A 56,149-nucleotide genomic window follows, 5' to 3' on the forward strand; every position below is an offset into this window, starting at 1 on the left:
CCCACCCGTGCGCAACGGTCGGCGGGGCCGGCCGCGACACCGCCCGGACAAACTGCACGCCGACAAAGCCTACGACGCTGAACCGCGCCGACACGAGTGCCGGGCGCGTGGGATTGTACCGCGCATCGCACGCCGCGGCATCGAGAGCAGCGAGAGGCTAGGCCGGCATCGGTGGGTGGTGGAGCGCACGCACGCTTGGTTCAATCGCTTCCGTCGGCTGCCCGTGCGCTACGAGCGACGTGCAGACATCTACGAAGCCTTCACCAGCCTCGCTGCCAGCCTCATCACACTCAACCAGATCAGACGGTTCTGTTAGGCGCTCTTAAAAACTCACCAGCGGTAGCCGAGGCTGGCGATGACAGTCCGGCCGTTCCCGTAGAAGCAGCCGCCCGCCGCGAAGCAGGAGGCGAGGTAGGTCCGGTCGAACAGGTTCGCGGCGTTGACCGAGACCTGCCAGCCCGCTAGCCCCGGATCAGCGGCGCCGAGATCGTAGCGGATCGCGGCATCGAAGAGCGTGGCGTCGGGTACGGAAAAACTGTTGGCCGGATCGCCGGCGCTCCGGCCGATGGCGCGGATCCCGCCGGCGAGGCTGAGGCCCGCGAGCGGCCCGCCCGGGAACCGATAATTCGCCCAGAGCGACACCAGCTGGTCGGGCACGGCGACGAAGCGCTTGCCGACGAGCGCCAGGTTGCTGTCCCGGCGCACGGTGGTGTCGAGGTAGGTATAGGCGCCGATCAGATCGAGGCTGTCAGACAGGGTCGCGCGGGCCTCGAACTCGATACCGCGCGAGCGCACCGCGCCGGTCTGGACGCTGTAGAAGGGGTGGGCCGAGTCGGCGGTGGCGACGTTGTCCTGGGTGATGTCGAAGGCCGAGACGGCGACGAAGCTTTCCAGACCGGGGGGCTGATACTTCACCCCGGCCTCGGTCTGCCGCGCATGGGTCGGCTTGAACGGGGCGCCCGAGAAGCCGGTGCCCAGCGTCGGCTCGAACGACGTCGCGTAGCTCGCATACGGCGCAAGGCCGCTGTCGAACAGGTAGACCGCGCCGACCCGGCCGGTGAAGGCCTGGTCGTCCTGGGTGGATGTCCGCGCCGCCGAACGGGTGGTGGTATCGAGCAGGGACCAGTCCTGCCTTCCCCCGATCGTGACGACCCAGTTGTCCAGGCGCATCTGGTCCTGGGCGTAGAGTCCGACGCGGCTCCAGTCCTGATGGGTGCGCGGGACGGCAGGCGGACGCGCGAAGGGTCGGCCGTAGACCGGCGCGGCAAAGTCGATCGCCGGCACCGGGCCGAAGCCCGAGGCGTTCACGTCCGCCCGGGAGCCCTGATAGCCGAGCCCGAGCAGGAGTGTATGGCCGATCGGTCCGGTGGCGAAGTCGGCCTGCACCTGGTTTTCCAGGGACACGCCATCGACCGCCTCCCGCGACCAGGAGGCCGAGCGTTCGAGCAGGCTCGAAGTCGCGCCGAACGGAGCGAAGTAGTTGATCGCCACGCCTTCGAAGCGCGTGTCGATATGGGCGTAGCGCAGGTTCTGGCGGACGGCCCAGGTCGCGTCGAAGCGGTGCTCGAAGGCGTAGCCGGCCATGTATTGCTGGCGGTCGTAAGCATCGAAGCCGGGCTCGCCCGGGAAGAAGCGGCGCCGGATGCGCCCGGCCGGGTTGGGGACCAGGGTCCCCTCAGCCGGCAGCCAACCCGAAAAGTTGTTGTCCGGGTCGTTCTGGTAGAAGCCGAGCAGGGTGAGGTGCGTGTCCTCGTCCGGCCGCCAGGCCAGCGCCGGCGCCAGCACGAGCCGCTGCTCTCGGGAAAAGTCGGCCTGGGTGTCGACCCACCGGCCGAGGCCGTTGAGGCGATAGGCCCAGCGGCCGTCCTCGGTGATCGGGCCGCCGAGGTCGAAGGCCGCCTCGGCGCGGTTGCGATTGCCGGTGGTGAGCGTGACCGCGCGGAAAGGCTGCTCGGTCGGCCGCTTGCTGACCATGGCGATGAGGCCGCCCGGGCTCGCCTGCCCGTAGAGCACCGAGGCCGGGCCGCGCAGCACCTCGACGCGCTCCAGCACCGCCGGGTCGATGACCTGCGCGGCCCAGTTGCCGCCCTTGACCAGCGGCAGGCCGTCGAGGATTTGCGGGTTGGTCGCGCCGGCCGCGAACCCGCCGAAGCCGCGCAGGAACACGCTTTCCAGCACGCCGCCGACCCGCGTGTCGGCGAACACGCCCGGCGTGTAGCGCACGCTGTCGCCGACGCTCCGGGCCGCTTGCTGGTCGATCTGCACCCGGGGAATCACCGACACCGCCTGCGGCACCGTGATGAGGGGCGTGTCGGTCTTCGTGCCCGCGGCCGTGACCCGCGCGACGATGCTGGGAACCGGATCCGTCCCGGTGATCCCGCGGCCGCTGACCGTGAGGGCCGGCAGCACGATCTCCGCGCCGTCGCCGCGGCTGCGCTCGCGGGCGACCTGGTTCCCAGCTGCCGAGTGCCGGGCCGGCGCGTCGCCCGAAGGCGCGTCGATCGGCGGCTGCGGCTCCGCGCGAAGGTGGGCCGGGGCGAGGCACAGGATCAGTGCCAGCACCGCGCCGCTCGTCCCCTTGCTCAGGCCCGAAGGCCGCAGCCGGTCGAACATGGCGGGGGCGAGCGCTTGCAGCGGGTGCGGAGACATCGGCCGGCTCCTGTCTGGGGAGCCCAGCGCTACGGCGATTGCCCGCCTCCGTCAATAAAGGTAGGATGATTGGATGAAACTATCTTCTAGCACCATTCCAAGGCGTTGAGTTCATGGACCGCGAGCCGTTCACCCTCCACGATGTCTCGACCTTCCCCATTGTCCGGTTACGGAATGAGGCGGCGTCCTCGCCGGGCTACGCCCTCGCCTGGTGCGCGGAGATGGATCGGCTTCTGGCAAGCCAAACACCCTTCGCGCTCATCTACCCGACTCGCCGGACCGACGAGCCGCATGACGATCGGGTCGCCCGGGGTCTCTGGCTGAAGCGGAACAAAGAGGCCTTGGCGGCGCGTTGCCGGGCCTTGATCGTGGTCGAGCCCGACTCGGATCGACGCCAGGCGCTGGAGGCGGCCTTTCCGAGCCTCGTCCGCGCATTCGGCACGCCCCAGGCCGCCTGTGCCAGCGATCGGGACGCTGTCTTGCTCGCCAGGCAGGCCTTGGAGGCGGAGGGCTGAACGGAGCCCGATCAGCTATCGGATGAAGCGGGTATTTCGACGCTCCCGAGCGCGTCGAGGATCGGGCCGATGATCGCCCGGGCGGCCTCCGCGGCGCCAGGCTCGTCCCGGTCCCGGATCGCGTCGACCAGACGGCGATGGGCCGCGAGGTCCGGCTCGGGCAAGGCCCGATCGGCGAGCGCCGCGCTCGTGCTGCTGTGCAACGACAGGGCGAAGTAACGGTAGAGCTCCGCGAGGGCGGCGTTGTCGCCGCATTGCGCCACCGCGATGTGAAAGGCGATATCGCGCTCGATGAAGCCAGCGAGATCGCCGTCTTGCGGACGCTCCCCACGCGCGTCCAGCAGGGCGTCGAGCCGCGGAAGGTCGTCATCGCTCCGCCGGGCCGCAGCCCGGCGAGCCGCCTCGGTTTCGAGGAGCGCCCGCAGCTCGAAATGGTCGCGCAGGCTCGCATGGGTCACCCGGCGCATGATCTCCGCGGGGTCGACGTTCAGCCGGACATAGGTCCCGTCGCCCTGCCGGACCTCCAGCACCTTGGCATGCGAGAGCACCCGCACGGCCTCCCGCACGGTGTTCCGCCCGACCTGCAGCATCTCGGCGAGTTCCGCCTCCTTCGGGATGCGGGCGCCGATCTTCCACTGGCCGCTCTCGATCTGCGTGCGGATGAGGTCGATGGTCGAATCGACCAGGGAGCGTCGCGGGATCTGGGGAAGGGACGGGATGGTCGCCATGCCGGTCTCATCGGGCGGGAAGCAGGATCATCCTACCTCTCGGCGCGGCGATTGACGACGGCTGGGGAAAAGGTAGGATGATCCTACTTATCGCGTCGCGAGCAGGCCAGCTATGGGTCTCCCACACATGCGTTCCGGACCCGCGCACGCAAGCATCGCGGCCGACCGGCCGTTCGCCACCGCATGACCGGCCCCGCCGCCAGCCCATCGCCGCGTGCCGCAATTCTTCGGCGCAGCGTCTGCACGCGCCTCCTCGCCATCGACGTCCTGACGCCTCGGGGCGGCTACGTCGCGCGCTCGACCGGCGCCGCGCTTCTCGCCCTCGGCGTCGCGTTCGGCCTGCACCTCGAGACGCCCTACTCGGCGGCCTCGACGGTCCTGCTGGTCGCCAACGCCAACCAGGGCGCGGTTCTCGCCAAGGGTGGATGGCGCCTCGTCGGCACGGTGATCGGCGGCGTGGCCGCGCTCGCCCTCATGGGCCTGTTCATCCAGACACCCATCCTGTTCATCCTCGGTTTCGCGCTCTGGCTCGGCCTCTGCACCGCCGGGGCGACGCTACTCCGCCATTTCCGGGCGTCCGGCGCGGCCGTGGCCGGCTATACGATCGGCCTCGCCACCTATGGCGCGCTGGAAGCGCCCGAGCGGGAGCTGGATGCGGTGCTCGGCCGGACGGCGACCGTGGCGGTGGGCGTGGTCTGCCTCGGGGTGGTGGCGGCCCTGTTCAGCCGGCGGGCCACGCGCACCGCCCTCGACACGGCTCTGATCGGGCAGTTCGGCACGGTCGCCGGCCTCGCCCTGGAGCGGTTGCGCAGCGAAGAGCCGGGGCATGGGCTGCCGACCGCGGCTCAGATCGCCGGCTTGTTCGCGATCGACGACCTGCTGGAACTGAGCCGAGCCGAATCCCCGGACCTGGCGGGGCGTGAAGGCGCGGTGCGTGCCACCATGGCCGCCCTGTTCGGCGCGCTGCTGGGCGCGTCGGACCTGTGCGCCGTCGATCCGCAAGCGCCCCGGGATTGCGTCGCGGCGCACCGGGATGTCGTCGCCGAACTGCCGCGGATCCTGGCCCTGATCGAGGCTCGGCGCTTCGCTGACGCGCTCGACCGGATCACCGGGTTGCGCGGTGCCCTGCAGGCGTACGCACACCGCGCCGAAGCCGCGGAGACCGGAACCGCCGCCTCGTTGATCGCCCTCGACCGGCTCGTCGCGTTCGTCGCGGATTACGAATCGGCCCTGTCCGGGATGGCACGCCTGCATGGGAGCCGCCCGATGCCGGCGCGGGCGTTCCGGTTCCATCGGGACTGGCGGGCGGCGACCGAGAACGGCTTGCGCGCCGCGCTGGCGATCCTGCTCGCGGGCGCCTTCGGGATCGCGACCGGCTGGAACGACTGGTCGCTCCTGCTGCTCATCCTCGCACCCTATTCGGTCCTGCTCGCCATGACCGGCAATCCGGCCGCGGGCGCCGTCGCGTTCATCCACGGTACGATCGTGGCCGTGCCGGCGGCCTTCGTCTGCGCCTTCGGCCTGATGCCCGGCGTGCAAGGTTTCCCGCTGCTGATCGCAGTGATCGCGCCGTTCTGGATGGCGGGCCTCTACGCCACCACCGTGCCGCGCCGCGCGCCGGCCGGGCTCGCCTACCTGGTCGCGTTCAACACCCTCGTCGGCGCGACCAACCCGATGGTGTTCAGCGTGCCGGCCTTCCTGAACCAGGCGTTCGGCTGGGTGGCGGCTGTCTTCGTGACGCTTCTGGTCTTCCGCCTGCTCCTCCCGCACGATCCAAGGCGGCAGGCGCGGCGCATCCAGGCGGCTCTGCGCCGCGACGCGCTGGCGCGCCTGCATTCGGACCCGCCCGAGCCTCGGCACGTCTGGGAGCATCTCCAGCACCACCGGCTGGCCCGCATCGCCCTGAGCCTCAGGGTCGATCCGGCCGCGGCGGCGGCGATGACGGCGGACGGGATCGCGGCCGTGCAGGTCGGGCGCGCGGCGATCCGGGCCCGCGCCGCAGCCTGGCACGCCACAGCACCGGCGCTCCTGCGCACGATCACCCTGCAAGCCCTGGCCGACGCCGCTCGGTCGCCGCGACAGGCGCGCGACATCCTCGCGGCGGCGGCCGCCGAGATCGCCGCGCGGTCGATCGAGGATCCTCGTGCGTGGCCGGCGGCCCATCGGGTCGCCACCTGCCTGACCGACATGGCGATGCGGCTCGAAGCCCATCCGGACTGGTCCGTCGGCCGGCACCCGAGCGCCCCATGCTGAGCGAGGTCGCCATCGGGGACGTCTACCTGCCGCCCATCCTCATCTACCTCGTCGCGGCGATCCCGGTCTTCACCGGGCTTCGCGCCGTCCTGGCCCGGACGGGGGTGCTGCGCTTCGCCTGGCATCCCGCGCTCGTGGAGTTCGCGGTGCTGCTCGCGACGCTGGCGCTCCTCATCCTGTTCGTCTGAGAGCCGCCATGACGCTCCTGAAGCGCCTGCTCCGCCCCTTGCTGACCCTGGCCGTCGTTGCCGCCACAATGGTGCTGCTCGTGGGTTTGTGGCGCGCTTACATGCTCGCGCCCTGGACGCGCGACGGGCGGGTCAGCGCCGAGGTGGTGCGGGTCACCCCCGAGGTCTCGGGGACGGTCGTCGAGGTGCGCGCCATCGACAACCAGTTCGTCCATCGGGGCGACATCCTCTACGTCATCGACCCGCACCGCTTCCGGCTGGCTCTCGACGGCGCGCTGGCCGTCGTCCTGGCCAAGCGCGAGGATGCGGCGCTGAAGGCCGCCACCGCGCGCCGGCGCAATCAGCTGGGGCCGGGTGTCGCGGCCCCGGAAACGATCGAGCTGGCGAACGGCATGGCGGCGATCGCGCAGGCCGATCACGACGCGGCGCGCGCCGCCGCCCATGTCGCGCAGATCAACCTCGATCGCACCACAATCCGGGCCCCGGTCGACGGCTACGTCACCAACCTCCGGCTGCGGCCGGGCGATTATGCGACGGCCGGAATCACCCGCGTCTCGGTGATCGATGCGGAGGGATTCTGGATCACCGCGTATTTCGAGGAGACCAAGCTGTCCCGGATCGCGATCGGCGCCCGCGCCGAGATCCGCCTGATGGGCTTCACACCGCCCGTCTCCAAGCATGTGGAAAGCATCGGACACGGCATTGCCGACGCCAACGAAAGCCCGGATCATCTCGGCCTGCCGAGCGTCAATCCGGTCTTCACCTGGGTGCGGCTGGCGCAGCGCATTCCCGTCCGGATCCACATCGACGCGGTGCCGCCGGGGGTGACGCTCGCGGCCGGCATGACCTGCAGCGTGGCCGTCGGCGAGGCCGCTGGCGAGGGCCGGTTGCTGTCCCGGCTGGATGTCCTGCCGTAACGACGCCGTCACCGGGCACCGGCAAAGAGCGGACGCGCTGACGACCGGCCGAGGCCGGATCGCGCACGCGGACGGTTCGCCCTCCGATCGCGGCCATCGTTCTCTTGAAAGCCTGTTCCGTTCGCCATAAAGAACGCACGAACCAGCCGGCGGTCACACGCGCCGGCCCGATTCCGGCGCAGGAAGGAACAGCCGATGTCCGAGCGACTCGATGCCCGCACGATCGCGGCGACCAACGGGGTGGCCCAGGATACGGCCTTCGGGGCCGTGATCGCGCCGATCCATCTGTCGACGACCTTCAAGTTCCCGGCCTTCGAGCAGCCCGGCCCTTACGATTACTCGCGGCTCGGCAACCCGACCCGCGACCAACTCGCCGACACGATCGCCAAGCTCGAAGGCGGCGCCCGGGCGGTCATGGTGTCGAGTGGCATGGCGGCCCTCGACCTCGCCCTGTCGAGCCTCTGTCCCGGCGATCTGCTGGTCGCGCCGCATGATTGCTACGGCGGGACGCACCGGCTGCTCAGGCTGCGCGCCGCCCGCGGGCAGTACCGCGTGATCTTCGTCGACCAGACCGATGCGGCGGCCCTGGCCGCGGCGCTGGCCGAAAAACCCAAGGTCGTGCTGGTCGAGACGCCGAGCAATCCGCTGATGCGGGTGGTGGACGTCCGCCGGGTCACCGGTCAAGCCAAGGCGGTCGGGGCGCTGGCTGTGGTCGACAACACCTTCCTGTCGCCGGCGCTGCAGCAGCCGATCGCCCTCGGGGCCGATCTCGTCGTCCACTCCACCACGAAATTCCTCAACGGCCATTCGGACGTGATCGGCGGTGCCGTGATCGCTGCGGAGGCCTCGGTCGGCGACGAGCTCGCCGCTTGGGCGAACACGATCGGGGTCACCGGCTCGCCGCTCGACGCCTACCTGACCCTGCGCGGCATCCGCACTCTGTTCGTCCGGGTGGAGCGCCAGCAGCAGAATGCCGGGCAGCTCGCGAGCTTCCTGGACGCGCATCCGGCGGTGAGCCGGGTCCATTACCCGGGCCTGCCGTCCCATCCGGGCCATGCCATCGCCAAGGCCCAGCAGGCCGGGTTCGGCGCCATGCTGAGCTTCGAGCTGGCCGGCGGTCGCGCCGCGGTGAAGACCCTGGTGGAGACGTTGCGGGTGTTCACGCTGGCCGAGTCGTTGGGCGGCGTCGAAAGCCTGATCGCGCACCCGCCGACCATGACGCATGCCGCGATGGATCCCGAGGCACGGGCCATCGCGGGCATCACCGACGGGCTGCTGCGCCTGTCGATCGGCCTCGAAGCCGTGGACGATCTTCTGGCCGACCTGTCCCGCGGCCTGGAGGCGGTGACGCGCGGCTGAGCCGGCGGCTCACTCCTCCTCGACCACGCTGAACCCGGACTCGTCCTCGACCACCCGGTATCGGGAGAGGCGTAGAGTCTGGGACCGCTCGGCCGCCTCGTCCCGACACTTCAGGACGTGGGCGGTCCGGTTGACCACCTGCAGGTTCGGCGCGCCCCAGTAGCCGAGCAGCTCCGGCCAGGGCGCGTCCCGGTGCTCGCGCCAGACCCGGTAGAGCGGCAGAGCGTGGTCGACCTCGGCGGTGCGCAGCAGCCGCTTGCCGGAGGCCTTGCAGCGATGCCCCTGGTGGCGCTTCAGCACTTTGACCTGCTCGTGCGGCGCGCTCCAGAACTTCCAGGCGGCGACACAGGCCGCGTGCCAGCCGGCCTTGCCGTTCGGCACGCCCTGCCCCCAGAGGTCCCGATGCCAGCCGAACCGGTAGACCGGCTGGCCGCAGATGCAGCAGGCGCCGCGACCGCGGGCGAAGGCCGGCTCGCGGAACGGGGCCGGCGGCACCCGGAAGCTCGCCGGGCGCCCGCCGGCCCCGCCCTCGCCGAGCTGCCAGGTCCAGCCCTCCGGCGTGCCGGAGCGCGCCGCCAGGGCTCTAGCCAGCCGGTCGGCCCGCAGGATGTGGTTGCGCCAGTAGCTCTCCACCGCCAGCCGCGGGGTTGGCGGGATCAGGGGCCGCGTCAGGGCATGGTGCAGAACCGGAGCCGGGAAGATCGCCGGCAGGGCCCGCTCCAGCCGCGCCTGGGCCTTGGCGTTCTTCAGGTCGCGCCAGCTGGATGTCGTGATCGAGACCGTCATGCCGGGCCGTGCTAGCGCGCGACGCGCAGGAAGGCGACGGCATCCGGGTCACAGGTTCGGGCTGGCAGGCTTAAGAAAGTGTTTCCCGTGAAACATCGGCGCGGGCGCATCGGCTCGTGCCTCGAAGGCCCTCGACGCCGCCGACGTGAAGCTCAATGCCGCCTGCGGAAGGCCCTGTCGGTGACCGATCAGGACGACCGCCCGCCGGAGGCCAAGGTGGTCTGGAAGACCCAGTTCACGGCGGCCCAGCGCGCCTGGATCGCCTTCCGGGATGCCGATTGCGGCGATCTCACCTTCAGCGAGTGGAACAACGGCAGCGGCACCACCGGCGCGCTGTATGCCTGCCAATACGACAAGACCGTCCAGCGGACCGACGATATTCTGAGCCGTTACCCGCTTCATTAGAGGGTCGGTCCTGCCTCCGAGTGGGCGCAACGAGCGCAGGATAAACCACCCTGTCATTCCGGGGCCGCGCAGCGGAGCCCGGAATCCAGAAACCCAGGTCGAGCAGGATCCTGCGCCGTTGGCGGCTATGGATTCCGGGCTCGCCTGCGGCGCCCTGGAATGACGGAGGGGATGTTTCAGGGTTCGCGCAACGCCCCCAAGCCCTTCGGAGGCAGAGCGGCTGGTCCGACCCTTGAATGCGCAGAGCCGCCGCGCCTGCGAGGAACCCGGATGATCGTCGACCTGAACTGCGACATGGGCGAAGGCTTCGGCGTCTACCGCCTGGGCGACGATGCCGGGATGCTGGCGATCGCTACCTCGGCCAACATCGCCTGCGGGTTCCACGCCGGCGATCCGCTGGTCATGCACGAGACCCTGACCCTTGCCGCCCGGGCCGGCGTCCAGGCCGGGGCGCATCCGGGCTTCCTCGATCTCTGGGGTTTCGGGCGGCGCCCGATCCACGGCGAGCGCCCGGCCGATGTCGAGAAGGCCGTGCTCTATCAGGTCGGCGCCCTGCTGGCGCTGGCGCAGGATGCCGGCTGCCCGGTGCGGCACGTGAAGACCCACGGGGCGCTGGGCAACATCGCCAACGCGGACGCGGATCTCGCCCTGGCGGTGGCCCGGGCGATCCGGACGCTCGACCGCGACCTGATCTTCGTGGTGATGCCCGGCCTCGAGACCGAGCGGGCGGGTGAGCGGCTCGGCCTGCCCCTCGCCCGGGAGATCTACGCCGACCGAGCTTACGCCGATACCGGCAACCTGATCTCGCGGAAGCTCCCCGGGGCGGTGCTGCACGATCCGGTGGACGCGGCCGGGCGCGTGGCGCGGATGCTGGAGGATCGCGCGATCCTCTGCCTGTCCGGGCGGCGCATCCCGGCCCGGATCGACAGCCTCTGCGTCCATGGCGACACGCCGGGGGCCGTCGCGATGGCCGCGCAGGTGCGCGCCGACCTCGCCGCCAGAGGGATCGCGATCAGGCCGATGGCTCAGGTGATCGGGACCTCGATCGGCGCCTGAGACCGCCGGTTTCGGCCGCCATCCGGCGCAGTGTCATGCAATCGTCGCAGATGGACCAGAAAGCCACTCGCTGCTTGCAAGGCTGAGAGGGGCTCCATGGATTTCCACCGTCGCTTCACGGTTCTGATGTGCGCCCCCGCCTTCGATCCGGACGACCTGGAGGGCGCGCGGGTCGCCCAGATCGTGGCCGCGGTGGAGAATCGCGGCTTCGAGGTGGTGCGGGCCCGGCGCGTCGAGGATGCGGCCATCGCGGTGCAGACCGATGCCGCCATCGGCTGCATGGTGGTCGACTGGGGCAAGCGCGGCCTCGACGGCAAGGCTGCCGCGCTCATCGACATGATGCGCAAGCGCGGCCTGGAGATGCCGATCGTCATCATGGTCCGCCGCAAGCGGCTGGAGGACATCCCGGTCGAGCTTCTGGACTTCATCGACGGCTACATCTTCCTCGCGGAAGAGACCCCCGAATTCATCGCCCGCGGCCTGGTCAGCCGGGTGACGCAATATGCCCAGACGCTGAAGACGCCGTTCTTCGGCGCGCTGGTCGATTATGCCGAGAAGGGTAACCAGCTCTGGACTTGCCCGGGCCATAACGGCGGCATTTTCTACAACCGCTCACCCATCGGGCGGATCTTCGTGGAGCATCTCGGCGAGGCGATCTTCCGCGACGACCTCGACAATTCGGTGCTCGACCTCGGCGACCTGCTGACCCACGAGGGTCCGGCGCTCAAGGCCCAGAAGGAGGCCGCCAAGATCTTCGGGGCGGAGAAGACCTACTTCGTCCTCAACGGCACCTCGGCCTCCAACAAGATCGTGCTGTCCTCGCTGGTGGCCGAGGACGACCTCGTGCTGTTCGACCGCAACAACCACAAAGCGGCCCATCACGGCGCCCTGTTCCTCGGCGGCGGCATCCCGATCTTTTTGGAAACGGACCGGAACGCCTACGGCTTGATCGGTCCGATCTATCATGAGGCCCTGGACGAGACGCGTATCCGCGAGAAGATCCGCCGCAATCCGCTGGTGACCGACCCAGAGGCCTGGCGCCGGGAGCGGCCGTTCCGGGTCGCGGTGATCGAGCAATGCACCTACGACGGCACGATCTACGACGCGCAGGAGATCCTGGAGCGGATCGGCCACCTCTGCGACTACATCCTGTTCGACGAGGCCTGGGCGGGCTTCATGAAATTCCACCCGCTCTACGCCCGACGCTTCGCCATGGGGCTCACCGGCCTCGACGAGACCTCGCCGGGGATCGTGGCCACGCAATCGACCCACAAGCAGCTCGCGAGCTTCTCCCAGGCCTCGCAGATCCACACCCGCGACGGGCATATCCGCGGCCAGACCCGGCGGGTCGAGCACAAGCGCCTCAACGAGAGTTTTCTGGTCCACGCCTCGACCTCGCCGTTCTACCCGCTCTTCGCCTCCCTCGATGTCGGCGCCCAGATGATGAAGGGCCGCTCGGGCATGATCCTGTGGGACGACACGATCCGGCTCGGGATCGAGTGGCGCAAGAAGGTCCGGGCGATCCGGCGGGAATTCGAGGAGAACGAGGCCGATCCGCTGCGACGCTGGTTCTTCGACCCGTTCGTGCCGGACGTGACCAGCACTGCCGACGGGGCGGAGGTGCCCTGGGAGAAGGTGCCCACCGACGAGCTCGCCGCCGACCCGCGGCACTGGGAACTGAAGCCCGGCGCCCGCTGGCACGGGTTCACCCATGTCGCCCCGGGCTACGCCATCACCGACCCGAACAAGCTCACGGTGCTCACCCCGGGCTTCGACCGGCGGACGGGGGCCTATGCCGACCACGGCGTGCCGGCGCCGATCGTGGCCCAATACCTGCGTGAGAACCGGATCGTCGCCGAGAAGAACGACCTGAACTCGCTGCTCTTCCTGCTGACCCCGGGGGTCGAATCCTCCAAGGCCGGGACGCTGATCTCCGGCCTCGTCGCCTTCAAGCGGCTCCACGACGACAACGTGCCGCTCGAGGAGGCCATGCCGGAATTCGTCAACCGCCGGCCCAACCGCTACCGCGGGGTGCGCCTGCGCGACCTCTGCGCCGAGTTCCACGCCTTCCATCGGGAGGCCGGCACCTCCGCGCTCCAGCGCCGGCAATTCGCCCCCGAGCACCTGCCCGAGATGGTGATGCCGCCCAAGAAGGCTGCCCAGATGCTGACCCGCAACAAGGTCGATTACGTGCCGATCGCCGAAGCCGAGGGGCGCATCGCCACGACCCTGATGCTGGTCTATCCGCCCGGCATCGGCACCGTGCTGCCGGGCGAGCGCCTGGACGACCGCGCCAAGCCGATGCTGGACTATTTCAAGATGTTCGAGGCCTCGGCCAACCTGTTCCCGGGCTTCGAGGCCGAGATCCAGGGGGTCTACCGCGAGGTCGAGCCGGACGGGCGGATCCGCTTCCACACCTACGTCGTGCGGGACGGCGCCTGATGGAGATCGAGCCCGAGGAAGGCGCCCCGATCCCGGTCCGGCCGAGCCCGGACATCATCATCCGCGCTTCCTCGGATGCGGATGTCGAGGCCATGGTGGCGATCTACGAGCACCATATCGGCAAGGGCGTCGGCAACGTCGCCGATTTCGACGACGAGGCGCGCCTGCTGCCCGACGACCTGAAGCGGCGGCGCAAGACCATGCGCAAGAAGCGCCTGCCCCACCTCGTCGCCGAGCGCGGCGGCCAGGTGGCGGGCTACGCCTACGCGGTGCCGTTCCGGAAGCGCCCGGCCTATCGCTACACCCTCAAGCACTCGATCTACGTGCATCCCGACCACCTCCATGCCGGGATCGGGCGCCGGCTCCTGCCGGCGCTGATCGAGGCCTGCGCGGCGGGGGGCTACCGGCAGATGATCGGCTACATCGACGCGCAGAACGAAGCGTCCTTGCGCCTCCACGAGACCTGCGGCTTCGTCCGGGCCGGCTACCTGAAGGCGGTGGGCTTCAAGTACGGCCGCTGGTCCGACAGCGTGATGGTGCAGCGGGCGCTGGGCACCGGGTCCGAGGACCAGCCGGGGTCGTAGGTCGCGCGGGACCGGTCAGTGCCCCTCGGCCGGGGCGGGCCGGGCGGTGGCGACGAGGTCGATATCGACCCCGACTTCGAGGGCGACCCATTGTCCGGAGGCCCAGGCGCCCTGGCCGACACCGAAATCGGTGCGGACGAGCCCGACATGCCCGATGGCGTGTGCTTGGCCGCCATCGAGCGACAGGTGGAAGGGCAGCGTCAGCGGGCGTTTCGTACCGCGGATCGTCAGCTCGCCGATGGCCTCGTAGTCGCCCCGGCCCTTGTCGACGAAGCGGGTCGCCTCGAAGCGCGCGTGGCTGGCGCTCGCCACGTCGAACCAGTCCTTCTGGGGCAGCGCCGTGTCGCGCTGGGCGTCGCCGGTGCGGGCGCTGCCGAGATCGACCAGCACCGTGGCATGGCCCGCCTCGGGCTTGGCGGGATCGAACTCCACCTTTGCGTCGAAGCGCTCGAAACGTCCGGAGAACGGGGTCCCGACTTGAACGCCCGAGAACCGGATCGCGCTCTTGGCCGGATCCACCGCCCATTCGGCGGCAGCGGCCGGGAACGCGGCGCCCGACAGGGCGGCCGACAGGCACAGGGCGGACAGCAGGCGGCGCAGGGTCATCGGGTCGATTCCAGGGTTTTGGTCCGCGTCGCCCCGGGGCGGACCGGCAGCATCCGCCACAGCACGCCGTCGCGCAGGATGAGGTGGTGGCGCAGCGCGGCCACGACGTGCAGCACCAGGAGCGCGGTCAGGAACCACGCCCCGTAGGCGTGGAGCGCCTTGATCAGCCCCTCCGCGGCCGCCGGGTCGGCGAGCAGCGGGGCGAGCGGCAGGTGCGGCCAGGGCACCAGCCCGTACAGCACGGTCGGGATGTTGAACGGCGAGAGCGAGACCACCGCCCAGCCGGTGAGCGGCAGCCCGACCAGAAGCCCGTAGAGGAGTCCGTGCGCCGCACCCGCCGCCCGGCGTTCCCGGGCCGGCATGCCGGCCGGATAGGGCGGCGGCCGGTGGGCCAGCCGCCAGGCGAGACGCAGACCGGTCAGGATCAGCACGGTGATCCCGACCGACTTGTGCCACTGGTAGAGTGGGAACAGGCGCATCGGGCTCAAGCCTGCATGCGTCATGGTCAGGCCCATGCCGATCAGGGCGAGCACGCCGAGCGCGCTGGCCCAGTGCAGCAGGATGGCCACTGCGGAGTAGTGCCGCGCCGACGCGTCGGGTGCCATGGCCATCCTCCCGCCCCGGAACTCCGGGTCAGTCCTGCCGCTCGAAGGCGCCCGCGATGGTCAGGTGCAGGTCGTCACCGATCAGCGGCACGTAGGTCTTCACCCCGAACTCGGAGCGCTTGAGCGTGCCGGTGGCGTCGAAGCCGACCGTGACCTTCTTGCTCAGCGGGTTCACGCCGGCCCCGACCAGGGTGACGTCCAGGGTCACTGGCTTGGTCACGCCGTGGAGCGTCAGGTTGCCGGTGACCTTCGCCTTGTCCTTGCCCTCGGGGGCGACCTTGGTGGACACGAAGGTGATCTCGGGGAACTTACCCGCGTCGAGCCACTGGTCGCCCTTCAGCTCGTCGGTGAGCTTGGCGCTGGTCGTGGTCACCGAGGCGACCGGGATCTTGATCGTGAGCTTCGCGGCCGCCGGGTTCTTCGGCTGCAGGTCGAGGGTTCCGGACACGTCCGAGAAGCCGCCGGCATAATTCGAGAAGCCCATATGGGAGACCCGCCAGCCGACCTGGGTGTGATTCGGATCGACCGCGTAGGTGCCGGCCTGGATCTGGGCCGGGTCGCGGGTCGCCGGGGTCTGGGACAGGGCCGGGGTGGCGACGAGGAGGGCCAGAAGGCCGGAGGCGAGAAGCGACTTCAAGGGATTCTCCCAGATGAGGACGGCGGGTGTGACGGCCGATTGGGACGGCCGACTCGGTCCGGCGCACAGCCACGTCCCTGTAGACCCGTTCACGGCCACGGTTGAGCCTGCTATCCGGAACCCCATGGTTGCGAGATCGGAAACCTTCAGGGGCAGCCTCGACGACGTGCGCGCCTTCTGCACGGTCGTCGATCTCGGCACGGTCACGGCGGCGGCCGCGAGCCTGCGGGAGACGAAGGGCAGCGTCAGCCGGCGCCTGTCCCGGCTGGAGCAGGCGCTCGGCGCCCGGCTGATGGCGCGGACCTCACGGGCGGTCTCGCCGACCGCGGAGGGGCTCGCCTTCTACGCCAAGGCCCATGAGAGCCTGGCGCTGCTCGACGCGGCGGCCGAAACCGCTCGCGACGCCCAGACGGTGCCGGCCGGGCACCTGCGCATGACCACCTCGATCGATTTCGGGATCGAGGTGATGCCGGAGATCATCGCGAGCTTCCGGGCCGCCTACCCGCAGATCACGGTGGAGATGCTGAACACCGATACCCGCCTCGATCTCGCGGCCAACCGGATCGACCTCGCCCTGCGGCTCGGCGGCGCGGAGGAGACCGGCTACCGGGCCGTCGTCCTGGCGACCCTGTCGGTGGCCCTCTACGCCGCACCCGCCTACCTGCTGCGCCGACCAGCGCCGACCGATCTGGCCGGGTTGCACGACCACGACCTGATCCTCCCCCGGGAGCGGACCGGCGGGGGCGCCCTCTCCCTCACCGACGGGCAGGGCCGGGCCGAGCAGCTCGTCCTGAACCCGGCCATCCGGGTCAGCGATTTCTCCACCGTCCACCGCCTGACCCTGGTCGGTGCCGGGATTGGCCATATCCCCAGCCTCGTGGCCGCCCGGGCGGTGGCGGCGGGCCAGCTCGTGCGCGTGCTGGCTCCGTGGGCGAGGCGGGGGGCGGCCCTGCGCGCCGTGACCCTGGCTGGGCGCGACTTGCCGGCCCGGGTCCAGGTCTTCCGGGAGCACGTGCGCGCGGCCCTGACCCCGTGCGACGAGGAGACGCTTTCACCAACGAATACAGTCTAGGATTGTATTTCCGAACTATATATGCGCTATTGACGACGCGATCGAGACAATCTTATGCGTCCGTGTAGGGCGGCGTTGAGGGGCGCCGCGCATCATGGCCGGCAGCGGCAGCCCGGGCCGCTCCGGTACGGCTTCCCCGATCCCTGACCCGGACGCATCCCCTTCTCGCGCGGACACCCAACATGCCCCTTTGCAACCGGTGCCTGCGGCCCCTGCTTCTCGTCGGGACGATGGGTCTCGCGGGTCTGTGTGCGGCGCCGGGTTCGGCCTGGGCGACGCTGGCGAGCACGACCCGAGTCGTCCTGCAGAAGGGGCGCCACTACGTGCCCACCGACCTGTTCCTGCGGCTGGGCGACACGATCACCCTGCGCAACGAGGATACCAGCCAGACCCACCACGCCTTCATCGAGGCCGATCGGTTCTCGTTCGATGACGGCGATCAGGAGCCCGGCACCGAAACCCGTCTGGTCCTAGTCGAGCCGGGGGATTTCGTCATCCAGTGCGGCATCCATCCGAAGATGAAGCTGACCATTCACGTCCAGTAGGGCGCTTCCCGCCAGGGGAGACGCCGAACCACGACCCCGCCTCGGGCTCAGCCTTCGCTGTCGCGGCCGAGGCCGAGCCCGCGGATGAGATCGCCGATCGGATCGATTTTTTTGGACTCTGGCTCCGGGGCCGATGGCGCCGCGACGGCGGGCTCGACGGTCGCCGTGCGAGCCAGGGCGGCATGGCGCAGGCGCGCCGCGCGACGGGTGGTGCGGTCCGCCACCTTCGAGCGATGCGCAGCCAGCGCGGTCCGAGATTTCTGGGCCGGTGCGATCATCTCGCTCGGCAGAGCCGGGGTCGTGGCGAGGCCGGGCGGCAGGGCGGTCATCTGCGGCGCCAGCAGGTCGGACGGCGTCGCGGCTGCGGTTTCGGAGACGCGCGGCTCCGGCCTGCTCACATCGGCCATCCGGGCTGGCGGATCCATCCAGGTCGACAGCGCGGCCGTCACGGCGACGGTCCGGACCGGGCGCGTCTGCACCTCGTAATTGCCCGGATGCAGTGTATGCGCGGCCACCACCAGGCCGAATACGGCGATCGCGGTCGTCGCGAGGGTGGATCTGTAGTGTTCCATGACGGCAGAACGAACAGCCAAGGTCATGGTTCCGCTTGGCCGAAGCTCTCGGCCGCGGATGCAGACAAGAAAAAAGGCCACTCCCGAAGGAGCGGCCCGAAGTCTAGGGAGGAAACGCCCAAGAAGGGCAACGGGATCGCGACGCCATCGCCATCCCGCAGTGCAGAGATAGGCTACCGCAGTGCGGCATGCAACCGACCGGCGGTTGTTTCTGCATGCATGGATGACACGCCCTGGTCGCCGAGATACGCGCCTACGTCATGGCTCGCGATCCGGCACGGCCGGATCAGCCGCCGTTCTGCGGCTCGTCATGCCCGATCAGCCGCTCGACCTCGGCCAGGGCGACGGCCCGGGCGGCGCCCTCGGAGGCGTGCGGACGGTACGATCCCCGGACCAGCTTGCCGCGGTCGCGGATCGCCCACGTGAAACGGCCCGGGTCATGCCGGCTCGGCCTGACCTCGACCGTGTAGAGATGCCCGCCATTCGCACCCATGCCCCGCATGTGCGGAGTCCCGGGCGCCGGCCCAGGGGGTGCGACCGTGGGCGGCAGGCGGATCCCGCTTCCCGTCTTGCCCGGAGCGTCTTGCTGGGAAGGATCGAGCCGGACGTTGGCGAACAATGCCGCCGCGAACGGTACCATCGCCACATCCTGCACAGGCATCGTCCCGGTTGATCTTGTCCCAACGGCAACGGGACGAAGTCCGAGATGCCGCAATCAGGTCGTCTAACGACCTGAGCAGCCGGGTATGTCCTCGAGGCGATAAAAAATCGGGATGCCTCGTTTCGTCGCGATACGGACATCGTTATCGGCCCCCGTGGATGTCCCCGGAAGGCGAAGGACGGCATCACAGAGCTCAAGGATGCGGCTCGCCGCAGGATGGAAGATCTGGTCGTACAGTTCGTCTCCCGGGTGCTCTCCGCCCGCTGCCTGCCAAACCGGCAGAGCGATCCACTCGCCGATCATGGGCAGATGACCGGCCTCGAAGAGGGGCCAGGATACTGCTTCAAGCCGCCGAAGGTTCGCAGCCATCTTGGCTGGCTCGTCATCCGTACCTGAGCGGTAAGGGCCTGCGATCAGGATCAGCATGGATCAGTTCCCCCCGGACAGCGGGAACTTGAACAGGTTCAGAGCGGCATATTGCAGGAGCATGATCGTCTTGGCATCGCGGATGATGCCACTCTCGATCATCTTCAGCGCCTGATCGAAGCCGACCTCCAGAACTTCGATGTCCTCGCCTTCAGCTGCCAGTCCGCCACCTGCGCGGACGCGGTCATTGACTTGGTAAATCCCGACGAAAAAGAACATTTTTTCCGTCACCGATCCGGGACTCATATAGGCCTCGAAAATCCGTCTCATGTCCCGGATCCGGAAGCCGGTTTCTTCCTCCGTTTCAGCGCGAATACGGTCTTCCGGCGTGGAATCGTCGAGCAAACCGGCGGGGGTCTCGATCAAGAGGTCATCCCAGCCATTGACGAAGGCGGCGTACCGGAACTGGCGAGTCAAAATGACCGTGAAGCGCTCCGGGTCATAGAGAAGAATCGTCGCTCCATTTCCTCTGTCGTAAGTCTCTCGACTCTGTCTCTGCCATGTTTCATCGGTACGACGATACCGAAAGGTCGTTTTTTTCAACACAGACCAATCGTCCGAAAGCACGCGCACGTCTTCGACGCGTATCCGATCCGCAACACCCATAGAACACCTCTCGACCGCACGAAACAGCACGGATTCGCATCAGGCTTTGCCCATTCCGCGAATTTCGTGCAGTTTCGCTTGGAGTCAAGAAATTTCGTGCAGGAACTCGCCGATGCTCACCTCGGAACGCAAGACCCACATCCTGAAGGCTCTGCATCGCGACGGACGCATCGTCGCGAAGGCAGTCAGCCAGGAATTAGGGCTTTCGGAAGATACGATTCGACGCGACTTGCGTGAGCTTGCAGGGCAAGGGCTGCTGCAACGCGTTCATGGTGGTGCATTGCCGGCATCGCCCGCGGTCGCCGATCTCGCGGCCCGGCAAAGTCTGTCACCGGAAGGTAAGACCACGCTTGGCAGAGCGGCGGCCAAAATGGTCAAGCCAGGGCAGGTGATCTTTCTCGACGGCGGCACGACCGCCATCCAGGTCGCTCGACATCTCGACCCAAACCTCAAGGCCACCTTCGTCACCCATAGTCCGAACGTGGCCGTCGCGTTGGCAGACCATACCGGCATCGAGGTCGAGTTGATTGGCGGGCGATTGTTTCGACACTCCATGGTCGCCGTGGGCGCAATCGCTGCCGAAGCCATCGCGCGTATCCGTGCCGACCTCTACTTCCTGGGCGTGACCGGCGTACATGCCGAGATCGGTCTTACGACCGGAGATTCCGAAGAGGCGGCGATCAAGCGCGCTCTGAGCCGGCAGGCGGCCGAGACTGTCGTTCTGGCTTCCCGTGAAAAGCTCGGGGCCGTCTCACAGTTCCTGATCCAGCCACTGGCTGACATCGACGTTCTCGTTGTCGAGGGCAGCCTCCCGATGGAGGTGATCGATCCTTTTCAGCAGGCCGGCACCACCATCGCGTTCGCTTGAGGGCATCGACCGTCGTCGCAACGGCCAAGGCCACGCGGCAATGATAGCTACCGGGCTGGCCTTGAGCGGCCGGCCTCGGGCCGATCCGGCGCGACCGGCCCCTCGGTCCGGGTACCGAGCCAGACCACGTGCTTGGGGCCGCTGCCGCGGCCGCTGGCATGGACCCGGGCCTCCTCGACCGCGAAGCCGGAACGCTGAAGCCGGGACTTGAACTTCCGGTCCGGGGCGCCCGACCAGACCGCCAGGATGCCGCCCGGGCGCAGGGCCCAGCGGGCGCGCTTGAGGCCCCAATTGTCGTAGAGCCGGTCGTTGGAGCGGCGCATCAGGCCCTCCGGGCCGTTGTCGACGTCGAGCAGGATGGCGTCGTACTGGCCCGGCCCCGCCTGGATCAGGCGATTGACGTCGGATTCCCGCACCTCGACCCGGGGATCGTCCAGGCAATCGCCGAAGACATGGGCGAGCGGGCCGCGGGCCCAGGCGATCACGGCCGGGACCAGCTCGGCCACCACCACCCGCGCCTCCGGGCCGAGGCCTTCCAGCGCCGCCCGCAGGGTGAAGCCCATGCCGAGGCCGCCGATCAGCATCCGGGCCCGGGGCCGGTCCTTCAGCCGCTCGCAGGTCATGGCCGCGAGCGCCGCCTCGGAGCCGCTGCGGCGGTTGTTCATCAGCTCGATCGTGTCGGCCAGGATCGAGAACTCGTCGCCGCGCTGCATCAGGCGCAGATCGGTGCCGCCGCCCGGGACCGAGCCGGTGTCGAGATGAACCCAGGGTATCACGGACGTTTCCTCGATTGGCGGTGCGGCCGGTCGGGGACCGTCGGCACGAAAGATCACGGCGAGAGCGGGGCCGCGGGTGGGTTCGGCGCTGCGCGCGGTGCAACCCCCTGCGCGGCGGTGCCCCCTGCCGCGCGGGATCGCGGTGGCGTATCAGCACCTATGGCTAAGCGCATCAAGTCGAGACCCCAGGAACGGGGCTTCATTCTGTTCGACGTCGTCTTCGAGGACGGCTCCCGGGCCTCGAACCGCCGTGTCCCGGCCGAAATCCTCGGCGGGCTCGACGGCGACGAGCCGGCCCGGCAGGTCATCGCCGAGCAGGAGGAGGAGATCGCCCTCAAGGCCGGGCGGCCCGGCCGCGAGATCCAGAGCCTGACCCGCTCGCCGATCATCAAGCCGAAACCGATCGCCTGACCGGTCCCGATCAGACCGCCCCTTCGACCACCTCCAGCGCCCGCAGGATCGCAAAGCCGATCCGTTCCGCCTCGCCCTCCGCGTCGGTGGTAGCCGGCAGCAGCGCCACGGTCTCCACCGCCTCCTCGTCCTCCGGGCCGACCACGATCCGGAACACGTCCCCCTCCTGGGCGGCCGGGTCGCGGATCAGGCCGACCCGGTGGCCCGCGGCCGCGCCAAACAGGCGCAAAGGCGGCTGCTCGGGATCGGGCTCGGTCCGCTCGGGCGCCGGGGCAACGCGGGGGGCGCCGAAGGTCGGGCGGATGACGTTGTCGTCGGACATGCCGAACCTGCCTCCTCAGGACCGCGCGATGCCGGCGGTGGCCAGCACCGCGTCGGCCAGCACCTCCATGCCGGCCCGGGCCCAGTCCGGCGTGATGCTCTCGGCCTCGTTGTGGCTGATGCCGCCGTGGCAGGGACAGAAGACCAGGGCCGCCGGCACCATCCGGGCGCAATAGACGGCGTCGTGGTAGATCGCGGTCGGCATCCGGCTCCAGGCATGGCCCCGCGCCTCGGCGGCCGCCTGGACCCGGTCGACCAGCACCGGGTCGAAGGGGGTAAGCGGCGCGCGCCAGAATTCTTCCACCCGGATCGTGACGTTGCGCGCGGTCGACAGCGCGTCCGCCCGGGCCAGGATCTGCTCCCGCATCGCCTCCAGCTGCCCGGGATCGCCGTGGCGGGTGTCGAGGCTGAACCAGACCCGGCCCGGGGTGATGTTGCGGCTCGCGGGCTCGGCGGTCAGGACACCGACGGTGGCGCGGCCGCGCTCGCCCTCGGGGCCGATGGCCGCCCGGGCGATATCCTCCAGCGCGCCGATCAGCGCCGCCGCGGCCATCATGGCATCGCGCCGCCCGGCCATGGGGCTGCCGGCATGGGCCTCCTCGCCCAGCACGGTGATCTCGTACCAGATCTGGGCGAGCGCCCGGTCGACCACCCCGATGGTCAGGCCGGCATCCTCCAGGCGCTTGCCCTGCTCGATATGCAATTCGAAATAGGCGCCGATCCCGCGAAGAGTCGCCGGATCCGCCTCCCCCTGCCAGCCGATCCGTCGAAGTTCTTCGCCGAAGACGTGGCCGGCGAGATCGCGGGTGGCCATCACGTCGGCCTCCGGGACGATCCCCATGGCGACGCCGCTGCCGCTCATCGGCGGGGCGAAGCGCGAGCCCTCCTCGTTGCACCAGTTGATCAGCAGCAGCGGCGCCTCGGTCTCGATCCCGGCCTCGTGGAGCGCGCGCAGGATCTCCAGGCCGGCGAGTACGCCGAGCGGCCCGTCGAACTTGCCGCCGGTGGGCTGGGTGTCGAGGTGGCTGCCGATGGCGACGGGCTTCCGGCCCGGGTCGCGCCCCGGCCGGTGGAACACCATGTTGCCGATCCGGTCCACCGTGAGGGTGAGCCCGATCGCCTCGCCCCAGCGCTGGAACAGAGCGCGCCCCTCGGCGTCCCGGTCGGTCAGGGTCTGCCGGTCGTTGCCGCCGTTGGGGAGCGCGCCGATCCGGGCGAGCGCCATCAGGCTGTCCCAGAGGCGGTCCTGCGAGAGCGGGAGGTTGGTGCGATCCATGCCCGTGTGATCCCGCGTGCCTCGGCCGACCATATACCGGAGGCGGCGACGTTAGGCCGTGATCCCTCCCGGCACCAGGGCGGGTCCGGATTCAGAGGGTCGGGTCGGGAAAATCCTGGGCGTGCAGGCTCCAGATCGCCCGCCCGTCCTCGGCCGAGACATAGACCGCGTTGGCGCCGAGTTCGGCCAAGTCGAGATCGATCCGCTTGGCTGCCGCGACCGCGTCGGAATCGTCCTTCGCCGCGAAGGCGTGCCGATACAGGTCGGGGCCGAGCATCCCGTCCGGCTCGCGGTGGATGGCCCGGAAGATGTAGGTGCGCATTAGAGACCTGAAACGATACGGTATCCGAGCAGGTAGAGCGTTTATCGCGGAAGTGGATACGGGCTTAGCGACGAAGTGAGCGCATCACGAAAAGCTTTACGCCGCGTTTGCCCGGTACGAATGCAGCCGTCACGCTAGCGAAAAGCAGTACCCGTCCCGGAGCGGGCGCCGGAGACCCGTGACGACATGTCCGAGCGCAGAGTGGCGATTGATCAGGATCAACCCTGGACACGAAGCATTGGGGCTGCATGTGTCGCAACGGGCTGTCGGCTGACAGGCGAGGGACAGGCCGCAGCCGGGGTTGGGGGATTGAATGGCGTTGGCATCGACGGCGGCCTCCGCTCTGGAGGATGCAGGCTTTGTCGGGACCTGGGACACGGATGTCCTGGCCGGCCGATCCGTGCTCGATGCGGGTGCGGCCGCCCTGCTGTCCGGGGATTCGAGCCTTGCCGGCAAGCCGCTGCCGCTGGATGTCGCCCTCGGGCGCGTCCATCCCGAGGATCGCGGCTGGGTTTTCGACCGGATCCGCGCGGTGCGCCGGACGGGCGGCCCGGTCTCGCTGGAATTCCGCGTGCTGAGCGAGACCGGCCACGTTCGCTGGATCCTCAATCGCGGCCGTCTCGCCCCCGATTCGCTGGGGTCCCTGCGCGGCCGCGGCGCCTATATCGACGTGACCGATCTCTATGCCGGCCCATCACCGTCCGCGAACGGCGACGCCTCGTCCCAGGCCAAGCAGCTGGAAGCCGCCGCCGACCATTGCATCCGGGTCCATTCCGCGCTCGAGCGCTACGGCAACGAGAACCTCCGGCTGATCTCGAGCATGCTGCTGCTCGGGATCGGCCGGGCGCTGGCGCTGCGGGACTAAGGCCGCCGGCCTTGGCTCAGGTCCGCCAGGGATGGGCGGGAAGTTCGGTCTGGCCGATGGCCTTGGCGCCGGCCTCCGCCACGACGTGGTCGTTCTCGACCGTGGAGCCGCTGACCCCAATCGCGCCCGACATGACCCCGTCGGCGTCGACAATCGGGATGCCACCCGGGAAGGTGATCAACCCGTCGTTAGAATGCTCGATGCCGTAGAGCGGGCCGCCGGGCTGGGACAGCTGGCCGATCTGGCCGGTCATCATGCCGAAGAACACCGAGGTCTTGGCCTTCTTGTGGGCGATGTCGATCGAGCCGACCCAGGCGTCGTCCATGCGGTGGAACGCCTTCAGGTTGCCGCCGGAATCGACCACCGCGATGCACATCTGGGTGTCCAGCTCCTTGGCCTTCGCCCGCGCCGCGGCGATCGCCCGCTCGGCTTGCTCAATCGTGACGTGCATGGTGCCTCCCTGGTTGGCCCGGGGAATGCACAGGCTCGCGAGACGGTTCCAGCGGACCCGGGCATGACCCGTTCCAGTTGAAAAGGCCCGAGCGGACGCTCTTGGTCAACTCCAGGATCGCGTCCGTCATGGGGGGAGCCGGACGACAGGCCGGGCGCCCGCCTTGCACGGGGTTCATGGGCACCCGGCCATGCGGCCGTACCGAAGCCGAAAGGGCAAGAGACCCCGGTACAACGGCGGGACCCGACCGATCCGGCGCGCCAGCCATCGGCGCGCGGATGTCCGGTCGGGGGATGGCTCGCCGCAGATGGGCCGCGGCGGGCCTGCTGTCACTGATACGATTGTACCGGTCCGGCCCCGGCGCCCCTCACAAGCGCGTGATAGCGGTTCGCCAGGGTTGGAGCTGCCTCATTCGGCACTCTCCCGAGCGGCCCGGATCCGGTCGAGGAGGTCGGCCGCCAAGCCGGCGCGGGCCTCCGCATCGGCGCAGGATTGCCGCCAGACCACGCGGCCCTGGCGCAGGACGATCCCGTCTTCGGCCTGCATGGCCGGCAGCGGCCGATCGGCCCTGAGATCGGCCGCGACCCCTTGCGGTCCGCCGCTGAGCCGGGCGACGCCCAGCCCGCAGCAGGCGGCGCGCAGCCGCGCCAGGGTGAACAGGGCCAGGACCGGGGCCGGTGGCGTACCGAAGCGGTCCTCGACCTCCCCGGCCAGGGCCTCGATCGCCTCGCCGTCGCGCAGGCGCAGCAGGCGGGTGTAGAGGCTCAGGCGGATTTCCGGCTCGGGCACGTAATCCGCCGGGATCCGGCTCGGCAGGCCGATCTCGATCTCCGGGCTCCAATCCTCGGCCGGTTCGCCCTTGGCGGCGGTGAGCGCCAGCTGCAGCAGGTGCTGGTAGAGGCCGAGCCCGACCAGTTTGGCGTGGCCGGCCTGATCCTCGCCGACGAGGTCGCCGGCGCCGCGCAGGTCGAGGTCGCGGGCGCTGACCGCGAAGCCGGCGCCGAGCCGGTCCAGCGCCTCCAGGGCGCGCAGACGCTGCAGGGCCGCCGGCGGGGGCGGCGCGGCCGGATCGCTGAGCAGGTGAACGACCCCGCGGCGCTGGCCCCGGCCGACCCGGCCGCGCAGCTGGTGGAGCTGCGCCAGCCCGAACCGGGCCGCCTCCCAGACCAGCATGGTGTTGGCCCGGGGCACGTCGAGGCCGCTCTCCACGATGGCGGTGGCCAGCAGCACGTCGCCGTCGCCATCGGCGAAGCGGACCATGACCTCGTCCATGGCCGAGGGCTTCAGGTCTCCGTGCGCCACCAGCACGTCGAGGCCCGGCACGAGGGCGCGCAGGCGCTCGGCCATGGGGGCGATGTCCTCAATGCGCGGGCAGACGACGAAGCTCTGGCCGCCCCGGCGATGCTCGCGGATCAGGGCCTCCCGCACCGCGTCGGCCTCGAACGGCGCCACCACGGTCCGGACCGGCTGGCGCATCACCGGGGGCGTCGCAATCACGCTGAGGCTCTGGAGGCCGACCAAAGCCGCCTGGAGGGTCCGCGGGATCGGCGTGGCGGTGAGCGTCAGCACGTGCCCACCTTCGGCCAGGCGGCGCAGATCCGCCTTCATCTTGGCGCCGAAGCGCTGCTCCTCGTCGATCACGGTCAGGCCGAGATTGGAGAAGCACACGCCGCGCGCGGCCAGCGCCTGCGTGCCGACCACGAGCTGGATCGACCCGTCGGCCAGCCCGGCCTTCACCCGCTTGGCCTCGGCCGGCGAGACCAGCCGAGAGAGTTGCGCGACCTCGACGCCGAACCGGCCGAAGCGCCGGCGCAGGGTCTCGACATGCTGGCGGGCCAGGACCGTAGTCGGGGCGATCAAGGCAGCCTGTTTGCCGGCAAAAACCGTCGCCGCGAGCGCCCGTAGCGCGACCTCGGTCTTGCCGAACCCGACATCGCCGCAGACCAGCCGGTCCATGGGCCGCCCGGAGGCGAGGTCGGCCATCAGGGCATCGACCGCGGCGGCCTGGTCCGGCGTCGGGGCGAAGCCGAAGCCGGCGGCGAACCGCTCCATCTCGCGGGAGGGTGGGGCCAGGACCGGGGCCTCGGTCTCCCGGCGGGCGCGGGCGGCGTCCAGCATCACCCGAGCGGTCCGGGCCATGGTGGCCTCTGCCTGGAGGCGGCGGCGGGCCCAGGTGCCGCCGTCGAGCTTATCGAGGGTGACCGCGTCGGGCTCCGGGCCGTAGCGCCAGATCCGGTCGGCCTGGGTCACCGGCACCATCAGGATCGTATCGCCGGCAAAGCGCAACCGCAGGGCCTCGGAAGGCTCCGCCCCGTCTGCCAAGCCCCCGGGCGCCTCGACAGGCTCCAGCCCCTCGAACACGCACAGGCCGTGGTCGCGGTCGACGGCGACATCGCCCGGGCGCAGATCGACCTCGCCCATCGGCAGGATTGCCCGGGCGGTGCCGGACACCGCAGCGTCCGGCCCGAACAGGTCGGCGGCAGCGAACAGGGTCGCCCCCCGGGCCGGGACCCGGAAGCCGGCCCCGATCGGCGCCTCCAGGGCGAGGATGTCGCCCGGCGCCGCCTCGGCGAGATCCGACCAGCCATCGATCAGCCGGACCGGGCGCTCGGCGATCTTGCCGGCCTGGCGCACGAGGCGTCGCAGCGGCTGGCGCGAGCCGGCCAGCACGATCACGTCGCCAGCCTTCAGCCGCTCGCGCATCGCCTTGGCGAAGGCGGTTTCCGGCCGGCGCTCCCGGGCGAAGACCGGGACCGTGACCGGCTCGGAAGCCGCATCCGTGGCGGTGGCGTGGATGCGCGCCGCCACGAGGTCCCGCCACACCTTGGGCGTCAGGTAGAGACCGTCACCACCATTTCGCAGGCCGCCACGGGGTGACCGCCGGGCTCCGGCTTCCTCCATCTGCTCGTAGAAGGCATCGACCCGGGCCTCTGTGCCATCCTCGACCACGAGCCGGGCCTCGGGCACGTAATCGAGCAGGGTGACGAGGTGCGGATAGTAGCGGTCGAGCCGATGCTCCTGCCCGGTGAAGGGCTCGAAGCTCTGGCCGGAATCCGGCGCCAGGATGATCTCGGTGGCCGGGTCGATCACCAGATCCGCGACCTCGACGACGGAGCGCTGCGAGATCGGGTCGTAGGAGCGGATCGCGGTGACCCGACCCTCGGCGTGCTCGATCCGGCAGGGACGCGGCGCGGCGGCGGGAAACACCTCGACGGTGCGGCCCCGGACCGCGATCTCGCCCGGCTCGTCGACCCGCTCGTCGAGGATGTAGCCGAGACGCTGGAGGTCGGCCGTCACGGCGGCGACGTCGAGGGGGTCGCCAACCCGCAGGGTCACCCGGGCCGTGGCCCAGGTCTCGGGCGGGGGCACACGCTGGATCAGCGCTGGGGCCGTGGTCAGAACGAAGGCCGGCAGGGCGTCCCCGTCGGTGAGCCAGCGCATCGTGGCGGCCCGGGCGCCCATCATGGCCCGCGACGGCGAGGCATGGTCGAGCGGCAGGCAATCCCATTCCGGGTAGACGGCGACGCGGGCCTCCGGGTCCAGGGCTCGGAGCGTCGCGGCCAATTCTTCCAGGCGCCGTGCATCCCGGGCAACGTGGACCAGGGGCACGGCATCCTCGGCCAAGCCCAGCAGCGCCACTGCCAGCGCGCCGGTCGGCATCAGCGGCGCGTCCTCGGTCTCCTGATGGGCGACCGTCTTCGTCCTGCGCTTGGCCATGCCTGATCCGAACCTGTCCCGGACGCTGGAAACGCCGGGGGACCGTCAGGGCTCCCGGCCGCAGCCACCCGATTCACAGACGCGATGCCGCATTCCGAAAGGCTTGATTCCCGGATCCCGGCCGCGGCCGCTCGGGGTTCAGGCTTCGTCGAGCCAGATGTCGCCGCTCGCCTGCGGGGCCCGCAGCACGTGGCGGGCGCCCTCCGTGAGCGCCCGATCGGGGCCGGGCTGGCGCAGGTAGGTGGCGAGGTCGCGGGTGAGGCGCTCCAGCGGGTGGTCGCGCAGGAAACCTTGCAGGCCGACCGAGCGCTGGGCCAATTCAAGCAGGTCGAGCCCGGCGCGCTCCACCGCGAGGCGCGCGAGGTTCACGTAGGCGATGATCCCGTCCGGATCGCCGTCATCGGTCACGATCGCGGCGGCGCGCGACACCCAGAGGCGCGCGGTCTCGGCGGCGATCACGCCCTCGCCGAGGCGGGCGAGCTGATGCGGATCCTCGCCGCGGCCGGTGGCGACGAGATGGCCGCGCCACGCATCGAGCAAAGCCTCCAGGCCGCCGAGCTGGACCGCGAGGAAGCGCCAGGCGCCCCCCGAGAAATGCGGCTGCGCCTGGTAATCGTCGGGGGCACCGACCGGCGTGAAGCGTTCGGCGCCCAGCCCGGTGAAATCCACGGTTCCCGTCGCCGAGGCCCGCATCCCCTGCGCCCGCCAGGCCGAGAGATCCGCCCGCTCGCCGGGCTCCAGGGCGACGACGATCATCTGCGAGCCGCCGGTAGCGGGCTGCGCGGTCACGAGGGCCCGGGTCACGAACCCGGCCCCCGACGCGAAGGTCTTCACGCCCTTCAAGACCGGGGCGCCGCCGGTGCTGTCGATCTTGAGGCCGTTGCCCGGCGGCTCGGTGTTCCAGACGCCGAACAGGTGGCCCTGCGTGGCGTCAGCGAGCAGGTTGTTGCGCGCCTCGCCGCTGGCATAGCGGGCGACGAGTTGGACCGCGTTGACATGACCCTCGTAGACGCGCCCGAGGGCGAGGCTGCCGGCGCCGATCCGCGTCAGCACCGCGCGCAGGACCGACCCGTCCGGCTCCTCGCCGAGGCCCGCGCCGCCGTCGCGCCGGGGGACCGGGGCGGCCAGCAGGCCGAGTTGGGCCAGCGCCGCCACATCCTCGGCCGGAAAGCCGCCGTCGTGATCATGGCGTCCGGCCCGACGCGCCGCGCCGGCCGCGACCTCACGGGCCGCCGCAACCGGATCGCCCTGGGTGTCCCAGGCGATATCGTCGAGTCTGAGGTCCACGCCTGCCCCGGTCACAAGAAGCTTGAATGAGCAACCCGCCGCGACTCGCTTCGATACGCCGTGCGACGATACTGCACATCGTGAAGGATTGGGCTGCGGCGGCGAAGGCCCTGCGGCGCGTCGATCTGCACCGGGCGACCCGGCCCCGAATCGACGCCCAGGCGTTGTAGAGAGGTCCGGCTTAACAAGCCGTCAGACCGCCGCTGATGATTCACTTGGGGGGGTCGGTGCCGTGGGCTATGACGCAGCCGTGTCGCGGAACGAGACCATGTCCTGCCCGTCGGGCTTCGAATGCCAGCATCCCCAGCGCCTCGCGGCTCTGCGCAGCTACGCCATCCTCGACACCGCGCCGGAGCACGCCTTCGACGAGATCGCTCGGCTGGCGGCCGTGTCCTGCGGCACCGCGATGGCGCGGATCACCTTCGTCGATGCCGAGCGGCAATGGACCAAGGCTGCCTTCGGCCACGCGGCACCGGACCGGCCCCTCGAGACCGGCTTCTGCCTCGAGACCTTGGGCCAGGCGGGGGCGCTGGTGCGGCCGGATTGCGGGGCGGTCGCCGGCGAGCCGGACCTGCGCTTCTACGCCGGCGTGCGGCTCGCGACCTCCGAGGGCTGGGCGATCGGCACGCTCAGCGTCCTCGACCGGGAGCCGCGCAGCCTGACCGAGCCGCAGATCTTTCTCCTGGAAGGTCTCGCCAGGACCCTCATGAACCTGCTGGAGAGCCGGCGCACCGGGGCGCTGCTCAAGGGGCGGGCGGACCATCTGGAGGCGCAAGTCGCCGCCCAGACCCGCGACCGCGACCGGGTCTGGAACCTGTCGCCGGTGCTGAAGCTCGTCTCGGCCAAGGATGGGCAGGTCCAGTCTGTGAACCCGTCCTGGAGCCGGGCGCTCGGCTGGTCCGAGGAGGAGACCCTGGGCCGGAAAGCCATCGACTTCGTGGCCGCCCCGGAACGCGAGGCGGCCCTCGCGGCCCTTCAGCCCCTGTGCGAGGGCCGGCGGGCCGAGGATGTCGAGCTCTCCTGCCTGACCCGCGACGGCGACCGGCGCCGGGTGCTCTGGACCGTCGTCCCGGAGGATGGCCTGTTCTACGGCTTCGGACGCGACATCACCGAGCAGCGCCAGGCCGAGGAAGCCCTGCGGCAATCGCAGAAGCTGGAGGCGATCGGCCAGCTCACCGGCGGCGTCGCCCACGACTTCAACAACCTGCTGACCATCATCCGCTCGTCGGTGGAGTTCCTGCGCCGTCCGGAACTCGCCGAGGAGCGCAAGCGCCGCTACCTCGATGCCGTCTCCGACACGGTGGACCGGGCCGCCAAGCTCACCGGCCAGCTCCTCGCCTTCGCCCGGCGCCAGGCGCTCAAGCCCCAGGTCTTCGACATCTGCGAGCGCCTGCGCAGCATCTCCGACATGCTTGATTCGGTCACCGGCGCCCGCATCCAGGTGGCGACCGACCTGCCCGACGGGGCCTGCTTCGTGCGGGCCGATGAGAGCCAGTTCGAGACGGCGCTGATCAACATGGCGGTGAATGCCCGCGACGCCATGGATGGGGAAGGCAGCCTGACCCTGCGCCTCGAGAGCGGCAGCCCGATGCCCCCGATCCGCGGCCATGCCGGCGCCCCGGGGCCGTTCGTGGCGGTGGTGGTGGCCGATACCGGCGCCGGCATCCCGGCCCCGGACCTCGTCCGGATCTTCGAGCCGTTCTTCACCACCAAGGAGATCGGCAAGGGCACCGGCCTCGGGCTCAGCCAGGTCATCGGCTTCGCCAAGCAATCGGGCGGCGATATCGACGTGGCGAGCGCCCCGGGAAGCGGCACCCGCTTCACCCTGTACCTGCCGCAGGTCGCTGCCCCCTCGGAGGCGCCCGATTCCAGCCGGGACGACCGGCGCGAGCCGGAGCCGCAGCGGAGCCTGTGCATCCTGGTCGTGGAGGACAATCTCGGGGTCGGGCGCTTCTGCACCCAGATCCTGGAGGATCTTGGCCACGCGCCGATCTGGGCGAAATCCGCCGAGGAGGCGCTCACCGAGCTGGAGCGGACGCCCGACCGGTTCGACGCGGTCTTCTCGGACGTGGTCATGCCCGGGATGGGCGGCGTCGCCCTCGCCCGGCACCTGCAGATCACCCGCCCGGACCTGCCGGTGGTCCTGACCTCGGGCTACAGCCACATCCTGGCCACCGACGACGCCCACGGATTCATGCTGGTGCGCAAGCCCTATTCGGCCGAGCAGCTCGCCCAGGTGCTCTACGAGGCGACCCAGCGCCGGAGCGGACGGGGGGTCGGCGTGCCGACGAACGGACGCGCACGTCCTTAGGGCCGTTCCCGATCGCATGACGGTTCGGACCGACGGAGATCCCGATATCTCCCGCATTCCAAAGTGCTGTGCAGCAGCCTCGAATGCGGCCTCCGCTTCGCTCCGTCGCCTCCGAATGCGCGCGTCTTTCGGCTTACTGGCTCGCTCGCGCCCGTAACGCTGTTGAATTGGTTGAGGCCAGAAAGACCAGACATTGAAAGATTCATAGCCTGTCAGGATGAAAGACAGGATGGGAAAAACTGATCGAACAGGCTCTCAGCCCTTGATTTGACCCGCCGGCCTCCATCGAACCGATATTCGTTTCGGTGACGAACGATCTGAAACACGATCATCAACCCGAGAATATGCAACCAAAAATAGAGTCTGCTGTGTTCAACAGGCGTTGATCTTGGGAGCAGCATCTGCAAAACCTAGAATCATAGCTGTCTTTTGTTTTGTCAACTCACCAATTGGCAGAGATATGTTGTAGTAAATAATCTTAGATTTGTAAAAAAGTTATATCTTTTATAAAATAACTTTACCTCAGAAAAGAGGGCGCTTTACATGCAACGACTGTCTCGCCTGTCGATCGGCGCAATTTTTTGCGTGATTCTGTTTGCCATGAGCCTGATGCTGCTCGTCTCGGACATCTCGACGCTGCTCGACGTGTCTCGCAAAGCCCGCGAAAGCGTCCGCACCGTAGCCCTCACCCAAACCAGTAGCGCGCTGCTCCGCTCCGTGATCGCGACTCGGGACGCGCGAGGCACCGTCATGAAAGTCCTTGTCGGCGAAACGTCCATCACCGACGCGGACAAAGCCGTGCTGTCGTCGATGCGCCAGATCTGGCTCAACAGCATGGACGCGCTCTGGACTTCGACCCGCCAAGTCGACGTGCCCGCCGTGCAGGCAACACTTGAGCCTCTGAAGCACGCGCAGGAGGCGCTCGTCGAATTCCGTCCGCAGCTCGACGCCGCGCTTGCACGCCCGAAGGCGCAACGCGATGCCGAAATCCAGAAAACCTTCCTGGTTGTCTCAGGCAATCTCCTCGACGCGTTCGCGGCAACCATCAAGGCGGTCGATGCTGCCATTCCACGCGCGGATGCCGCTCTCGGGCAGTACCTCGACATCAAGCGCGCCGCCTGGGCGACGCGGATCGCAGTTGGCGTATCCTGGGGACGGATGGAAACCACAGTCGCGGCTGGCGGGAGCTGGTCACAGGCCGAAATCGTCGCCGCCGCCGAGGAACGGGCCCGTCTCCTGACCGCGTGGGCCGCCGTCGTCGATGCGGTCACCGACGATGTGCCGGAGACGATCCGGGTCGCCTTCCAGACGGCCAAAGCCAGCAACTTCGAGGGCGACACCGCCACGCGGCGCAAGGTCATCACGGAGGCCTTGAGCGCGGGCACACCACCCGGCGTCACCTTCGAGGATCTGCGCGGACGCAATATGGCGGACGCGGCGAAAGTCCTCGCTCTCGCGAACGCGGCCCTCGACGCCATGATCGACCGGGCTGGTGTTCTCGCGGCCGAGGCACACGCTGCCTTGCTGCACACCGCCCTTTTCCTGGCCGGCTCGCTCGTGCTGGCTGTCGTCGGGACGTTCATCGTCTTCCGCCGCGTGTTGCGGCCGATCCACGGCATGACCCGGGCCATGGGCGCTCTCGCAGGTGGCGATGCCACCATCGTCGTCCCGGCTCAGGACCGCCAGGACGAGATCGGTGCCATGGCCAGGGCCGTGCAGGTGTTCAAGGACAATCTGATCCGCACCAAGGTGCTTGAAGCCGAGGCTGCCGAGAGCCGCCGCCGCGCCGAGGACGAGCGCCGGGCGGTCACGCGGCAGATGGCGGGGGCTTTCGAGGCCGCGGTTGCCGGCATCGTCGCCCAGGTCGGCACCGCGGCCACGGAGTTGCAGAGTACGGCCCGGCAGTTGACCACGACGGCCCAGGTGACAGCCAGCCAATCCGGCACGGTGGCGGCCGCCGCCGAGCAAGCGGCCGCCAACGTCAACACGGTCGCGGTCGCCACCGAAGAACTGGGCAGCTCCATCCAGGAGATCGGCCGCCAAGTGCAGGGCTCGACCGATATGGCGGAGCGGGCTGTCGGCGAGGCCGACCAGACTTCCGCCCTAGTCACCGAGTTGAGCGCTGCGGCCGCTCGGATCGGCGACGTGGTGCAGCTGATCGCGTCGATCGCAGCTCAGACCAATCTGCTAGCCCTGAACGCCACGATCGAGGCGGCCCGGGCCGGCGAAGCGGGGCGGGGTTTTGCCGTGGTGGCAGTCGAGGTGAAGGAGCTCGCCGCTCAGACCGCTAAGGCGACCGAGGAGATCGCCGGCCAGATCGCCCGGATCCAGGGTGTGACCGGCGAGGCGGTGGGGGCGATCGACACGATCACCGGGCGGATCCGTGAGATCAACACGGTCGCAACGACGATCGCGGCGGCGGTGGAGCAGCAGGGCGTCGCGACGCAGGAGATCGTGCGCAACGTGACCCAGGCGAGTGCGGGGACGCAGGAAGTCACCGGCAATATTGCTGGGGTGGCGAAGGCCTCGGAACAGTCCACGACAGCGGCCCAGCATGTGCTGACGGCGGCGACGGCGCTTTCACGGCAATCCGAGCAGCTCGCGGCCGAGGTCGATCGCTTTCTCGCGACCGTGCGGGCTGCCTGACGGTCGTATGAATCGAGTCGGTCCGAAAAGCGCGCCTGCCGCAACCGCGAATCGCGCGCTGAGAACCGTTCCAGATCGCGTTGCAATCGGGAACGGCTCGCAGTTCTTGGTTCAACGCGCTCGCTTACGCCGAACCGGTGCCCACTTCGGCGGCGCGCGCTCAGGCCTCCAGGGCCAGCACCGCGAAGGTCGCGAGCCAGTGCTCGCCCATGTAGTCGCCGGTGACGTGCGGGAGACCCGCCGCCAGATGGGCCTCGGCCGCGGACGAGAGCGGTGGGCGGCGGGGATCGTTCGGTTCCAGGGCGGCGGCGAGCGAACGGAAGCACCAGGCCCGGCTGAGGTTCAGCCCATCGAGATGGGCGATCTTGCCGTCGCTGCGGTCGGTCACGGTGGCGGGCCGGAACAGGGTCGCGGGCCGCCCCGCCGCGAGATCCGGCAGGAACCGGTCGAACCAGGGCCGGAATCTGTCCGCCGGCAGGAGGCGGCGCAGGCACTCGGCCTCGATCAGCGCGGAGGACAGGAAGTCGTCGCCCCCGGGCTCGCCCCAGGCGGGGCAATCCGTGTCGGCCCCGTACCAGCGCTCGGCGGTGCGCAGCAGCAGATCGAACAGGGCCGCGTCGCCCGCCCCCTCGGCATAGTCGGCCGCCAGCCGCAGGGCGAAGGCGGTGTTGAAATGGGTGCCGACCCGCACCGGATAGGGGGCGATCGGCAGGAACGCGCAAACTCTCTGCACGATCATGCCGGTGAGCGGCGCCAGGGCCTCGGCCCAGCGGCTTTCGGGCAGGCCGGATAACGCGTCGGCGAGTTTCAGGAGCCAGGCCCAGCCGTAAGGCCGCTCGTAGCCCCGGGCGGTCGGAGCGGCGAAATAGGCGCATTCCCCCGCGACCTTGTCGGGCACTAGCTGCGCGTCGAACTGCTTTCGGATCGCGTCCGCCTGCGTGCCGTCCGGAAACAACCGCAGCACCCGTGCCAGCAGCCAATATCCGTGGACGCAGGAATGCCAATCGTAGCTGCCATGGAAGACCGGGTGCAGCGCCGCGGGCGTGCGGGCATCCTCCGGCCCCGCCAGGACATGGCCGGGCTTGTTGGGATATTCGCGAGCGACGTGGCCGAGGGCGACCATCGCGAAGCGGGCGGCGATTTCCGGGGTGAGCGCATTCGGCATCGCGGGACTTCCAATGCGGCACCGGGTGCTTTGCCGGCGCGGCCCAAGACGGTTATCGCAAGCGTGGCGAGCCGGGCAGTCCGCCGGCATGATCGCATCGGGATTTTGCATGCGCCGTGCGCTGATCGCCGCCCTCGTCGTAACGCTCGCGATGCCGGCCGCGGCGGCGCCGGATCCCAGCCGGGACGTGCTGTGGGCCGCGCTGAAGACCTGCGTGCTCGCCAAGCGGATCGCCGACCGGACGTTTCCGTGCCTCTCGGTCGATCTCGGCGACAAAGACCGCCCCGGCTCGGCGGTTCTGCGCGCGCCCGGCGAGCCGACCCACATCGTGGTGATGCCCACCGACACCGTGGCCGGACTCGAAGCTCCGGTCCTGCGCGGGCCGCGCGGGGCGGCCTATTGGCGGGCGGCGCTGGCGGCGCGCCCGTTCGTCTCGGACGCCCTCAAGGGCAAGCTGCCCCCCGAGGCGGTGGGTCTCGCGGTCAACTCCGCCCGGGGCCGGAGCCAGGACCAGCTCCATATCCACCTCGATTGCATCAAGCCGAGCGTGCTGGCCGCCGTGAAGGCGCATGCGCGGCAGATCCGCGGGACCTGGACCCGCTTCCCGGTGCCGCTCGCCGGCGATCGCTTCCACGCGATGCGGGTGCCGGAAGCGGAAGCCGAGCGCTTCAACCCGTTCGCGGCCCTGCGCACCCTGCCGGGCCCCCGGCCGGACCTGCACCGGACGAGCTTTGCCGCGGTGGCGACGCCGCCGGGCGATCCCGAACCGGGTTTCCTGCTGCTGGCCTACCGGGCGCCGAGCGCCAGCGCCGAGGACGTGATGGACCATAGCTGCGCCGTCGCATCGGGCCGCGGCGGGGCCTGAGGCGGGGTGCCGCCGATCAGCGATCGAGCCCGGCCGTTAGGGAGAAGCGGGTCAGCGCGCCCGGCGTGTCCAGCCGGAGCTTCGGCAGGCCGATGCGGTCGAATAACTCCGTGTTGCGTCTGCGGATCGCCGGGGAGGCGAGGACGATGCAGCGGATCATGTCCCACTTCACGCTGTCCCGGCCGCCTCCGAGCGCACCGGGCCGATTGCGCTCGAACCAGCATCGGCGCAGGTATCGAAAGAATCTCGTCGCCGTCGGGACATCGAGCAGGATGCCGCCCGTCGCCCGCTCCAGCCGCTGGGGCAGGTACCGGGTGTAGTTGCCGTCCATCACCCAGCGCGGTTCGAGGATCGCCGCCTCGTGCAGCGCGCGGAATTCCTCCTCGGGACGCGGCTCCCAATCGGTGTTCGGCCGATGCTGAAGCTGGTCGAGATGGATCGGCGGCAGGCCTCGGGTCCGCCCGATCGCGGCCGCGAGGGTGGATTTGCCGCTGTTCGACGGACCGATGATGCAGATGCGCGGCCCAAGCTCATCAAGAATCATGGACTTGTCCTGACACCCGCTGACAGCATTACCGTATAGATCCGGATCGGCAAGGATGTGCCGCACATCGAGCAAAACGATGAACCTGGCGCAGGACTGCCGCGTCGCGACGAGATTGCTGCGCCAGATCGAGGCCGTGACCGTTCCTATGCTTGGTTCATCGCCGATCCTTGCTACGCGGCGGCGAGGACGCGGCCGAAGATCGGCTCAGCCCGCCCCCTTCGGCGGCGGCAGCGCGTCGGTGAGCTGGCGCAGAAATCCCCGCACCGCCCGGGGCAGCCGCCGGTCGCGCATGGCCTGAACCTGGATGCCCCGGGCCAGGCTCGCCTGCGCGCGGATCGGCAGGCTGACCAGCGCGTTCAGGTCCACCGGCGTCCGCACCGACAGAGCCGACATCAGCGCGAGACCGCGGGACTTGCGCACGAACGGCAGTAGGGCGGCCAGGTTGTTGGCGGTCAGGACCGGCTCGACCACGATGCCCTCGTGCAGGCAGGCCGCGTCGAACACCTGCCGCAGGGTCGTGTCCCGGGTCGGCAGGGCGACCGGATAGTTCGGCAGGTCGCAGAGCTGCACGCGCTTCGCCCGCGCCAGGGGATGGTCGGGGGCGGCCAGTGCCCGCATGTCGACCTCCCCGTCATACAGCACCTCCACCTGGGTGGTCGGTGCCAGCGCGAAGGTGATGCCGAGATCGGCCTCGCCCGCCGCCACCATCTGGGTCACCTGGGCGGGGGGCAGCACCGTCACCTCGAAGCGGAGGCCGGGATGGGCGGCGTGGAAGGACGCCACGGCGTTCGGCACTATGTCGAGGGCGAACCCCTCGGAGCTCGCCACCCGGATCAGGCCCCGGGCGAGGCCTTCCAGCTCGCGAATCTCGGTGACCACCTGCTCGGAGCGGATCAGCACCTGATGCGCGTGCTGAGCCAACAATTCGCCCGCCGGGCTCGGCACCATGCCGCGCGGGCGCCGCTCGAACAGGACGCAATCGAGCTCGGCCTCCAGGTTGGCGATCTGCCGGCTGATCGCGGAGGCGGCGACGTTGAGCTGAGCCGAGGCCGCCGCGATCGAGCCGGTGCGGGCCACGGCCAGGAAGTAGCGCAGCCCGCTCGTCTGCATTATCTTGCCTCGAAAGTCATTATTCCGCATCTCCGTTGCCGAATCGGCAAGGCAGCGCTCGCCAAATTCTACTTGTTGCGATCCCAGATGCACAACATCATGGCAGGGTGAAAAAGGCGGCAGTCGCGGACTTGCTCCCGACACTTCGCCGTCGCGCCGTCGGAGACGGAGTCGACATGCCGATACGGACGATCACCTTCGCGGCTTCCTTGGCGGCGTCTCTGACCGCGCTGGTCGCGGCGAGCCCGGCACTCGCCGGCAAGGCCGACGACACCCTGGTCTACGCCTCGGACAGCGAGCCGGAAAACGTCAGCCCCTATCACAACAGCGCCCGCGAGGGGGTCGTGCTGGCCCGCAACTGCTGGGACACGCTGCTCTGGCGCGACCCGGCGGACGGCACCTACAAGCCGATGCTGGCCACCGCCTGGACCTGGACCGACGACACCACCCTCGACCTGACGATCCGCGAGGGCGTGACCTTCCACAACGGCGACCCGCTCGGGCCCGAGGACGTCGCCTTCACGTTCAACTACGTGCTGACCCCCGAGGCCCGCACCGTCACCCGCCAGAACGTCGACTGGATGAAGTCGGTGGAGGTCACCGGCCCGCACAGTGTGCGGATCCACCTGAAGGCGCCGTTCCCGGCGGCGCTCGAATACCTCGCCGGCCCGACCCCGATCTTCCCGGCCTCCTATTTCAGACGAGTCGGTCTCGACGGCTTCGCCAAGGCGCCCATCGGCAGCGGCCCGTACAAGATCACCAAGGTCGATAGCGGCCGCGGCGTCACCATGGAGCGCTTTGCCCAGTACTGGGCCGGCAGCCCGCTCGGGAAGCCGAAGATCGGCAAGCTGCAGTTCCGGGTGATCCCGGACGGCGAGAGCCGGATGGCCGAGCTGATGACCGGCGGCGTCGACTGGATCTGGCGGGTGCCGAGCGACCAGGCCGAGCAGCTGCGCGCCGCCCCCAACGTCACCGTGCTCAATTCCGAGACGATGCGGGTCGGCTTCCTGCAGTTCGACACGCTGAGCCGCGCCAGGGAGAACTCGCCGCTCAAGGACGTGCGCGTCCGGCAGGCGATCTCCTACGCCATCGACCGCAAGGCGATGGTCGACAACCTCGTGCGCGGCGCCTCCCGGGTGATGAACGCGCTCTGCTTCGTCGACCAGTTCGGCTGCACCGACCAGGGGGTGATGCGCTACCCCTACGACCCGGCCAAGGCCAAGGCCCTGCTCAAGGAAGCCGGCTATCCGAACGGGTTCGAGATCGATCTCGGCGCCTATCGGGAGCGCGACTATGCCGAGGCGGTGATCGGCTATCTCGGGGCGGTCGGCATCAAGGTGCGGCTCAACTACCTGCGCTACGCCGCGTTCCGGGATTCTCTGCGGGCCGGCAAGATCTCGATCGGCTACCAGACCTGGGGCTCGTTCTCGGTCAACGACGTCTCGGCCTTCGACGGGGTGTATTTCCGCGGCGGCGAGGAGGACCTGACCAAGGATCCGCAGGTGATCGCCGACCTGCAGGAGGGCGACGGCTCCACGGACCCGGAGAAGCGCAAGGCCGCCTACGCCAAGGCGCTCCAGCGGATCGCCGCCCAGGCCTACGCCCTGCCGATGTTCTCCTACGCGACCAATTACGCCTTCACGTCGGACCTGAACTTCACCGCCCAGCCGGACGAGGTGCCGCGCTTCTACGCGGCGTCCTGGAAGTAAGGGGGGCGGCACCGTGCTGGCCTTCACGCTCCGGCGTATCCTGGTCGCCCTGGCGGTGGCCTTCACGGTCTCGGTGGCGAGCTTCATGCTGCTCCACCTCTCGGGGGACCTCGCCACGGCCATCGCCGGGCCGGAGGCCACGGGCCCCCAGATCGTGCAGATCCGCAAGGATTACGGCCTGGACCAGCCGCTCCTGGCCCAGTTCCTCGCCTGGGCCTGGAAGGCGCTGCACCTCGATTTCGGCCATTCCTTCTACTTCCGCGAGCGGGTGATCGACCTGCTCGCGGCCCGCCTGCCGATCACGCTCTATCTCGGAATCATCGCGCTCGGCGTGGCCCTGTTCGTGGCGGTGCCGCTGGGGGTGATCGCCGCGGTCAAGCGCGATACCTGGATCGACCGGCTCGCCCTGTCGATCTCGGTGCTCGGCCAGGCGATGCCGAGCTTCTGGTTCGGGCTGACCCTGATCCTGATTTTTTCCGTGAATCTCCGCTGGTTGCCGGTCTCGGGCAACGCCACGTGGAAGAACTTCGTCCTGCCCGCGGTGGCGCTGGGCTACTACGCCATGCCGGCGGTGATGCGGCTCACCCGCAACGGCATGCTGGAGGTGCTGGCCTCCGACTACGTCCGCACCGCCCGGGCCAAGGGTCTGCCGCCGCGGAAGATCCTGGTCCGGCATGCGCTGCGCAACGCCGTGATCCCGGTGATCGCCCTGGCGGCGGTGCAGTTCGGCTTCATGCTCGGCGGCTCGATCGTGATCGAGGCGGTGTTCTCGCTGCAGGGGCTCGGCCAGCTCGCCTGGGAATCGATCGCCCGCAACGACTTCCCAGTGGTCCAGGCGATCGTGCTGGTTCTGGCGATGATCTACATCGGCCTGACGCTCGCAGCCGACCTGCTGAACGCCTTCCTCGATCCGCGCCTGCGCCAATCGTGAGGATGCGCCGCCCATGAGCCTCCCCCCCGACACGGCGGCGCTCGCCGCCCCCGCCCTGCCCCAGAACCTCGAGGTTCCGATCGAGGTCCCGGCCGCCCTGGCGCCGGTGCGCTCGCCCACCAGCCTCGCCCTGCGGCGCGGCCTGCACCACGGCGGCTTCCTGATCGGGGCCGGCATCCTCGGGCTGATCGTGCTGGCCGCCCTCGCCGCCCCGCTGATCGCCCCGCACGACCCTTACGCGCAGGACGTCTCGCGCCGCCTGATCCCGCCGATCTGGCAGGCCAAGGGCACTTGGGACCACGTGCTCGGCACCGACAAGCTCGGGCGCGACTATCTCAGCCGCCTACTCTACGGCGGCCAGATCTCCCTGTTGATCGGGATCTCGGCGGCGTTGATCTCCGGGGTGATCGGCACGGTGCTCGGCCTCTGCGCCGGCTATTTCGGCGGCTGGGTCGATTCGGTGGTGAGCTACATCGTGACCACCCGGCTGGCGATGCCGGTGGTGCTGGTGGCCCTCGCCATGGCGTCGCTGGTCGGCGGCTCGCTCAAGGTCGTGGTGCTGGTGCTGGGTTTCTTGCTCTGGGACCGCTTCGCCGTGGTGACCCGGGCCGCCACCCAGCAGATCCGCAACCAGGATTTCGTCAGCGCGGCGCGGGCCGCCGGCCTGACGGACCTGCGCATCATCGGCCAAGAAATCCTGCCCAACATCCTCAACGCGCTGATCGTGGTGGCGACGCTGGAGATGGCCCACGCAATCCTGCTGGAGGCCGCCCTGTCGTTCCTCGGGCTCGGGGTGCAGCCGCCGCTGCCGTCCTGGGGCCTGATGATCGCCGAGGGCAAGCAGTACATGTTCTTCCAGCCCTGGGTGATCACCATCCCGGGCGTGGCGCTCCTCTTCCTCGTGCTGGCGATCAATCTCCTGGGCGATGGCCTGCGGGACATCACCGCCCCCGAGGGGCGCAACTGATGCGGATGCGCCCGATCAGCCTCGTCACAACCTTCCTGTCCTCCGAGATCACACCATGACGCGAGACGACGCCATCGCGCGCGCCACCGAGAGCTTCGACGCGGGCGCGTTCCTCGCGCTCCTGCGGGAGGCGGTCGCCTACCCGACCGAGAGCCAGGCCCCCGGCCAGGAAGCGGCCCTCCACGCCTATCTCGACGCCTTCATCACGCCGGTCGTCACCCGCCTCGGTTTTGAAACGCCAAAAAAGTACGACAATCCGGACGGGGTGCACGGCCCGTTCCTGATCGCCGAGCGGCACGAGGGGCCGGACCTGCCCACCGTGCTGATCTACGGCCACGGCGACACGGTGCGGGGCTATCCCGAGCAGTGGCGCGCAGGGCTCGGCCCCTGGGAGATCGTGGTCGAGGGCGACCGCTGGTACGGGCGCGGCACCGCCGACAACAAGGGCCAGCACGTCCTCAACCTCGCGGCCCTGGAGCAGGTGATCGCGGCGCGCGACGGCCGCCTCGGCTTCAACGTGAAGCTGCTGATCGAGATGGGCGAGGAGGCCGGCTCCCCGGGCCTGCGCCCGTTCTGCCGGGCCCAGAGCGAGGCCCTGCGGTCCGACGTGCTGATCGCCTCGGACGGGCCGCGGCTCAGCGCCGAGCGCCCGACGCTCTTCCTGGGATCGCGCGGGGCCTACAATTTCGAGCTGAGCTTGAACCTCCGCGAAGGGCCGCACCATTCCGGCAATTGGGGCGGCCTGCTGCGCAACCCCGGCACCGTGCTGGCCTCGGCGATCGCCTCGATGGTCGATGCCCGGGGCAGCATCCGGATCGAGGCCCTGCGGCCGCCGCCGATCCCCGAGGGCGTGCGCGCCGCACTCCGGGACATCCGGGTCGGCGAGGACCCGACCGCGCCTACGATCGATGCCGATTGGGGCGAGCCCGGGCTGACCCCGGCCGAGCGCGTCTTCGCCTGGAACACCCTGGAGGTCCTGGCCTTCAAGACCGGCGATCCGGACGGGCCGCTCAACGCCGTGCCGCCCCACGCCAAGGCGACCCTGCAGCTGCGCTTCGTGGTCGGCACCGACTGGCAGAACCTGATCCAGAACGTGCGCGCGCATCTCGACGCGAATGGTTTCCCGATGATCGAGGTCCGGCCGGCGCGCGCCGCGGAGGTGTTCCAGGCGACGCGTCTGCCGGTGGAGGACCCCTGGGTGGACTGGGCGCTTCTATCGATCGAGGCGAGCACGGGAAAAAAACCGGCCCTGCTGCCGAATCTCGGCGGCTCGCTGCCGAACGACGCCTTCTCGGAGATCCTGGGGCTGCCGACCCTCTGGGTGCCGCATTCCTACCCGGCCTGCCGCCAGCACGGGCCGGACGAGCACATGCTCGCCTCCAGCACCCGCGAGGGTCTGGCGATCATGGCCGGGCTGTTCTGGGATCTCGGCGAGGCCGGCCCGGACATTTTACGACGCCGCGCGGCCAGGAGCTGAACCATGAGCGAGCCGGTCGTCCGCATCCGCGATCTGACGATCGCGCTCCCCAAGGGCGCCGACCGTCCCTACGCGGTCGAGGGCCTGAACCTCGACCTGGAGCCCGGCAAGATCCTCTGCGTGGTCGGGGAATCGGGCTCGGGCAAGTCGATGAGCGCCTACGCGCTCACCGGTCTGCTGCCCCGGGCGCTGAAGCCCGAAGCCGGCTCGATCCTGTTCGAGGGACGGGACCTCCTCACCCTCGACGAGCCGGCCTGGCGCGCCTTGCGCGGCCGGCGCATCGCCATGGTGTTCCAGGAGCCGATGACCGCGCTCAACCCGGTGATGCGCATCGGCGACCAGATCGCCGAGATGTTCGAGGCGCATAACCTGCTCACCCGGGCCGAACGGCGCGCCCGGGCCGTGGCGCTCGCCACCGAGGTCGGGCTGCCCAATCCCGAGGAGGCGGTGCGGGCCTATCCGCACCAGCTCTCCGGCGGCCAGCGCCAGCGGGCGATGATCGCCATGGCGCTGGCCCTGGAACCGTCGGTCCTGGTCGCCGACGAGCCGACCACCGCCCTCGATGTCACCACGCAGGCCCAGATCCTGCGGCTGATCCGCGACCTGCAGCGCAAGCGTGGGATGAGCGTCCTGTTCATCACCCACGATTTCGGCGTGGTCGCCGAGATCGCCGACCAGGTGGCGGTGCTCCAGCGCGGCCGGCTGGTGGAATCGGGCAGCGCCGAGGCGGTGTTGCGCGATCCGCAGGCGCCGTACACGAAGGCCCTGCTCGCCGCGGTGCCGAGCCTGACCCCGCCGGCTCGCGCCACCGTTCAGGCGGCCCCGGTGGCCCTGTCGGTGATCGGGCTGTCCAAGACCTATGCAACCAAGGCAGGGCTGTTCGGCAAGCCGCGAGTGGTCGCGGCGGTGAAGGATGTCGCCTTCGACGTGCGCCGCGGCGAGACGCTGGGGCTCGTCGGCGAATCAGGCTCGGGCAAATCGACCACGGCGCGGCTGGCGATTCGGCTGATCGAGCCCGATGGCGGCACCGTCCGGCTCGGCAGCCTGGACTACACCGCCCTCCGGAGCGCCGAACTGCGGCAGCAGCGCAGCCGCATCCAGATGATCTTCCAGGACCCGTTCGCGTCCCTGAACCCGCGGCGCACCGTCGAGCAGATCATCATCGCGGGCCCGATCGCCCACGGGGTGCCGGCCGCGGAGGCGCGGGAGCGCGCCCGGAGCCTGCTCGACCTCGTCGGCCTCGATCCCAAGGCGGCCGCCCGCTACCCGAACGCCTTCTCGGGCGGCCAGCGCCAGCGCATCGGCATCGCCCGGGCGCTCGCCATGGAGCCGGACGTGCTGGTGGCCGACGAGGCGGTCTCGGCCCTCGACGTCTCGGTCCAGCGCCAGGTGCTGGACCTGCTGGAGGACCTGAAGCAGCGGCTGTCGCTGGCGATGCTGTTCATCACCCACGACCTGCGGGTGGCGGCCACGATCTGCGACCGGATCGCCGTGATGCATCGCGGCGCCATCGTGGAGATGCGCGGCACCGCCGACCTGTTCGCCGCGCCGGAGCACGCCTACACGCGCAGCCTCCTGGCCGCGGTGCCGGGGGCCCGCGCCTCGTAGGGGTGGGCTGGTACGCGCTGTCCCCTTCCTGGGACGCCACGGAACGGCCCTGGACACAGAGACAAGTTTTTTGGACGGACTCGGTCTGTTCCGTTTCGGGCCACCCGGTAGAATGTCCGCAGTTGTCGAGGGCCGAGCGCCCCGGCGGATCTACGGCCGACCGAAACGTCCGTCCCCGCTCACCCCTCGAACGCGGACGGGGACTTTTGACGTGTCGTTCTCAGCCAAGCCCAATGATCCTCAGTCGCCGCGCAAGCGGTCTCTGCCGGACGGGCAGCCGTCCCGGCGCCAAGGATCGGCGCCCCGGGCCGTGCGCCGGCCGGGGACAGACAACCGCCGCCCGCAGACGCATACGGCGGTCACAGAGGTCGCCGAGATCGTCGGCGCCCAGATCATCTACCTGAGCTGGGCCGACACCTTCGGGCGGCCGCCCTGTGCTTTGTGGCCCGGGATGACCGCGCGCGTGCTGCCGTTCCGCCCGCGACAGGCGGTTGCCGGCTGATCAGCCGTTCGTACCGGTCCTGCGCTCTTCGGCGCGGGCACCGGGAACGCCGAGGCCGATCGCCTTGGCGAGGGCCGAGCGCTGCGCGGCGTAGCCCGGCGCGGTCATCGGATAATCGGCCGGCAGGCTGTAGCGCTCGCGATACCGCTCCGGCGTGAGGCCGTGGGCCGTCAGGTGGCGCTTCAGCGTCTTGTACGACCGGCCGTCGATGAAGCTGATGATGCCGTCCTGCTGGACCGACTTGCGGATCTGCGCCGCATTCGGCGGCTCGATCACGGGCTCGGCCTCGACAGGCAGCTTCCGGCCGAGATTGACCAGCGCGCCATGCACGCTGGCGATCAGCGCCGGCAGGGAAGTCGGCGGCACGGGGTTGTTCGACACATAGGCCGCGACGACGTCGCCGACCAGCACGGCGAGTTCGGTGCTGCTCTCAGGAATCGTTTCGGGCACGACGGAAGATCCAGTCTAAGATTTCGTTGGTGACACCACGTTTCCAAAGCAAAAATCATCCCAGTGTCAAGATGGTTTCTTCAGCCGATCACCGATCGCCGTAGAATTTTAATGCATCTCTTAGGAAAGCGGTTTCGGTACAGCGTGTTTTCAACGCGCAAATCGGTCATTCTTCTGGGGCTGACACACCTAAAACTAGAGAAAATTTTAAATACGAGACTCAGAAAGCGGGCTGATTCTGTCCCCGCACTCAACCGATCCCCAGGCCGCGGATGAGACCGAGGCTGACGGCGACGAGGACAGCGAGCGACGCGGTCACCGCCAGGGTGACCCGGCCGCCGACCCGGGCGAGCACGCGCACGTCGACGCCGAGGCCCAGGGCCGCCATGGACAGGACCGTGAGCACGCCCGCGAGCTGGGTCAGCGGCTTGACCGCCGTATCCGGGATCAGCCCGAGGGACCGAGCCGTGGCGAGCGCCAGGAAGCCCAGGATGAACCAGGGCACCAGCTTAGTCAGGCCGGGACGAGCCTTGGCACCGGCTCCCTCGGTCCCGGGTTCCCGGGGCAGGCGCGGGGCGATCAGCGAGAAGGCCACCACCACGGGTCCGAGCATCAGCACGCGCACGAGCTTGACCAGGGTGCCGACCTGCGTGGACAGCAGGCTCACCGGCACGGTCGCGGCCAGGACCTGCGGCACCGCGTAGACGGTGAGGCCGGCGAGCACGCCGTACTGGTTGTCGCTCAAGCCAGCGAGCGGCACGAACAGCGGCAGGCCCAGCACCATCAGCACGCCGAGCACCGCAGTGAACGCGATGGCCGCCGCGATGTCCTTGGGCTGGGCCCCGATCACCGGCGCCACCGCGGCGATGGCCGAGTTGCCGCAAATCGCGTTGCCGCATGCCACCAGGATCGCCATCCGGGACGGCAGGCCGAGCACCCGGCAGATCCCGATGCTGGCCGCGATGCCGATCACCACGGTGCCGACGATGCCGGCGAGCAGCGCCGGGCCGGAGGCCAGGATCGCACCGAGGCTGAGCGAGGCCCCGAGCAGCACGACGGCGACCTCCAGAAGTTGCTTGGCCGAGAACGCGATGCCGGTGCGGAACCGGGCATCCGGCGTCCAGACGGTGCGCACCGCGATGCCGATCAGGATCGCCAGCACCAGGGCCTCGACATAGGGGTGGCCGGCGACGCGCTCCTCGAACGCCTGGGCCGCCATCGCCACGGCGGTGATCGCCGCGCACAGGCCGATACCGGGCAGCACGGAGGCGGACGCCGCATCCCGCACGGCCGCGCCGGTTTCGCCCGTTCGGGACGAGGTTCTGGGACTCACGACGGTCGCTCCGCGGTCGACATCCGAATGAAGGGAAGAAAACGTTTGTCGCGAGCGCGCAAGAGAGAACGACCATCTACTGCGGGAGAAATCTTCGGAAGACGCGTCCATTGCATGGCGGGGTTCGGAGCGCGAAATTCACCCTCATGCGCACCACCCCTGACATCCGGTCGACGACGATGGCGTTCGACCCCTTTGGCGAGCCTGTCGCCCAAGGCGTGGCCGAGGCTTGCCCGACCGCTGCGGGTGATCGGACCGCCCGCCGGATCGGCGGCGCCGTGTTTTGGACGCTCGCGCTGGCGATCCTGGCCGGCCGCATCTACGCCTACGACATGCCGGCGGTGCAGACGGCGGCATCCTACGTCGCGCAGGTCGTGGCCCTGCGCTGAGGCGCGGCCGTCGCTCAATAGGTATCCGCCAGATAGGCCGCGATCGCGCGACCGTCCGCCTCGTCGATCGGGGCGTGATAGACCTTGATCATCTTGGTCACCTCCGCGTCCCAGAACGCCTTGCCCCGGCCCGGCGGCTGCGTGGCGATGTAGTCGACCGAGTGGCACGTCTGGCAATTGGCCTGGGCCGCCGCAAATCCCGGGCCCTGGCTGCCCCCCTCCCCGTCCTTGGGCGTCTTCAGCTGCGCCGAGGGATCCGGCACCGCGTAGCTGCGCGGTGCGGACAGGGCCGCGCCGGCGATCAGGCTGGCACCCAGCGACCCGAGCAGAAGCGCGCGCATCCCGTTTCTCCTCACGCCGCCCGGACCCGGGTGGTCTCCACCACATTGCGCATGTAGCCGGACGGATGCCAGCGCGCCTCCATGGGCTGCGTGCTGCCATCCTGGGCCGTAGCCCGGACCCGGAGCGCATGCGCGCCCGGGGTCAGGTCGAGGTCGAGCGACCAGGGCCGGAACGCATAAGCGCCGAGATCCTGGCCGAGCTCGGCCTTCGTCCAGGTCCGGCCGTCATTGGCGGACACTTCCACCACCCGGATGCCGGAGCCGCCGTCGAACGCGATGCCGCGCAGGCGTGTGAGTCCCGCCTTGATATCCGCCCCGTCGGCGAGGCTGGTTAGGAACGCGCGCACGTTGAGGCGCCCGATCGGCACCGTGGCGGTGGCGGCCTGGCCGGGCTCCGTGCAGGCGCAGGCATTGTCCGGGATGCGGTAGGCGCTCTTCATGAAGAAGCCGTCGAACGGCGTGTCGCGGATCGTGATGGCGTTGAGGTGCTTGACCCAGTAGGTGCCGTAGAAGCCCGGCACCACGAGGCGCAGCGGGAATCCGTTGAGCCAGGGCAGGTCCGCGCCGTTCATGGCCCAGGCCAGCATCACCTGCCCGTCGCGGGCGTGGTCGAGGCCGAGCGCCTTCACGAAATCCGGGGTCTCCGGCAGGACCGGCCCGTCCAGCCCATCGAAGGTGACCTGCACGGCCCCGGCCTTCACGCCGGCTCGGTCCAGCACGCTCTTCAACGGTACGCCGGTCCAACGGGCGCAGCCCATGGCGCCGTTGCCGAGCTGACCGCCGGCCATGCGCGGCTCGAAGAAGCCCCGGGAATTGCCCGAGCATTGGTTGACGGCCACGATCTCATTCTGCGGCATCGCCTTGATCTCGGCGAGCGAGAGCGAGACCGGGTGCTCGACATGACCCGTCACGCCGAGCCGAAACGTCTCCGGGTCGATCTCCAACGGGATGTCGGCCAAGTGGTAGCGCACGAAGAAGGCGTCGCTGGGGGTGATCGCCCCCTCATCGAACACCGAGAACGGCGTTTCCAGTTGCGGTGGCCGGGCTGTTGTCTGGATAAGCGGGCGCTTGCCCGGATAGGCCACCAGCGGACGCGCGCCATTGCCGAACGGAAGCGCGATCTCCTCGGCCCAGGCACGCGCGGGCGCCGCGGCTGCCGCGAGCGTGCCGAGGCCGCCCTGCAGCACCCGGCGCCTGTCGAGATGAGCCATCGTCGCGTCCCTGTTCAGCGGCCCCGGAGAGCCGAGCGATCCTGCGCGAACGCCTTTTGATGAGGCGATCACCGGGAGGGCTCTACTGGGACGGTGTATCAGAATTTCTTCTGACCGAGGCGGCTCGCGATGAAGCCTACGTGTTTCACGGGAAACATCACGCCCTGGTCACCTCAGCTCTGTGAGCCGGACCACGAAGGCATGCGCCTCGGCCAAAGACAGGTTCGGCATGGTCGAGGCTCGGGTTCGCAGCGCGTCTTGACCCGTCGCCAAGCCGGATTTCGATCAGGTCTGCATCCCCCAGCGCTGGATGGTCCGCCGCTCGATGGTCTGAAAAATCAGGTTCTCGACCACGAGACCGATCAGGATCACAGTGAGCAGCCCGGCGAACACGTTCGGGATGTCGAGCATGTTCTTGTTCTCGAAGATGAACCAGCCGAGACCGCCCGCCCCGGACGAGACTCCGAACACCAGCTCGGCCGCGATCAGGGTGCGCCACGCGAAGGCCCAGCCGACCTTCAGGCCGGTGAGGATCGACGGGAAGGCCGCCGGGATCAGGATCTTGCCGATCAGCCGCGGGCCCGACAACCCGTAATTGCGCCCGACCATCCGGAGCGTCCGGCTCACCGACAGGAAGCCGGAATGGGTGTTGAGCGCGATCGCCCAGGTCACCGAGTGGACCAGCACGAAGATCAGGCTGCCGTTGCCCAGCCCGAACCAGATCAGCGCCAGCGGCAGCAGCGCGATCGCCGGCAGCGGGTTGAACATCGACGTCAGGGTCTCGAGGAAGTCGGTGCCGATCCGCGACGCGATGGCGATGCCGGTGAGCACGGTCGCCAGCGCGACGCCGGCGGCATAGCCCATCAGCAGCACCTTCAGCGAGCTCCAGGCCCGGGCCGGCAGCGTGCCGTCGGCGACAGCCCGGAAGAACGCCTCCATGGTGGCCGAGAAGGTCGGGAACAGCAGGTCGTTGTCGAGGTAGCGCCCGTAGGCTTCCCAGATCCCCGCGAGCAGGACCAGGATCAGGATCTTGCGCAGCCACGCCTGGTTGTAGAGCCGCTCGAACACCGAGAGCGGCTTCTCCACCACCGGGGCGCCGTGGGCCTGCCCGGTCTCCCGGACGATCTCGGGGCGGACCGACTCCGCAGCGACCGGGCGCGGCGGTATGGTCAGGGGGGCGCCGGTCAGAACGCGGGCGTTAGACATTCTCCGCCTCCTCGATCTCTTCCGAGAACAGCATCTGCTGGATGCGGCTCTCCAGCCGCAGCGCCGCTTCCGGCGTGGCGGCGCTGTTGAGCTCGGCCTTGACCTCGCCGGGATGGGGCGAGAGCAGCAGGATGCGCGAGCCGACCTTGATCGCCTCGGGGATCGAGTGCGTGACGAACAGGACCGTGAAGCGCGTCTCGTCCCAGAGCATCATCAGCTCGTCCTGCATGCGCCGCCGAGTGAGCGCATCGAGGGCCGCGAAGGGCTCGTCCATCAGCAGGATGTCGGGCTCCATCGCCATGCCGCGGGCGATGGCGACGCGTTGCTTCATGCCGCCCGAGAGGGTGTGCGGGTAGCTGTCGGCGAACTTCGTGAGATTGACCTTGTCGATGTAGAGGTTGGCCCGCTCCAGCGCCTCACGGCCTTTCAGCCGGCCCGAGGCTTCGAGGGCGAAGACCACGTTCTGCCGGACCGTCTTCCACGGCAGGAGCTGGTCGAATTCCTGGAACACCATCATCCGGTCGGGCCCGGGCTCGGTCACCGAGCGGCCCTTGAGCCGGATCTCCCCCTCGGTGGGGGCCATGTAGCCGCCCACCGCCTTGAGCAGGGTCGACTTCCCGCAGCCTGACGGCCCGAGCAGGACGAACCGGTCCCCGGGCCAGACCTTGAAACTCACCCGATAGGTGGCCGTGACGAGGTGGTCGGGCGTCTTGTAGCGGAGCGTGACGCCGTCCACCTCCAGCAGAGGCTGACCCGTACCCATCCATCCTCCCTGGCGCCGCGGCTTGAGCCGCGTGTCGCTGACGGCCCGGAGATGGTCCGGGCCTCACGGGAAAGTGTAGGAGCGATGCAGAGAGCCTGTAAAGCGGTGTATTCTTGATAAACTAGGATTGCTGTCCGGATGAGCCCGATTGTTTCGTCTATCCCGGTCTGCCGCTCAGGTTCGGGAATATCTTACAGAGCCGTTCCTGGCGGGCAGCGAATGCGGCGTGCTCGGTACGCCTCTCGGTCGAAGCGCCCGTTCGATAGTCCCGCACCGTCATTGCGAGCGCAGCGAAGCAAGCTAGGGAAACGCCACCTTCGGGGATCGCGCGCTGCCTTGGGTTGCTTCGCTGCACTCGCAATGACGGTCGAGCGTGCCTCCCCATCTCAAACCGGGTGCCACCACCGGCCCCGCAGCACCACGCCCTCGGAAAAGATCCGCTGGGCGCCGGTCATGTGCTCGCCCCTTGTGTCCACATAATCGAATGCGCCGTCTTGCACCGACAGCACGGTGGCGTCGCCGAGCGCCCCGACCTTCAGGGTGCCGTATTCCATGCGCTTCACCGCCACCGCGGCGTTGACCGTGGAGGCGGCGATGACCTCGTGCAGGCTCATGCCGAGGCAGAGCATTTTGGACATGGTGGTGACTTGGTCGAAGGCCGGACCGTCGATGCAGAGCTGGTGCACGTCGGACGAGATCGTGTCCGGCAGGAAGCCGCCGGCCAGCATGGCCCGGGCGGTCTTGAACGCGAACGAGCCCTTGCCGTGGCCGATATCGAACAGCACGCCCCGGGCCCGGGCTTCGCGGAGCGCCGGCTTGACCGCCCCCTGCGCGGTCACGGGCGAGTTCGGGAACGGCCGGAAGGCGTGGGTCAGCACGTCGCCGGGGCGCAGCATCGCGAGCACCTCCTCGTAGCTCGGCGGCGGCTCGTCGATATGGGCCATTAGCGGCAGGCCGGTCTCTTCCGCGACCTGGAGGGCGATGTTGAGCGGCGCGGTGCCCTGGTCTCCGGAGGAGTTGCGCCCGACCCGGACCTTGATGCCGATAATCACGTCCCGGTTGGCCTCGGCCACCTCTAAGGCCTCACGGGGCGCCATCAGCCGCGGGTCCTGGCTCTCGCCGACCATGATCGTCTTCGAGAAGGCGTAGATTCCGGCGAACGACACGTGGAGATAGGCGAGGATGCGCGCCTCCGACCGGTCGATCACGTGCGTGCGAAAGCCGGCAAAGTTGCCCGGCCCGGCGCTGCCCGTATCGACCGAGGTGGTCACCCCGGAGGTGCGGCAGAATTCGTCGGCGTCGATGCCGATCGAGGTGCCGCCCCAGTAGACATGGGTGTGCAGGTCGATCAGCCCGGGGGTGACGATCGCCCCACCCATCTCCCGGACCTGCGTGCCCGGGCCCGCGACTAGGTCCCGGCCGAAGCCGGAGACGCGGCCTTCCGCGAAGGCGACGTCACAGAGCCCGTCGTGGTTCTGCGACGGGTCGATCACCCGGGCGCCCTTGAGGATCAGGTCGTGCTGCACGGCTGTCTCCGGTCCGGTCTCAGGCGGCCACGGCGGCAACAGTGCCGTCGTTGAGGTGGCAGGCGGCCAGATGGCCGGCGCCCACGGTGTCGAGGCGGGGCTCCTCGACCCGGCAACGGTCGAAGGCCTGCGGGCAGCGGGTGTGGAAGCGGCAGCCGGCGGGCGGGTTGATCGGGCTCGGCACGTCGCCCTTGAGCACGATGCGGGTGCGCCCGGCCCCGGGCTCCGGGATCGGCACCGCGGAGAGCAGCGCCTGGGTGTAGGGGTGCTTCGGGGCCAGGAACAGCGCCCGGCGCGGGCCGATCTCGACGATCTTACCGAGATACATCACCGCTACCCGGTGGGTCATGTGCTCGACGATGGCGAGGTCGTGCGAGATGAACAGCATGGCGAGGTCGAGCTCGCGCTGCAGGTCGCGCAGCAGGTTGACGATCTGCGCCTTCACCGAGACGTCGAGCGCCGAGACCGCCTCGTCGCAGATGATCAGGTCCGGCTCGGCGGCGAGCGCCCGGGCGATGCCGATGCGCTGCCGCTGGCCGCCCGAGAATTCGTGGGGCCAGCGGCCCAAGGCCTCCCGCGGCAGCCCGACCCGCTCCATCAGGGCGGCGAGCTTCGCCTCGAGATCGGCCGAGCCCTTGGCCAGCCCGAAATTGCGGATCGGCTCGGCCAGGATCGCCCGCACCCGCATCCGCGGGTTGAGGGACGAGAACGGGTCCTGGAACACCATCTGCATCCGCCGCCGCAAGGGCCGCAGGGTGCCGGCCGAGAGGTCGTCGATGCGCCGGCCCGCCAGCACCACCTGCCCGGCCGTGGGGGCGTAGAGGCGCATCAGCGCCTTGGCGACCGTGGACTTGCCGCAACCGGACTCGCCGACCAGCGACAGGGTCTCGCCCCGGTCCACCGTGAAGGACAGGCCGTCCACCGCCTTGAGCACCCGGGCGGACCGGCCGAACAGGCCGCCGCCGAGGGAGAAGTGTTTTTTCAGGTCGTTGACCTGGAGAAGCGTGCGGGCGGTGGTGGTCACGGGCGGCCTCCCGGGATCGCTTTGATCGCGGCTGCCCATTCCCCTCTGCGGCTTGCAAGGCTCTCACCGGGCCTTGTGCCGGCGACGACGCGCCCCCTCTCCCGTGCGGGAGAGGGTTGGGGTGAGGGACCAGATTTCTCCGGAGAGGTCGCATCCCTCACCCTGTCCCTCTCCCGCACGGGAGAGGGGACCCGCGCCTTATGCGGTCGAAGATGGGTGAATCCGCCCATCGCTCTACGGGGGTGAGTAGCCCCCGCGTCAGCAGGGGTCAGGCCGGGAAGAAGGGCCACGCGACGGTGTAGGATGTGGCGGTCACCGCGACCTATCCAGAAGCGGCGCTCCCCTCTCCCCCCCTGCTCCGCAGGGTACCCTCCCCCGCAGAGGGGGGAGGGGAAAGCGCGCGGCCGCCTCGGGAGGCCCGATCTCGCGGTTTCACGAAAAAAAATCATGCCGCGAGGGCGTCCTTGGGCGCGTAGTGGCAGGCGGCGAGGTGGGCGGGGGCTTTTGGCTCCAGGGCCGGGGCGTAGGTGCGGCACAGGTCGGTCACGTCCGGGCAGCGGCCGGCGAAGACGCAGCCTTCGATCCGCTGCTTCAGGCTCGGGACCATGCCGGGGATCTCGGCGAGGCGCTCGGTGGCGCCGTGCTCGACCGCGCCGAGCTTGGGCACCGCCCCCATCAGGCCGCGGGTGTAGGGGTGGCGTGGCGCCCGGAACAGGTCGCGGACCGGCGCCTCCTCGACCTTCCGGCCGGCATACATCACCACCACCCGGTCGGCGACCTCGGCGACCACGCCGAGATCGTGGGTGATCAGCATGATCGCGGCGCCGACCCGGCGCTTCAGGTCGCGCATCAGGTCGAGGATCTGGGCCTGGATGGTCACGTCGAGGGCCGTGGTCGGCTCGTCGGCGATCAAGAGCTTGGGCGAGCATGCGAGCGCGATGGCGATCATCACCCGCTGGCGCATGCCGCCGGAGAGCTGGTGCGGGTATTCCCGGACCCGGCGCACGGGCTCGGGGATGCCGACCAGCGTCAGCATCTCCACCGCCCGCGCCTCGGCCTCGCGTCGGCTCAGGCCCTGGTGCAGCCGCAGGGTCTCGCCGATCTGGCGGCCGACGGTCAGCACCGGGTTCAAGCTGGTCATCGGCTCCTGGAAGATGACGCTGATGTCGTTGCCGCGGATCTTGCGCATCGCGTTGATGGGCAGGTCGAGGAGGTTTTCTCCTTCGAACCGGATGGCGCCGGCGATGCTGGCCGGCGGCTCGGGCAGGAGCCGCAGGATCGACATCGCGGTCACCGACTTGCCGCAGCCGGATTCACCGACGATCGCCAGGGTCTCGCCGGCCTGGATCGCGAAGGACACGCCGTCCACCGCCCGGTTGGCCCCGTCGGGGGTGCGGAAATGGACCTGCAGGTTCTCGATGGAGAGGAGGGGTACGCCGCTCACGCCGGGGCTCCTCATGCGTCTTTCGCCATGCGGGGATCGAGGGCGTCGCGCAGGCCGTCGCCGACGAGGTTCACCGCGAGCACCGTCATCGACAGGAAGATCGCCGGGAACAGGATGATGTAGAACTTCACCTGCCAGAGGGCCCGGCCCTCGGCCATGATGTTGCCCCAGGACGGCGTCGAGGGCGGCACGCCCGCACCGATGAACGACAGGATCGCCTCGGTGATCATCGCGGAGGCGCAGATATAGGTCGCTTGCACGGTCATGGGCGCCAGGGTGTTGGGCAGGATGTGGCGCCAGATGATCGCCGGCATGCGGGTGCCCGTGGTCACGGCGGCCTCGACATAGGGCTGCTCGCGCAGGGACAGCACGACGCCCCGGACCAGCCGTGCGACCCGGGGGATCTCCGCGATGGTGATCGCCACGACGACGTTCTGGACCGAGCCGCGGGTGAGCGCCATCAGGGTGATGGCCAGCAGGATCGGCGGGATCGACATCATGCCGTCGACGATCCGCATGACGATGCCGTCGAGCCAGCGCACCATCCCGGAAATCAGGCCGACCGCGAGTCCCGCCACCGAGGCGAGGAGCGCCACGGAGAAGCCGACCAGCAGCGAGACGCGGGCGCCGTAGACCACGCGCGAGTAGATGTCCCGGCCGAGCATGTCGGTGCCGAACCAGTACTGGGCCGAGGGCACGCGGGTGCGCTTGGCCGGCG

The 56,149-nt window shown here is 69.6% G+C and carries 55 protein-coding genes (1 of these 55 cut by a window edge); 25 read left to right on the forward strand and 30 right to left on the reverse strand.

What is annotated here, in order from left to right:
• Positions 1-316: transposase (locus BM228_RS11065; RefSeq protein WP_139234077.1), on the forward strand; the 316-nt coding region annotated here is incomplete at its 5' end.
• A 14-nt stretch (positions 317-330) separates the two neighbouring features.
• On the opposite strand, the gene BM228_RS11070 is transcribed toward BM228_RS11065, so the two are convergent.
• Positions 331-2,649 (reverse strand): TonB-dependent siderophore receptor, encoded by a 2,319-nt coding sequence (locus tag BM228_RS11070; RefSeq protein WP_092039968.1) that lies wholly within the window; start codon positions 2,647-2,649, stop codon positions 331-333.
• Positions 2,650-2,762: 113 nt separating this feature from the next.
• On the opposite strand from BM228_RS11070, the gene BM228_RS11075 reads away from it, so the two are divergent.
• A complete protein-coding gene (locus BM228_RS11075; RefSeq protein WP_092039970.1) occupies positions 2,763-3,164 on the forward strand; it encodes a hypothetical protein in 402 nt (133 codons plus the stop codon).
• An 11-nt stretch (positions 3,165-3,175) separates the two neighbouring features.
• Here BM228_RS11075 and BM228_RS11080 read toward each other — a convergent pair whose 3' ends face one another.
• Positions 3,176-3,892: a FadR/GntR family transcriptional regulator gene (locus BM228_RS11080; RefSeq protein ID WP_092039973.1), complete on the reverse strand. Its 717-nt coding sequence runs from the start codon at positions 3,890-3,892 to the stop codon at positions 3,176-3,178.
• A gap of 183 nt (positions 3,893-4,075) precedes the next feature.
• Here BM228_RS11080 and BM228_RS11085 point away from each other — a divergent pair, with 183 nt between their 5' ends.
• The 4 genes from BM228_RS11085 (at position 4,076) to metB (ending at position 8,609) form a co-directional block, all read left to right on the forward strand.
• On the forward strand, positions 4,076-6,145 hold the full coding sequence (locus tag BM228_RS11085; protein WP_092039975.1) for an FUSC family protein: 2,070 nt from the start codon (positions 4,076-4,078) through the stop codon (positions 6,143-6,145).
• Positions 6,139-6,333 (forward strand): DUF1656 domain-containing protein, encoded by a 195-nt coding sequence (locus BM228_RS11090; protein ID WP_092039977.1) that lies wholly within the window; start codon positions 6,139-6,141, stop codon positions 6,331-6,333. Before BM228_RS11085 ends, BM228_RS11090 begins: the two co-directional genes overlap by 7 nt.
• A gap of 8 nt (positions 6,334-6,341) precedes the next feature.
• Positions 6,342-7,250 carry an HlyD family secretion protein gene (locus tag BM228_RS11095; protein WP_092039980.1) on the forward strand — a complete coding sequence of 303 codons (909 nt, stop codon included), beginning with the start codon at positions 6,342-6,344 and terminating at the stop codon, positions 7,248-7,250.
• 195 nt (positions 7,251-7,445) lie between these two features.
• On the forward strand, positions 7,446-8,609 hold the full coding sequence (metB, locus tag BM228_RS11100) for a cystathionine gamma-synthase (RefSeq protein WP_092039981.1): 1,164 nt from the start codon (positions 7,446-7,448) through the stop codon (positions 8,607-8,609).
• A gap of 9 nt (positions 8,610-8,618) precedes the next feature.
• On the opposite strand, the gene BM228_RS11105 is transcribed toward metB, so the two are convergent.
• A complete protein-coding gene (locus BM228_RS11105) occupies positions 8,619-9,395 on the reverse strand; it encodes a hypothetical protein (protein WP_244537101.1) in 777 nt (258 codons plus the stop codon).
• A gap of 180 nt (positions 9,396-9,575) precedes the next feature.
• Between BM228_RS11105 and BM228_RS11110 the strand changes: the two genes are divergently transcribed.
• From BM228_RS11110 to BM228_RS11125, 4 genes are all read left to right on the forward strand, one after another.
• Entirely contained in the window at positions 9,576-9,800 is a 225-nt protein-coding gene (locus tag BM228_RS11110; protein WP_244537102.1) for a lysozyme inhibitor LprI family protein, read from the forward strand.
• Positions 9,801-10,070: 270 nt separating this feature from the next.
• Positions 10,071-10,856, forward strand: a complete 786-nt coding sequence (locus BM228_RS11115) for a LamB/YcsF family protein (RefSeq protein WP_092039983.1) — start codon at positions 10,071-10,073, stop codon at positions 10,854-10,856.
• A gap of 96 nt (positions 10,857-10,952) precedes the next feature.
• Complete coding sequence (locus tag BM228_RS11120; RefSeq protein ID WP_092039984.1) at positions 10,953-13,298, forward strand: Orn/Lys/Arg family decarboxylase; 2,346 nt, start codon at positions 10,953-10,955, stop codon at positions 13,296-13,298.
• A complete protein-coding gene (locus tag BM228_RS11125) occupies positions 13,298-13,882 on the forward strand; it encodes a GNAT family N-acetyltransferase (protein ID WP_092039987.1) in 585 nt (194 codons plus the stop codon). Before BM228_RS11120 ends, BM228_RS11125 begins: the two co-directional genes overlap by 1 nt.
• Positions 13,883-13,897: 15 nt before the next feature.
• Here the strand turns inward: BM228_RS11125 and BM228_RS11130 are convergent, their stop codons facing one another.
• The 3 genes from BM228_RS11130 to BM228_RS11140 are packed head-to-tail and all read right to left on the reverse strand — an operon-like array spanning position 13,898 to position 15,730.
• Positions 13,898-14,488 carry a YceI family protein gene (locus BM228_RS11130; RefSeq protein WP_092039989.1) on the reverse strand — a complete coding sequence of 197 codons (591 nt, stop codon included), beginning with the start codon at positions 14,486-14,488 and terminating at the stop codon, positions 13,898-13,900.
• A complete protein-coding gene (locus BM228_RS11135) occupies positions 14,485-15,093 on the reverse strand; it encodes a cytochrome b (RefSeq protein ID WP_092039992.1) in 609 nt (202 codons plus the stop codon). The genes BM228_RS11130 and BM228_RS11135 overlap by 4 nt, the downstream gene beginning before the upstream one ends.
• A gap of 28 nt (positions 15,094-15,121) precedes the next feature.
• On the reverse strand, positions 15,122-15,730 hold the full coding sequence (locus tag BM228_RS11140) for a YceI family protein (RefSeq protein WP_092039994.1): 609 nt from the start codon (positions 15,728-15,730) through the stop codon (positions 15,122-15,124).
• Positions 15,731-15,854: 124 nt separating this feature from the next.
• Here BM228_RS11140 and BM228_RS11145 point away from each other — a divergent pair, with 124 nt between their 5' ends.
• Entirely contained in the window at positions 15,855-16,802 is a 948-nt protein-coding gene (locus BM228_RS11145; protein ID WP_092039996.1) for a LysR family transcriptional regulator, read from the forward strand.
• Positions 16,803-16,984: 182 nt separating this feature from the next.
• Positions 16,985-17,347 (forward strand): cupredoxin domain-containing protein, encoded by a 363-nt coding sequence (locus BM228_RS11150; RefSeq protein ID WP_092039999.1) that lies wholly within the window; start codon positions 16,985-16,987, stop codon positions 17,345-17,347.
• 47 nt (positions 17,348-17,394) lie between these two features.
• Here the strand turns inward: BM228_RS11150 and BM228_RS11155 are convergent, their stop codons facing one another.
• The 4 genes from BM228_RS11155 to BM228_RS11170 all read right to left on the reverse strand — a co-directional run bounded on the left by BM228_RS11155 (position 17,395) and on the right by BM228_RS11170 (position 19,612).
• Positions 17,395-17,940, reverse strand: a complete 546-nt coding sequence (locus BM228_RS11155; protein ID WP_244537103.1) for a hypothetical protein — start codon at positions 17,938-17,940, stop codon at positions 17,395-17,397.
• 265 nt (positions 17,941-18,205) lie between these two features.
• Entirely contained in the window at positions 18,206-18,559 is a 354-nt protein-coding gene (locus BM228_RS36090) for a hypothetical protein (protein ID WP_425284930.1), read from the reverse strand.
• An 84-nt stretch (positions 18,560-18,643) separates the two neighbouring features.
• Positions 18,644-19,006, reverse strand: a complete 363-nt coding sequence (locus BM228_RS11165) for a DUF4406 domain-containing protein (RefSeq protein ID WP_092040004.1) — start codon at positions 19,004-19,006, stop codon at positions 18,644-18,646.
• Between the two features lie 3 nt (positions 19,007-19,009).
• Positions 19,010-19,612: an NUDIX domain-containing protein gene (locus tag BM228_RS11170; protein WP_092040006.1), complete on the reverse strand. Its 603-nt coding sequence runs from the start codon at positions 19,610-19,612 to the stop codon at positions 19,010-19,012.
• 112 nt (positions 19,613-19,724) lie between these two features.
• Here BM228_RS11170 and BM228_RS11175 point away from each other — a divergent pair, with 112 nt between their 5' ends.
• Positions 19,725-20,480 (forward strand): DeoR/GlpR family DNA-binding transcription regulator, encoded by a 756-nt coding sequence (locus BM228_RS11175; protein WP_092040009.1) that lies wholly within the window; start codon positions 19,725-19,727, stop codon positions 20,478-20,480.
• A gap of 47 nt (positions 20,481-20,527) precedes the next feature.
• On the opposite strand, the gene BM228_RS11180 is transcribed toward BM228_RS11175, so the two are convergent.
• Positions 20,528-21,256, reverse strand: a complete 729-nt coding sequence (locus BM228_RS11180; protein ID WP_092040012.1) for a spermidine synthase — start codon at positions 21,254-21,256, stop codon at positions 20,528-20,530.
• A gap of 159 nt (positions 21,257-21,415) precedes the next feature.
• On the opposite strand from BM228_RS11180, the gene BM228_RS11185 reads away from it, so the two are divergent.
• A complete protein-coding gene (locus BM228_RS11185) occupies positions 21,416-21,667 on the forward strand; it encodes a hypothetical protein (RefSeq protein WP_007565173.1) in 252 nt (83 codons plus the stop codon).
• Positions 21,668-21,677: 10 nt separating this feature from the next.
• Here the strand turns inward: BM228_RS11185 and BM228_RS11190 are convergent, their stop codons facing one another.
• From BM228_RS11190 to BM228_RS11200, 3 genes are all read right to left on the reverse strand, one after another.
• Complete coding sequence (locus tag BM228_RS11190) at positions 21,678-21,989, reverse strand: hypothetical protein (RefSeq protein ID WP_092040014.1); 312 nt, start codon at positions 21,987-21,989, stop codon at positions 21,678-21,680.
• Positions 21,990-22,004: 15 nt separating this feature from the next.
• The gene (locus BM228_RS11195; protein WP_092040017.1) at positions 22,005-23,264 is read right to left on the reverse strand and encodes a Zn-dependent hydrolase; all 1,260 of its coding nucleotides are present in this window, start codon (positions 23,262-23,264) and stop codon (positions 22,005-22,007) included.
• A gap of 91 nt (positions 23,265-23,355) precedes the next feature.
• Positions 23,356-23,586 carry a hypothetical protein gene (locus tag BM228_RS11200; RefSeq protein WP_092040019.1) on the reverse strand — a complete coding sequence of 77 codons (231 nt, stop codon included), beginning with the start codon at positions 23,584-23,586 and terminating at the stop codon, positions 23,356-23,358.
• 313 nt (positions 23,587-23,899) lie between these two features.
• On the opposite strand from BM228_RS11200, the gene BM228_RS11205 reads away from it, so the two are divergent.
• Positions 23,900-24,451, forward strand: coding sequence for a PAS domain-containing protein (locus BM228_RS11205; RefSeq protein WP_092040022.1), 552 nt, complete (start codon positions 23,900-23,902; stop codon positions 24,449-24,451).
• Positions 24,452-24,467: 16 nt separating this feature from the next.
• Here the strand turns inward: BM228_RS11205 and BM228_RS11210 are convergent, their stop codons facing one another.
• The 3 genes from BM228_RS11210 to BM228_RS11220 all read right to left on the reverse strand — a co-directional run bounded on the left by BM228_RS11210 (position 24,468) and on the right by BM228_RS11220 (position 29,906).
• On the reverse strand, positions 24,468-24,902 hold the full coding sequence (locus BM228_RS11210; RefSeq protein WP_092040025.1) for a GlcG/HbpS family heme-binding protein: 435 nt from the start codon (positions 24,900-24,902) through the stop codon (positions 24,468-24,470).
• A gap of 408 nt (positions 24,903-25,310) precedes the next feature.
• Positions 25,311-28,619 (reverse strand): DEAD/DEAH box helicase, encoded by a 3,309-nt coding sequence (locus BM228_RS11215; RefSeq protein WP_208612021.1) that lies wholly within the window; start codon positions 28,617-28,619, stop codon positions 25,311-25,313.
• Positions 28,620-28,757: 138 nt separating this feature from the next.
• Positions 28,758-29,906: an acyl-CoA dehydrogenase family protein gene (locus tag BM228_RS11220; protein WP_092040027.1), complete on the reverse strand. Its 1,149-nt coding sequence runs from the start codon at positions 29,904-29,906 to the stop codon at positions 28,758-28,760.
• A 268-nt stretch (positions 29,907-30,174) separates the two neighbouring features.
• Here BM228_RS11220 and BM228_RS11225 point away from each other — a divergent pair, with 268 nt between their 5' ends.
• Positions 30,175-32,217, forward strand: a complete 2,043-nt coding sequence (locus BM228_RS11225) for an ATP-binding protein (RefSeq protein WP_092040335.1) — start codon at positions 30,175-30,177, stop codon at positions 32,215-32,217.
• A 543-nt stretch (positions 32,218-32,760) separates the two neighbouring features.
• Positions 32,761-34,863, forward strand: coding sequence for a methyl-accepting chemotaxis protein (locus BM228_RS11230; protein ID WP_092040030.1), 2,103 nt, complete (start codon positions 32,761-32,763; stop codon positions 34,861-34,863).
• A 160-nt stretch (positions 34,864-35,023) separates the two neighbouring features.
• Here the strand turns inward: BM228_RS11230 and BM228_RS11235 are convergent, their stop codons facing one another.
• Positions 35,024-36,028, reverse strand: coding sequence for a DUF2891 domain-containing protein (locus BM228_RS11235; protein WP_092040032.1), 1,005 nt, complete (start codon positions 36,026-36,028; stop codon positions 35,024-35,026).
• A 109-nt stretch (positions 36,029-36,137) separates the two neighbouring features.
• Here BM228_RS11235 and BM228_RS11240 point away from each other — a divergent pair, with 109 nt between their 5' ends.
• Complete coding sequence (locus BM228_RS11240; RefSeq protein ID WP_092040035.1) at positions 36,138-36,893, forward strand: CDP-diacylglycerol diphosphatase; 756 nt, start codon at positions 36,138-36,140, stop codon at positions 36,891-36,893.
• A gap of 16 nt (positions 36,894-36,909) precedes the next feature.
• Here BM228_RS11240 and BM228_RS11245 read toward each other — a convergent pair whose 3' ends face one another.
• Complete coding sequence (locus tag BM228_RS11245) at positions 36,910-37,437, reverse strand: P-loop NTPase family protein (RefSeq protein WP_092040037.1); 528 nt, start codon at positions 37,435-37,437, stop codon at positions 36,910-36,912.
• Positions 37,438-37,644: 207 nt separating this feature from the next.
• Positions 37,645-38,550 (reverse strand): LysR family transcriptional regulator, encoded by a 906-nt coding sequence (locus tag BM228_RS11250; protein WP_092040040.1) that lies wholly within the window; start codon positions 38,548-38,550, stop codon positions 37,645-37,647.
• A 176-nt stretch (positions 38,551-38,726) separates the two neighbouring features.
• On the opposite strand from BM228_RS11250, the gene BM228_RS11255 reads away from it, so the two are divergent.
• The 6 genes from BM228_RS11255 (at position 38,727) to BM228_RS11280 (ending at position 45,744) form a co-directional block, all read left to right on the forward strand.
• Positions 38,727-40,259, forward strand: a complete 1,533-nt coding sequence (locus tag BM228_RS11255) for an ABC transporter substrate-binding protein (RefSeq protein ID WP_092040041.1) — start codon at positions 38,727-38,729, stop codon at positions 40,257-40,259.
• A gap of 13 nt (positions 40,260-40,272) precedes the next feature.
• Positions 40,273-41,190, forward strand: a complete 918-nt coding sequence (locus tag BM228_RS11260) for an ABC transporter permease (RefSeq protein ID WP_092040044.1) — start codon at positions 40,273-40,275, stop codon at positions 41,188-41,190.
• 13 nt (positions 41,191-41,203) lie between these two features.
• Positions 41,204-42,157, forward strand: coding sequence for an ABC transporter permease (locus BM228_RS11265; protein ID WP_092040046.1), 954 nt, complete (start codon positions 41,204-41,206; stop codon positions 42,155-42,157).
• A gap of 55 nt (positions 42,158-42,212) precedes the next feature.
• Entirely contained in the window at positions 42,213-43,634 is a 1,422-nt protein-coding gene (locus BM228_RS11270) for a M20 family metallopeptidase (RefSeq protein ID WP_092040049.1), read from the forward strand.
• Between the two features lie 3 nt (positions 43,635-43,637).
• Positions 43,638-45,242 (forward strand): ABC transporter ATP-binding protein, encoded by a 1,605-nt coding sequence (locus BM228_RS11275; protein WP_092040051.1) that lies wholly within the window; start codon positions 43,638-43,640, stop codon positions 45,240-45,242.
• 211 nt (positions 45,243-45,453) lie between these two features.
• Positions 45,454-45,744: a hypothetical protein gene (locus BM228_RS11280; protein ID WP_139234078.1), complete on the forward strand. Its 291-nt coding sequence runs from the start codon at positions 45,454-45,456 to the stop codon at positions 45,742-45,744.
• Here BM228_RS11280 and BM228_RS11285 read toward each other — a convergent pair whose 3' ends face one another.
• Positions 45,745-46,194 (reverse strand): Ros/MucR family transcriptional regulator, encoded by a 450-nt coding sequence (locus BM228_RS11285; protein WP_092040055.1) that lies wholly within the window; start codon positions 46,192-46,194, stop codon positions 45,745-45,747.
• A gap of 250 nt (positions 46,195-46,444) precedes the next feature.
• A complete protein-coding gene (locus BM228_RS11290) occupies positions 46,445-47,527 on the reverse strand; it encodes a YeiH family protein (protein ID WP_425284931.1) in 1,083 nt (360 codons plus the stop codon).
• A gap of 146 nt (positions 47,528-47,673) precedes the next feature.
• On the opposite strand from BM228_RS11290, the gene BM228_RS11295 reads away from it, so the two are divergent.
• On the forward strand, positions 47,674-47,916 hold the full coding sequence (locus BM228_RS11295; protein ID WP_092040060.1) for a hypothetical protein: 243 nt from the start codon (positions 47,674-47,676) through the stop codon (positions 47,914-47,916).
• A gap of 14 nt (positions 47,917-47,930) precedes the next feature.
• On the opposite strand, the gene sorB is transcribed toward BM228_RS11295, so the two are convergent.
• The 8 genes from sorB to BM228_RS11335 all read right to left on the reverse strand — a co-directional run.
• On the reverse strand, positions 47,931-48,257 hold the full coding sequence (gene sorB / locus BM228_RS11300) for a SorB family sulfite dehydrogenase c-type cytochrome subunit (RefSeq protein WP_092040062.1): 327 nt from the start codon (positions 48,255-48,257) through the stop codon (positions 47,931-47,933).
• Positions 48,258-48,268: 11 nt separating this feature from the next.
• The gene (sorA, locus tag BM228_RS11305) at positions 48,269-49,468 is read right to left on the reverse strand and encodes a SorA family sulfite dehydrogenase catalytic subunit (RefSeq protein ID WP_092040064.1); all 1,200 of its coding nucleotides are present in this window, start codon (positions 49,466-49,468) and stop codon (positions 48,269-48,271) included.
• Positions 49,469-49,753: 285 nt separating this feature from the next.
• Positions 49,754-50,674, reverse strand: coding sequence for an ABC transporter permease (locus BM228_RS11310; protein ID WP_092040066.1), 921 nt, complete (start codon positions 50,672-50,674; stop codon positions 49,754-49,756).
• Complete coding sequence (locus tag BM228_RS11315) at positions 50,667-51,437, reverse strand: ABC transporter ATP-binding protein (protein WP_092040068.1); 771 nt, start codon at positions 51,435-51,437, stop codon at positions 50,667-50,669. The genes BM228_RS11310 and BM228_RS11315 overlap by 8 nt, the downstream gene beginning before the upstream one ends.
• Positions 51,438-51,823: 386 nt before the next feature.
• Complete coding sequence (locus tag BM228_RS11320; RefSeq protein ID WP_092040070.1) at positions 51,824-52,963, reverse strand: amidohydrolase/deacetylase family metallohydrolase; 1,140 nt, start codon at positions 52,961-52,963, stop codon at positions 51,824-51,826.
• A 19-nt stretch (positions 52,964-52,982) separates the two neighbouring features.
• Positions 52,983-53,987 (reverse strand): ABC transporter ATP-binding protein, encoded by a 1,005-nt coding sequence (locus BM228_RS11325; protein WP_244537104.1) that lies wholly within the window; start codon positions 53,985-53,987, stop codon positions 52,983-52,985.
• A gap of 445 nt (positions 53,988-54,432) precedes the next feature.
• Complete coding sequence (locus tag BM228_RS11330) at positions 54,433-55,446, reverse strand: ABC transporter ATP-binding protein (protein WP_092040074.1); 1,014 nt, start codon at positions 55,444-55,446, stop codon at positions 54,433-54,435.
• Positions 55,443-56,149: the 3' portion of an ABC transporter permease gene (locus BM228_RS11335; protein WP_208612022.1), read on the reverse strand. It continues 268 nt past the right edge of the window; the window shows 707 of its 975 coding nt (coding positions 269-975); the start codon falls outside the window, past its right edge; it ends in the stop codon at positions 55,443-55,445. The genes BM228_RS11330 and BM228_RS11335 overlap by 4 nt, the downstream gene beginning before the upstream one ends.

Source organism: Methylobacterium pseudosasicola, assembly GCF_900114535.1.
Lineage (GTDB): Bacteria > Pseudomonadota > Alphaproteobacteria > Rhizobiales > Beijerinckiaceae > Methylobacterium > Methylobacterium pseudosasicola.

Bases quoted from the DNA above. Each gene is read 5' to 3' on its own strand.
- BM228_RS11070 (WP_092039968.1), bottom strand. From the start codon at position 2,649: ATGTCTCCGCACCCGCTGCAAGCGCTCGCCCCCGCCATGTTCGACCGG.
- BM228_RS11075 (WP_092039970.1), top strand. From the start codon at position 2,763: ATGGACCGCGAGCCGTTCACCCTCCACGATGTCTCGACCTTCCCCATT.
- BM228_RS11080 (WP_092039973.1), bottom strand. From the start codon at position 3,892: ATGGCGACCATCCCGTCCCTTCCCCAGATCCCGCGACGCTCCCTGGTC.
- BM228_RS11085 (WP_092039975.1), top strand. From the start codon at position 4,076: ATGACCGGCCCCGCCGCCAGCCCATCGCCGCGTGCCGCAATTCTTCGG.
- BM228_RS11090 (WP_092039977.1), top strand. From the start codon at position 6,139: ATGCTGAGCGAGGTCGCCATCGGGGACGTCTACCTGCCGCCCATCCTC.
- BM228_RS11095 (WP_092039980.1), top strand. From the start codon at position 6,342: ATGACGCTCCTGAAGCGCCTGCTCCGCCCCTTGCTGACCCTGGCCGTC.
- metB (WP_092039981.1), top strand. From the start codon at position 7,446: ATGTCCGAGCGACTCGATGCCCGCACGATCGCGGCGACCAACGGGGTG.
- BM228_RS11105 (WP_244537101.1), bottom strand. From the start codon at position 9,395: ATGACGGTCTCGATCACGACATCCAGCTGGCGCGACCTGAAGAACGCC.
- BM228_RS11115 (WP_092039983.1), top strand. From the start codon at position 10,071: ATGATCGTCGACCTGAACTGCGACATGGGCGAAGGCTTCGGCGTCTAC.
- BM228_RS11120 (WP_092039984.1), top strand. From the start codon at position 10,953: ATGGATTTCCACCGTCGCTTCACGGTTCTGATGTGCGCCCCCGCCTTC.
- BM228_RS11125 (WP_092039987.1), top strand. From the start codon at position 13,298: ATGGAGATCGAGCCCGAGGAAGGCGCCCCGATCCCGGTCCGGCCGAGC.
- BM228_RS11130 (WP_092039989.1), bottom strand. From the start codon at position 14,488: ATGACCCTGCGCCGCCTGCTGTCCGCCCTGTGCCTGTCGGCCGCCCTG.
- BM228_RS11135 (WP_092039992.1), bottom strand. From the start codon at position 15,093: ATGGCACCCGACGCGTCGGCGCGGCACTACTCCGCAGTGGCCATCCTG.
- BM228_RS11145 (WP_092039996.1), top strand. From the start codon at position 15,855: ATGGTTGCGAGATCGGAAACCTTCAGGGGCAGCCTCGACGACGTGCGC.
- BM228_RS11150 (WP_092039999.1), top strand. From the start codon at position 16,985: ATGCCCCTTTGCAACCGGTGCCTGCGGCCCCTGCTTCTCGTCGGGACG.
- BM228_RS36090 (WP_425284930.1), bottom strand. From the start codon at position 18,559: ATGGTACCGTTCGCGGCGGCATTGTTCGCCAACGTCCGGCTCGATCCT.
- BM228_RS11165 (WP_092040004.1), bottom strand. From the start codon at position 19,006: ATGCTGATCCTGATCGCAGGCCCTTACCGCTCAGGTACGGATGACGAG.
- BM228_RS11170 (WP_092040006.1), bottom strand. From the start codon at position 19,612: ATGGGTGTTGCGGATCGGATACGCGTCGAAGACGTGCGCGTGCTTTCG.
- BM228_RS11175 (WP_092040009.1), top strand. From the start codon at position 19,725: ATGCTCACCTCGGAACGCAAGACCCACATCCTGAAGGCTCTGCATCGC.
- BM228_RS11185 (WP_007565173.1), top strand. From the start codon at position 21,416: ATGGCTAAGCGCATCAAGTCGAGACCCCAGGAACGGGGCTTCATTCTG.
- BM228_RS11190 (WP_092040014.1), bottom strand. From the start codon at position 21,989: ATGTCCGACGACAACGTCATCCGCCCGACCTTCGGCGCCCCCCGCGTT.
- BM228_RS11195 (WP_092040017.1), bottom strand. From the start codon at position 23,264: ATGGATCGCACCAACCTCCCGCTCTCGCAGGACCGCCTCTGGGACAGC.
- BM228_RS11200 (WP_092040019.1), bottom strand. From the start codon at position 23,586: ATGCGCACCTACATCTTCCGGGCCATCCACCGCGAGCCGGACGGGATG.
- BM228_RS11205 (WP_092040022.1), top strand. From the start codon at position 23,900: ATGGCGTTGGCATCGACGGCGGCCTCCGCTCTGGAGGATGCAGGCTTT.
- BM228_RS11210 (WP_092040025.1), bottom strand. From the start codon at position 24,902: ATGCACGTCACGATTGAGCAAGCCGAGCGGGCGATCGCCGCGGCGCGG.
- BM228_RS11215 (WP_208612021.1), bottom strand. From the start codon at position 28,619: ATGGCCAAGCGCAGGACGAAGACGGTCGCCCATCAGGAGACCGAGGAC.
- BM228_RS11225 (WP_092040335.1), top strand. From the start codon at position 30,175: ATGTCCTGCCCGTCGGGCTTCGAATGCCAGCATCCCCAGCGCCTCGCG.
- BM228_RS11230 (WP_092040030.1), top strand. From the start codon at position 32,761: ATGCAACGACTGTCTCGCCTGTCGATCGGCGCAATTTTTTGCGTGATT.
- BM228_RS11235 (WP_092040032.1), bottom strand. From the start codon at position 36,028: ATGCCGAATGCGCTCACCCCGGAAATCGCCGCCCGCTTCGCGATGGTC.
- BM228_RS11240 (WP_092040035.1), top strand. From the start codon at position 36,138: ATGCGCCGTGCGCTGATCGCCGCCCTCGTCGTAACGCTCGCGATGCCG.
- BM228_RS11245 (WP_092040037.1), bottom strand. From the start codon at position 37,437: ATGATTCTTGATGAGCTTGGGCCGCGCATCTGCATCATCGGTCCGTCG.
- BM228_RS11250 (WP_092040040.1), bottom strand. From the start codon at position 38,550: ATGCAGACGAGCGGGCTGCGCTACTTCCTGGCCGTGGCCCGCACCGGC.
- BM228_RS11255 (WP_092040041.1), top strand. From the start codon at position 38,727: ATGCCGATACGGACGATCACCTTCGCGGCTTCCTTGGCGGCGTCTCTG.
- BM228_RS11265 (WP_092040046.1), top strand. From the start codon at position 41,204: ATGAGCCTCCCCCCCGACACGGCGGCGCTCGCCGCCCCCGCCCTGCCC.
- BM228_RS11270 (WP_092040049.1), top strand. From the start codon at position 42,213: ATGACGCGAGACGACGCCATCGCGCGCGCCACCGAGAGCTTCGACGCG.
- BM228_RS11275 (WP_092040051.1), top strand. From the start codon at position 43,638: ATGAGCGAGCCGGTCGTCCGCATCCGCGATCTGACGATCGCGCTCCCC.
- BM228_RS11295 (WP_092040060.1), top strand. From the start codon at position 47,674: ATGCGCACCACCCCTGACATCCGGTCGACGACGATGGCGTTCGACCCC.
- sorB (WP_092040062.1), bottom strand. From the start codon at position 48,257: ATGCGCGCGCTTCTGCTCGGGTCGCTGGGTGCCAGCCTGATCGCCGGC.
- sorA (WP_092040064.1), bottom strand. From the start codon at position 49,468: ATGGCTCATCTCGACAGGCGCCGGGTGCTGCAGGGCGGCCTCGGCACG.
- BM228_RS11310 (WP_092040066.1), bottom strand. From the start codon at position 50,674: ATGTCTAACGCCCGCGTTCTGACCGGCGCCCCCCTGACCATACCGCCG.
- BM228_RS11315 (WP_092040068.1), bottom strand. From the start codon at position 51,437: ATGGGTACGGGTCAGCCTCTGCTGGAGGTGGACGGCGTCACGCTCCGC.
- BM228_RS11330 (WP_092040074.1), bottom strand. From the start codon at position 55,446: ATGAGGAGCCCCGGCGTGAGCGGCGTACCCCTCCTCTCCATCGAGAAC.